Source organism: Gluconobacter cerinus, from assembly GCF_002723935.1.
Taxonomy (GTDB): domain Bacteria; phylum Pseudomonadota; class Alphaproteobacteria; order Acetobacterales; family Acetobacteraceae; genus Gluconobacter; species Gluconobacter cerinus.
In genome coordinates, this window is the sequence record NZ_BEWM01000001.1 from 690,281 (window position 1) to 747,951 (window position 57,671).

General features: G+C 55.9%; 45 protein-coding genes and 1 riboswitch (2 of these 46 running past the window's edge). Of the genes, 18 read left to right on the plus strand and 27 right to left on the minus strand.

Annotated features, from left to right (window positions below; all coding sequences use genetic code 11):
* Positions 1-7, minus strand: the 5' end (the start) of a protein-coding gene (locus tag GCE01_RS03210; protein WP_174694776.1) for a TonB-dependent receptor. It extends 2,321 nt beyond the left edge of the window; the window shows 7 of its 2,328 coding nt (coding positions 1-7); it begins with the start codon at positions 5-7; its stop codon lies beyond the left edge, outside the window.
* Positions 8-242: 235 nt separating this feature from the next.
* Complete coding sequence (locus GCE01_RS03215) at positions 243-1,190, minus strand: LysR substrate-binding domain-containing protein (protein ID WP_099210867.1); 948 nt, start codon at positions 1,188-1,190, stop codon at positions 243-245.
* A gap of 190 nt (positions 1,191-1,380) precedes the next feature.
* On the opposite strand from GCE01_RS03215, the gene GCE01_RS03220 reads away from it, so the two are divergent.
* From GCE01_RS03220 to GCE01_RS03235, 4 genes are all read left to right on the plus strand, one after another.
* Positions 1,381-3,039 carry an MFS transporter gene (locus tag GCE01_RS03220; RefSeq protein ID WP_099210869.1) on the plus strand — a complete coding sequence of 553 codons (1,659 nt, stop codon included), beginning with the start codon at positions 1,381-1,383 and terminating at the stop codon, positions 3,037-3,039.
* A gap of 18 nt (positions 3,040-3,057) precedes the next feature.
* A complete protein-coding gene (locus GCE01_RS03225) occupies positions 3,058-4,134 on the plus strand; it encodes an HlyD family secretion protein (protein ID WP_099210871.1) in 1,077 nt (358 codons plus the stop codon).
* Between the two features lie 8 nt (positions 4,135-4,142).
* Entirely contained in the window at positions 4,143-5,648 is a 1,506-nt protein-coding gene (locus tag GCE01_RS03230; RefSeq protein WP_099210873.1) for an efflux transporter outer membrane subunit, read from the plus strand.
* 318 nt (positions 5,649-5,966) lie between these two features.
* The gene (locus tag GCE01_RS03235; protein WP_099210875.1) at positions 5,967-7,769 is read left to right on the plus strand and encodes a sensor domain-containing protein; all 1,803 of its coding nucleotides are present in this window, start codon (positions 5,967-5,969) and stop codon (positions 7,767-7,769) included.
* Positions 7,770-7,854: 85 nt separating this feature from the next.
* On the opposite strand, the gene GCE01_RS03240 is transcribed toward GCE01_RS03235, so the two are convergent.
* Positions 7,855-10,119, minus strand: coding sequence for a TonB-dependent receptor (locus GCE01_RS03240; RefSeq protein ID WP_086633769.1), 2,265 nt, complete (start codon positions 10,117-10,119; stop codon positions 7,855-7,857).
* Positions 10,120-10,288: 169 nt separating this feature from the next.
* On the opposite strand from GCE01_RS03240, the gene GCE01_RS03245 reads away from it, so the two are divergent.
* Positions 10,289-12,556, plus strand: coding sequence for a TonB-dependent receptor (locus tag GCE01_RS03245; RefSeq protein WP_099210877.1), 2,268 nt, complete (start codon positions 10,289-10,291; stop codon positions 12,554-12,556).
* 9 nt (positions 12,557-12,565) lie between these two features.
* Here the strand turns inward: GCE01_RS03245 and GCE01_RS03250 are convergent, their stop codons facing one another.
* On the minus strand, positions 12,566-13,219 hold the full coding sequence (locus tag GCE01_RS03250) for a TetR/AcrR family transcriptional regulator (RefSeq protein WP_167386102.1): 654 nt from the start codon (positions 13,217-13,219) through the stop codon (positions 12,566-12,568).
* Between the two features lie 282 nt (positions 13,220-13,501).
* Here GCE01_RS03250 and GCE01_RS03255 point away from each other — a divergent pair, with 282 nt between their 5' ends.
* Entirely contained in the window at positions 13,502-14,440 is a 939-nt protein-coding gene (locus GCE01_RS03255; protein WP_099210879.1) for a glycosyltransferase family 2 protein, read from the plus strand.
* A 23-nt stretch (positions 14,441-14,463) separates the two neighbouring features.
* Here the strand turns inward: GCE01_RS03255 and GCE01_RS03260 are convergent, their stop codons facing one another.
* The 4 genes from GCE01_RS03260 to GCE01_RS03275 form a co-directional block, all read right to left on the minus strand.
* On the minus strand, positions 14,464-15,009 hold the full coding sequence (locus GCE01_RS03260) for a cupin domain-containing protein (RefSeq protein ID WP_064273653.1): 546 nt from the start codon (positions 15,007-15,009) through the stop codon (positions 14,464-14,466).
* 274 nt (positions 15,010-15,283) lie between these two features.
* Positions 15,284-16,051 carry a sulfite exporter TauE/SafE family protein gene (locus GCE01_RS03265; protein ID WP_099210881.1) on the minus strand — a complete coding sequence of 256 codons (768 nt, stop codon included), beginning with the start codon at positions 16,049-16,051 and terminating at the stop codon, positions 15,284-15,286.
* Between the two features lie 15 nt (positions 16,052-16,066).
* Positions 16,067-17,752, minus strand: coding sequence for a bifunctional protein tyrosine phosphatase family protein/NAD(P)/FAD-dependent oxidoreductase (locus GCE01_RS03270; RefSeq protein ID WP_099210883.1), 1,686 nt, complete (start codon positions 17,750-17,752; stop codon positions 16,067-16,069).
* Positions 17,753-17,793: 41 nt separating this feature from the next.
* Positions 17,794-18,720 carry an MBL fold metallo-hydrolase gene (locus GCE01_RS03275; protein WP_167386103.1) on the minus strand — a complete coding sequence of 309 codons (927 nt, stop codon included), beginning with the start codon at positions 18,718-18,720 and terminating at the stop codon, positions 17,794-17,796.
* Positions 18,721-18,825: 105 nt separating this feature from the next.
* On the opposite strand from GCE01_RS03275, the gene GCE01_RS03280 reads away from it, so the two are divergent.
* From GCE01_RS03280 to GCE01_RS03295, 4 genes are all read left to right on the plus strand, one after another.
* Entirely contained in the window at positions 18,826-19,470 is a 645-nt protein-coding gene (locus tag GCE01_RS03280; protein WP_099210887.1) for a peroxiredoxin, read from the plus strand.
* Positions 19,467-19,868, plus strand: a complete 402-nt coding sequence (locus GCE01_RS03285) for an ArsR/SmtB family transcription factor (protein ID WP_046900104.1) — start codon at positions 19,467-19,469, stop codon at positions 19,866-19,868. Before GCE01_RS03280 ends, GCE01_RS03285 begins: the two co-directional genes overlap by 4 nt.
* A 96-nt stretch (positions 19,869-19,964) precedes the next feature.
* Complete coding sequence (locus GCE01_RS03290) at positions 19,965-20,222, plus strand: hypothetical protein (RefSeq protein WP_099210889.1); 258 nt, start codon at positions 19,965-19,967, stop codon at positions 20,220-20,222.
* Positions 20,223-20,364: 142 nt separating this feature from the next.
* Complete coding sequence (locus tag GCE01_RS03295) at positions 20,365-21,453, plus strand: LacI family DNA-binding transcriptional regulator (protein WP_046900105.1); 1,089 nt, start codon at positions 20,365-20,367, stop codon at positions 21,451-21,453.
* A gap of 11 nt (positions 21,454-21,464) precedes the next feature.
* On the opposite strand, the gene GCE01_RS03300 is transcribed toward GCE01_RS03295, so the two are convergent.
* The 3 genes from GCE01_RS03300 to GCE01_RS03310 are packed head-to-tail and all read right to left on the minus strand — an operon-like array spanning position 21,465 to position 23,996.
* A complete protein-coding gene (locus GCE01_RS03300) occupies positions 21,465-22,127 on the minus strand; it encodes an HAD family hydrolase (protein WP_099210891.1) in 663 nt (220 codons plus the stop codon).
* Positions 22,128-22,173: 46 nt separating this feature from the next.
* Complete coding sequence (metF, locus tag GCE01_RS03305; RefSeq protein ID WP_099210893.1) at positions 22,174-23,040, minus strand: methylenetetrahydrofolate reductase [NAD(P)H]; 867 nt, start codon at positions 23,038-23,040, stop codon at positions 22,174-22,176.
* A gap of 29 nt (positions 23,041-23,069) precedes the next feature.
* Positions 23,070-23,996 carry an ArsR/SmtB family transcription factor gene (locus GCE01_RS03310; RefSeq protein ID WP_099210895.1) on the minus strand — a complete coding sequence of 309 codons (927 nt, stop codon included), beginning with the start codon at positions 23,994-23,996 and terminating at the stop codon, positions 23,070-23,072.
* 67 nt (positions 23,997-24,063) lie between these two features.
* A riboswitch (cobalamin riboswitch) is annotated at positions 24,064-24,267 on the plus strand.
* Positions 24,268-24,383: 116 nt separating this feature from the next.
* Here GCE01_RS03310 and metE point away from each other — a divergent pair.
* On the plus strand, positions 24,384-26,696 hold the full coding sequence (gene metE / locus GCE01_RS03320; protein ID WP_099210897.1) for a 5-methyltetrahydropteroyltriglutamate--homocysteine S-methyltransferase: 2,313 nt from the start codon (positions 24,384-24,386) through the stop codon (positions 26,694-26,696).
* 43 nt (positions 26,697-26,739) lie between these two features.
* On the opposite strand, the gene GCE01_RS03325 is transcribed toward metE, so the two are convergent.
* From GCE01_RS03325 to GCE01_RS03345, 5 genes are all read right to left on the minus strand, one after another.
* Positions 26,740-28,809: a M13 family metallopeptidase gene (locus tag GCE01_RS03325; protein WP_099210899.1), complete on the minus strand. Its 2,070-nt coding sequence runs from the start codon at positions 28,807-28,809 to the stop codon at positions 26,740-26,742.
* A gap of 134 nt (positions 28,810-28,943) precedes the next feature.
* Positions 28,944-31,094 (minus strand): beta-N-acetylhexosaminidase, encoded by a 2,151-nt coding sequence (locus tag GCE01_RS03330; RefSeq protein ID WP_099210901.1) that lies wholly within the window; start codon positions 31,092-31,094, stop codon positions 28,944-28,946.
* 69 nt (positions 31,095-31,163) lie between these two features.
* Complete coding sequence (locus GCE01_RS03335; protein WP_099210903.1) at positions 31,164-32,120, minus strand: ABC transporter substrate-binding protein; 957 nt, start codon at positions 32,118-32,120, stop codon at positions 31,164-31,166.
* Complete coding sequence (locus tag GCE01_RS03340; RefSeq protein WP_099210905.1) at positions 32,117-32,899, minus strand: ABC transporter ATP-binding protein; 783 nt, start codon at positions 32,897-32,899, stop codon at positions 32,117-32,119. The genes GCE01_RS03335 and GCE01_RS03340 overlap by 4 nt, the downstream gene beginning before the upstream one ends.
* Positions 32,896-33,918: a FecCD family ABC transporter permease gene (locus GCE01_RS03345; protein WP_099210907.1), complete on the minus strand. Its 1,023-nt coding sequence runs from the start codon at positions 33,916-33,918 to the stop codon at positions 32,896-32,898. The genes GCE01_RS03340 and GCE01_RS03345 overlap by 4 nt, the downstream gene beginning before the upstream one ends.
* 430 nt (positions 33,919-34,348) lie before the next feature.
* Here GCE01_RS03345 and GCE01_RS03350 point away from each other — a divergent pair, with 430 nt between their 5' ends.
* From GCE01_RS03350 to GCE01_RS03360, 3 genes are read left to right on the plus strand one after another with little or no spacing between them, the layout of a single operon-like run.
* A complete protein-coding gene (locus GCE01_RS03350; RefSeq protein ID WP_099210909.1) occupies positions 34,349-35,683 on the plus strand; it encodes a c-type cytochrome in 1,335 nt (444 codons plus the stop codon).
* A 26-nt stretch (positions 35,684-35,709) separates the two neighbouring features.
* Positions 35,710-36,186 (plus strand): (2Fe-2S)-binding protein, encoded by a 477-nt coding sequence (locus GCE01_RS03355; RefSeq protein ID WP_046900117.1) that lies wholly within the window; start codon positions 35,710-35,712, stop codon positions 36,184-36,186.
* Positions 36,179-38,491, plus strand: coding sequence for a xanthine dehydrogenase family protein molybdopterin-binding subunit (locus tag GCE01_RS03360; RefSeq protein ID WP_099210911.1), 2,313 nt, complete (start codon positions 36,179-36,181; stop codon positions 38,489-38,491). Before GCE01_RS03355 ends, GCE01_RS03360 begins: the two co-directional genes overlap by 8 nt.
* 73 nt (positions 38,492-38,564) lie before the next feature.
* Here GCE01_RS03360 and GCE01_RS03365 read toward each other — a convergent pair whose 3' ends face one another.
* The gene (locus GCE01_RS03365; RefSeq protein ID WP_211516764.1) at positions 38,565-39,581 is read right to left on the minus strand and encodes a 1-aminocyclopropane-1-carboxylate deaminase; all 1,017 of its coding nucleotides are present in this window, start codon (positions 39,579-39,581) and stop codon (positions 38,565-38,567) included.
* 141 nt (positions 39,582-39,722) lie between these two features.
* On the opposite strand from GCE01_RS03365, the gene GCE01_RS03370 reads away from it, so the two are divergent.
* Positions 39,723-40,199: an Lrp/AsnC family transcriptional regulator gene (locus tag GCE01_RS03370; protein ID WP_046900119.1), complete on the plus strand. Its 477-nt coding sequence runs from the start codon at positions 39,723-39,725 to the stop codon at positions 40,197-40,199.
* Between the two features lie 99 nt (positions 40,200-40,298).
* Positions 40,299-41,477 (plus strand): nucleoside hydrolase, encoded by a 1,179-nt coding sequence (locus tag GCE01_RS03375; RefSeq protein ID WP_099210913.1) that lies wholly within the window; start codon positions 40,299-40,301, stop codon positions 41,475-41,477.
* Between the two features lie 40 nt (positions 41,478-41,517).
* Here GCE01_RS03375 and GCE01_RS03380 read toward each other — a convergent pair whose 3' ends face one another.
* The 3 genes from GCE01_RS03380 to GCE01_RS03390 all read right to left on the minus strand — a co-directional run bounded on the left by GCE01_RS03380 (position 41,518) and on the right by GCE01_RS03390 (position 44,202).
* Entirely contained in the window at positions 41,518-42,444 is a 927-nt protein-coding gene (locus GCE01_RS03380) for a lysophospholipid acyltransferase family protein (protein WP_099210915.1), read from the minus strand.
* 219 nt (positions 42,445-42,663) lie between these two features.
* A complete protein-coding gene (add, locus tag GCE01_RS03385; protein ID WP_099210917.1) occupies positions 42,664-43,719 on the minus strand; it encodes an adenosine deaminase in 1,056 nt (351 codons plus the stop codon).
* Positions 43,720-43,800: 81 nt separating this feature from the next.
* Complete coding sequence (locus tag GCE01_RS03390; protein WP_244591075.1) at positions 43,801-44,202, minus strand: MliC family protein; 402 nt, start codon at positions 44,200-44,202, stop codon at positions 43,801-43,803.
* Between the two features lie 116 nt (positions 44,203-44,318).
* Here GCE01_RS03390 and GCE01_RS03395 point away from each other — a divergent pair, with 116 nt between their 5' ends.
* The gene (locus GCE01_RS03395; protein ID WP_064273616.1) at positions 44,319-44,912 is read left to right on the plus strand and encodes a DUF4339 domain-containing protein; all 594 of its coding nucleotides are present in this window, start codon (positions 44,319-44,321) and stop codon (positions 44,910-44,912) included.
* 9 nt (positions 44,913-44,921) lie between these two features.
* Here the strand turns inward: GCE01_RS03395 and GCE01_RS03400 are convergent, their stop codons facing one another.
* Both GCE01_RS03400 and GCE01_RS03405 read right to left on the minus strand, forming a co-directional pair.
* Positions 44,922-45,953: a glycosyltransferase gene (locus GCE01_RS03400; RefSeq protein WP_099210921.1), complete on the minus strand. Its 1,032-nt coding sequence runs from the start codon at positions 45,951-45,953 to the stop codon at positions 44,922-44,924.
* An 11-nt stretch (positions 45,954-45,964) separates the two neighbouring features.
* Positions 45,965-46,498 carry a hypothetical protein gene (locus GCE01_RS03405; RefSeq protein WP_046900126.1) on the minus strand — a complete coding sequence of 178 codons (534 nt, stop codon included), beginning with the start codon at positions 46,496-46,498 and terminating at the stop codon, positions 45,965-45,967.
* Positions 46,499-46,643: 145 nt separating this feature from the next.
* On the opposite strand from GCE01_RS03405, the gene GCE01_RS03410 reads away from it, so the two are divergent.
* Positions 46,644-49,343 carry a M16 family metallopeptidase gene (locus GCE01_RS03410; RefSeq protein WP_099210923.1) on the plus strand — a complete coding sequence of 900 codons (2,700 nt, stop codon included), beginning with the start codon at positions 46,644-46,646 and terminating at the stop codon, positions 49,341-49,343.
* Between the two features lie 45 nt (positions 49,344-49,388).
* Here the strand turns inward: GCE01_RS03410 and GCE01_RS03415 are convergent, their stop codons facing one another.
* The 5 genes from GCE01_RS03415 to rpsA all read right to left on the minus strand — a co-directional run.
* A complete protein-coding gene (locus GCE01_RS03415) occupies positions 49,389-49,718 on the minus strand; it encodes a hypothetical protein (protein WP_046900128.1) in 330 nt (109 codons plus the stop codon).
* Positions 49,719-49,791: 73 nt separating this feature from the next.
* Positions 49,792-50,814 carry a CgeB family protein gene (locus GCE01_RS03420; RefSeq protein WP_086633807.1) on the minus strand — a complete coding sequence of 341 codons (1,023 nt, stop codon included), beginning with the start codon at positions 50,812-50,814 and terminating at the stop codon, positions 49,792-49,794.
* A 47-nt stretch (positions 50,815-50,861) separates the two neighbouring features.
* Entirely contained in the window at positions 50,862-53,843 is a 2,982-nt protein-coding gene (locus tag GCE01_RS03425; RefSeq protein ID WP_099210925.1) for a glycosyltransferase, read from the minus strand.
* Between the two features lie 19 nt (positions 53,844-53,862).
* Positions 53,863-57,213 (minus strand): glycosyltransferase family protein, encoded by a 3,351-nt coding sequence (locus GCE01_RS03430; RefSeq protein WP_099210927.1) that lies wholly within the window; start codon positions 57,211-57,213, stop codon positions 53,863-53,865.
* A 234-nt stretch (positions 57,214-57,447) separates the two neighbouring features.
* A protein-coding gene (gene rpsA, locus GCE01_RS03435; protein ID WP_086633806.1) for a 30S ribosomal protein S1 crosses the window boundary here: on the minus strand, positions 57,448-57,671 show its end. The gene runs 1,486 nt beyond the window's last position; only the last 224 of its 1,710 coding nucleotides appear in the window; the start codon falls outside the window, past its right edge; the stop codon is at positions 57,448-57,450.

Sequence of the window (57,671 nt, forward strand, 5' to 3'; positions counted from 1 at the left end):
AAGGCATGAAACCACCTGAACTGATTGGCCGACAGCACACAGACGAAACAGTCGCCAGCCTTGATCATCCGGAACGATCCCGCCGCCATCACCGCATTCAAACGGACGGCTTATTCGGGAAATGCATTCCTCCAAGACCATGCACATCACATCTGCATGCCGAAACTGGCGCTATCTTCCCCAGAACGAGTGCGAATGCAAATGATTCTCAACAATAATATAAAATATTCTTCAAACACATCTCACACAGTGCGAATTCGCCACAGTTCCTGCCGCACGGCATGATGCACGGTTTCACGTAACCAACGATGCAACTGGTCCATGTCAACGCGTGGATGCCAGGCCTGAAAAGGCCGAACGGGCGGCAGTTCGAACGGAAATTCGAAGCTGTCCAACCCCATGCGTTCAAGCGGAAAACGCTCAATAACAGTTCTGGGCAAAGGCAGAATGAGATCAGTTTCGCCAATGGCCGCGATCAGAGAATGATAGGTCGGCACAACCATCGCAATCCGGCGTGACAACCCATAGCGTTCCTTCAAGATCGCATCGATCGGTCCGTTCGAGCGACCTTTTCTGGACACACTCACATGGTCATACGCGGCCAGAGACTGGGGCGTTATCTTGTCCTTCAGGATAGGATGGCCTTTCCGGACCAGCGCACTAAACGACGTTTCAAACAGGGTTTGTCGCATGATTTCCGGACTCAGTTCATCCGTCGCGCCAATATAAAGATCAATCTTGTTCCCCCGCAGAGCTTCGCTGGCCGTCCCTTCGGATTCCGGTGAGAACACGATCCGGCAGTCAGGGCACTCCTTTTGCAGCGCCTGAAGAATGGGGCGCCCGAACGCTCCCACCACAATATCATTCGCCCGAATGGTAAACTTCGGGGACATGGCTTTCAGGTTCAGCGTGGCGCCATCATTGAGAAGGTCATCCGCTTCCCGAACGAGCGTCTGCACACGATCCCGAATACGGTTCGCGAAGGCCGTCGCCACCATACGTCGCCCTGACATGACAAGAATCGGATCCCCAAACACGGTTCTCAAACGCGCGAGATGTCGGCTCATGGCGGGCTCACTCACCTTGAGACGGCGCGCCGCAAGGGAGACGCTCTGCTCCTCCACCAGCACCTGAAGGTAACGCAAGAGATCCAGATCATAACGGCGTCCGAGAGGCTGCTTGTCTGACATGCGACATCCTTCCTGCGTGTAACGGCAAACGTTCCTGTGAGCATAAACAGGAACGATGCGGTCCAACATACAGAAATGAAAGACTTCTCGCTCACCCTTCCGAAAAGTGGAATCCTCAGTTACCCGAAGTGAGGGTTTTCTGCGCCTGCGATGCCTCGATAGATGCGCTCAGACACCAAGAGAGCAGCTGATGGCATTACCTTCACCCACCGCAGCGCCACCCGCGCAACCGTCTTACATGCCGCCCTTCGGGATGCGCACCCTGATCGGGTGCCTTGGCATGTTGCTGGCCGTTCATGTTGCGGGTTTCAACGAACACATCACCGAAATCGGCCTGTCGGACATCCGTGGCGCGATGCATATCGGCCATGATGAAGGCACCTGGTTCATCTCGACCTACGAAGCCTTCAACATTGCCGCCATGGCCTTCACGCCATGGTTTTACATGACGTTCTCGATCTACCGTTTTTCGATCTTCATGACGGCAGTGCTTGCCCTGCTGTCCATTCCGCTGCCGTTCATGCCGGACATGATTTCCCTGTGTTTTCTGCGCGCGGCACAAGGCCTGAGCGCGGGATGTCTGCCGCCTGTCCTGATGACGGTCATGCTCAAATATCTGCCGCCGCCCATCAAGGTGTTTGGTATTGGGGGTTACGCCATGAGTGCGACCTTTGGCCCTAATCTGGGTGGCCCACTGGAAGCCTTATGGTTCGAGCATTTCGGCTGGCACTGGCTGTATTGGGAAGTCATCCCTCTCAGCGCGATAGCCATTGCCATGATGGCTTATGGCCTTCCCAAAGACCCCGTACACCTCGAACGTTTCATGAAGTTCAACTGGCGCGGGTTCTTCATTGGTGTGCCGTCCATTCTCTGTGTCGTGACGGTTCTCTATCAGGGGGACCGGCTGGACTGGTTCCGCTCTCCCATTATTTCCCATCTGACATTCTGGGGGGGCGCCCTGTTTCTGGGCTTCCTGTTCCACGAATGGCACCATCACACACCATTTTTCCGGCTCCAGTACTGGAAGAACCGTAACATTGCCATGTCGATGCTCACGCTTGTGGGTGTCCTGGTGATCTGTGGCCTCATGATGGAGGTTCCATCCACCTATCTGGCAGAAGTCCGGGGGTATCGCCCATCCCAGACGGCACCTATTGCGCTCATGGTTGCCTTGCCACAGCTCATCATGCTTCCGCTGACGGCGGCTCTTTGCAACATGCGTTCAGTGGACTGCCGCTATCTGCTCGGCATTGGCATGAGCTGCCTCGGACTGGCTGCATTCCTCGGAACGTGGCTCACACCGGACTGGGTACGGGATAATTTCTATCTTCTGCAGGGCCTCCAGATCGTGGGGCAGCCCATGGTGGTCATTCCCGTCCTGATGCTGGCCACGATGTCTCTCGGACCGGCAGATGGACCATTCATTTCCGGCATGGTGAATATGCTCAAAGGCATGGCAAACGCTGTTGCTGCCGCCTTGTTCGAAATCCTACTCAGACGGCGTGAGCAATACCATTCCAACATGCTGCTCGACCGTTCCGGCAACAATGCGACGGCATTGTCAGGCATGGGAAATCCGATCGAGAACGCCATCCAGAACAGCTCACCTGACAGTGCACATGTCTCACGCAATGCGCTGCAGATCTTCCACACCTACGTGCATGAACAGTCCGTCGTGCTTGCTCTGGCAGACATATACCTCGTGATTGCAGTGCTGTGCGCAGCTTACGTCGTTCTGGCCATTATCCTGCCAAAACGCGTTTATCCGCCCGGTAAAGGCCCGGCGCCCAAACCTGCACCCGCTCCCACCTCTGTTCCGGCGGCTCCCCTCTCCGCCCCCGCCCATTAAGATCCGGATCTCTCAGACATGATTTATGGAAAGCCTCTTCTTCTCGCCGGGTGTGCCGTCGTGGTGCTGGCCGGACTGGCCTGGAGCGCCGATCGCTTCTTCGTGGGTGATGGCGTGCACCAGAAAACCAATGATGCTTACGTCACAGCCGACTTTACAGCCGTCGCGCCGAAGGTGTCCGGCCGTATCGACCGCGTTCTGGCGGAAGACAACGAATACGTTCACGCGGGGAAAGAACTTGCCCACATCGAAGACGATGACTATCGCGCTGCGCTTGCAGCAGCCAAGGGCGATGTAGCCGCAGCCGAAGGCGAAGTTGGTAATCTACAGGCAGCCCTCGCACGGCAGGACAGCCTGATCGCCGCCGCATCCGATACCGTCAAAGCCGACGAGGCCAGCCTTGTCTTCGCCCAGCAGAATGCAACGCGCTACCACAATCTGTCTGCCGGGGGGGCCAGCACTCTGGAGCAGCAACAGGGCGCGGATGCCCGTCTTCGTGAAGCCATGGCTGCCATCGCGCGCGACAAAGCAGGCGTGGACAGCGCGAAACAACAAATTCCCGTTCTTCAGGCACAAATCCAGCGTGCTCAAGGCGCTCTCCTCAAGACACAGAGCACAGAACATCAGGCCGAACTCAATCTGTCTTATTGCACCATTCCTGCCCCGGTCGATGGCATCATCGGTGAGCGTGGCGTACGCGTGGGTGCCTATGTGCACCCTGGCACAGGCCTACTGGCTGTCGTGCCGGTACAAAAAGCCTATGTCCTCGCTAACTTCCAGGAAACCCAACTGACCAAAATGCAAACAGGCCAGCGGGCAACCATCTGGGTCGATACCTTCCCCGGTCATCCTCTCCATGCCCACGTGGACAGTCTGGCTCCTGCGACTGGCGTCGCCTTTGCAGCAATCCAGCCCGATAATGCAACGGGCAACTTTACGAAGGTGGTCCAGCGCGTACCGGTCAAACTCACATTCGATGCAGGTCAGCCTCTCGCGGCCAAGGTCCGTGTCGGCATGTCTGTTGAAGCGGAAGTCGATACAGCCTCACAGCCTGAGGGCCCCCACGCCCGCGACAACCGTTACGCCTGGCAGTGAGACACCCCATGCGCCTTTCTTTCTTCTCTCGGGTTACGGCCCTGCTATCCGTCACGGCCCTGACTGCGTGTACGGTCGGTCCGGACTATCACGCCCCACCAGATCACGCACCTGCGCAATATCATCAGAGCGTCACACCAGCCGCAGATCATCCGACGCAGGCTGCACTCGATCCACAATGGTGGCGTCTCTACAACGACCCGGTGCTGACACAGCTTGAAGCTGACGTGGCTCGCAACAACCTTGATCTGCGAACAGCAGCCCTGAATCTGGCTGAAAGCACCGCAGAACGACGGATTGCCAGTGCCGCACAAATGCCCCGCTTGGATGGAGCAGCGTCCTACGCACGGGAGCGCGCCAGCACCAACGGTATCCTTGGACTTCTGGGAACAACCGAGCAGGCCAGTCCCGGTGATATTGCCAGTGGTGCGCAGGGATTTGGGCCAGCCGCCGCTGATGGCGCGAAGGGCAATCCCTCGTTCAACCTTCCCCAGTACGGCTTGAGTGCCTCTTGGGAAGTTGATTTCTGGGGGCATGTCAGGCGGCAGGTTGAAGCCGCCACAGCGGCCATGCATGCAACGGAAGACATGCAGCGCAACGTGCTTGTCTCCCTCATGGCGGAGACCGCACAGGACTATATTGCGCTCCGCAATGTGCAGGCACAGATCGCCATTACCCAGCAGAGCATCGACATTGCCCATCATAGCGTGGACCTGACAACGCTGCGCTTTACACAGGGAACTGCCACCAAACTGGATGTCGCCTATTCCCGTGGACAGATGCACAGCTTCGAAGCCCGTCTGCCTCCTCTGAAAAGCCAGAGTGTGCATCTGATCAATGCCCTCAGTTTCCTTGTGGCACGTGAACCCGGTGCCTTGGCCAGCACACTGAACAAACCGGGCATTATTCCGCCCGTCCCAACCAACATTCCAACAGGCCTGCCCTCTCAGCTCGCGGACCGGAGACCGGATATTCGCGCGGCCAAAGAACGCCTGCATGCTGCAACGGCGAGTATCGGTGTGGCGATTGCAGACTTCTACCCGCGCATCACATTGTCTGGCAGCCTGGATATTCAGGCACTCCAGTTCAGCGGACTTGGATCATGGGCGTCGCGTCAGTACGGCTTTGGCCCGACCATGACATTGCCTCTCTTTGAGGGCGGCCGTCTGACAGGACAGTTGCACCTTCGCAAAGCCCAGCAGAAAGAAGCTGCCATTGCTCTGCAGCGTACAATCCTCCGCGCATGGGAGGAAATCGATGATGCCATGACGGACCTCAGTACAGCTCAGGATCGTCAGAAACGGCTTGAAGAAAGCGTTACCGAGAACGAAACGGCCGTTCACATTGCCCAGCTACAATACAGTCAGGGTGCGGGCGACTTCCTGAACGTTCTCACTGCACAAAATGCGCTTCTCGCAACACGCAGCGCCCTTTCCGAGGCCAGAGCAGGCGTTTCCGTTTCAATGACACATCTTTACCGCGCTCTAGGGGGCGGTTGGGAAGGCTCTCTTTAAGCACTCCGGATATTCCCAATCCGACATTCTGTCGTTCGGTGCCCCACCAGCCGGACGACAGATCTGACACCTTTTCGGTGCATCCTCTGCTGAGGATAAATTCAGCAAATCCATGAAATACCGTGCGCTAAAGCCCTTCTGTATTTCCCAGAAAGCTATTTCTGGCGAACAGAACGCTTTTGCCTTAACGCTTATGACCTGAAAAAAGGTCTTTTTGTGATATTATCTTTCAGATATACCCACACAAAAGAACGTTGTTAGTATTTTTTTAGTGTTTTCTCGCGACACTCGGATTTATGGTCAAGCGGGACAGGCTTAGTGAACACTTTTCAGGAACAGAATTTCGGAACTTATCTTGAATCACTTCAGGCATGGTCCGAAAGTTCTCACGATTCCTTTGTTCTCCATGCTCTTGATTGCTCGGCTATTGTTGCCGTAACGAATACTAAAGGAAAAATTCTTTCCGTTAATGAAAAATTCGTTGAAATCAGTGGCTATTCCAGGGCTGAACTGATTGGGCAAGATCATCGAATGCTTCATTCAGGCGTTCATGATTCTAATTTTTTCCAGAAGATGTACCGCACCATCGCGCAAGGTGGCGTTTGGCACGGTGAGATCTGCAATAAAAAGAAGAACGGAAAATTATACTGGGTCGATACGACTATTGTTCCCCGATGCAATGAAAAAGGGAAAGTCATCAACTATGTGGCAATCCGCTTTGACATCACCGCCCGTAAACGTGCCGAACAACGCCTGACAGCAAACCGGCTGAAACTGCAGGAAGCCGTCAACACTGACTTCCTGACCAATATCTCCAACCGCACATCATTTTCACAGTATCTGAAGGTCCTTTTCGCACAGGAACATCCGGACAATCGGCATTTCTGCCTGTGCCTGCTCGATATCGATACGTTCAAGATCATCAATGATACATCGGGCCATGAGTCCGGTGATCGCCTGCTTAAAAAAATTGCAGGTCGTCTGAAGACTTTTCAGTCGACTGACTGTTTCATTGCACGCATTGGTGGCGACGAATTTGCCATCATCATGGTGTCAAACGATCCACAGATCTTTGAAATCAAGCTTCAGAAAATTCTTGAGGCCATGCGATTTCGGTTTCGTAGCGGAAGTTTGACGCATCTGTGCAGCGCCAGTCTAGGATATGCCGTCTCAAAACTGAATGACAGTCGGAAACGCGAAATTCTACGCTGTGCAGACCTTGCACTTTATGAAGCCAAAGCAGACGGCCGCAATAGAATCAAAAAATATGCTCCCTTCATGAAAGAAAAAACGGAGCGTCGTTCCCGGCTACGGACAGCCATGCAAGCCGCTTTAAAAAAGAAGCAGTTCAAACTTTTCTATCAGCTTGTCCTCCCTTTAAATCAGGAACGCCCTCCCTCCTTCGAGGCTCTCTTACGGTGGGATCATCCAGAGCGCGGTCTTCTCAGCCCGCAATATTTTTATGATGCTTTCGACGATGCCGAGCTCAGTATTGCAATTGGGAATTTCGTGCTGCGACAAGCTCTCACGGACATCCGGTATCTGCTGCAACACAAGATTCCTTTTGACCGCATTTCCATCAACGTAACGTCAGATGATTTTCGGGATCATAATTTTACGGAACGGCTTTTCCGTGAAATGAAGAAATATGCTGTCCCGGCTGAAAAACTGACAATCGAGATCACGGAAAAAATTCTCTTCGGCCAGCACAACCAGCATATTCTGGATGAACTCAAGAAACTCAATCGCGCAGGCGTCCAGATTTCACTGGATGACTTCGGAACCGGATTTGCGTCTCTGACCCATCTCCGAACCGTGACGTTCGATCATATCAAGATCGACCGCGTCTTTACCTCAGGCGTTACGGAACGCGGCATCGATACGGCCATTATCCAAGGTGTTATCGATATTGTTCACAGCATGGACCGTGTTGTTGTAGCTGAAGGCGTAGAAACAGCTGAGCAAGCAGAAGAACTGCGCCTGATGGGATGTGACTTTTTGCAAGGCTGGCATTTTTCAAAAGCTGTTCCCTTGTCTCAAATCCCACACGTTCTGAACATGGACGGCCCACCCTGGATCAAAAGTGAATCAATCGTTCCTGAAATGGATGTTGCAGAATAGGCCTTTTCAGCCGCGTTCCATACAAAAACGGAGGCAAACTGCTTTCGCAGCTGCCCCCGTTCTTAACTCTGGATAGTTCCGACGGTTAGAACCGCTGATCAATACCGGTCAGAATTGTACGGCGCAGACCATACTGTGGCGCACCAACGCCAATTCCACTGCCATCACGCAGAAGATACGTCTTGTCGAACAGATTGGTGACGTCGAGACGAACCTGCGTCTGCTTCAGGAATGGAACGTGGAACAGATCCTTGAAAGACTGAACCAGCGACAGGTTGAACGTCGCATACTGCGGGACAGAAGCACCATTCGGCGTCGCCCCATCCGCTCTCAGGCCGCTTCCATAAACCATCGTTGCTGACAGACGCAGCGGATGACCAGTTCTGTAGAACGCCGTGTAGCTGGTCCCCGCAGAAGCCGTCCAACGCTGATCATGATCAAGATGGACCCAGTGCTTCTTGATATACGACAGATCTTCCGGATCGAAGTTCCATTCACCAGACACTACATCCTTGCCGATGGCGCGCGACCAGGAGAAGTTGCCGTAAACACTGAAGGCACCCCGTGTGTAGTCTGTGGAGAACTCGTACCCGTGGACCTGTCCGCGACGATAGTTGAACACAGACAGGATGACTGGGGAGCCGAACTGCCCTTCGTCGATCATGTTCTTCGCCAGCTTGACATAGGCATCAAACGACGCATGCCAGCCCGGTAGAATTGTCTGAGAAAAACCAGCGTCAAAGTAATGGTCGCGCTCAGCCTTGACCGTGCTGTTCTTGTAGTTGGCGGGCTGTGCAGAGGTGCCCGTATATTTGTACAGGGCCGTTCCGGTCACGAGTTCGAACGGCGGTGGCGTGAAGTAACGCGAATAGCCCGCGTGGAAGGTCCCACCATGCCAGGGCTTATAAACGATATTGATGCGCGGACTGACCTGCTTTGAATGGGTGTATTCATCCACACCGTCAAAGCGCAGACCGTAATTGATGGTCAGGTTCTTGATAGGGCGCCATTCATCCTGAGCGTACAGACCATACATCCAGCCAGTCCGGCCAGAACCATCATGAATATTGGTCGTATCGCCGGAGTAAACGGCATTGCCGTCATCATCTTCACCCGTCTGCGTATAAACGGTTGAATCAGACTTGGACGTATTACGCTCAACATAGACCTGATAACCGAAACGGACGGTATGGTTCTTCGCGGCCTGCCAGGTCGCATCCGTCTGGTTTCCGGTTGAGAAAACCGAGCGGGCTGCGCGCTGTGCAATACCGTTATAAACCAGATCGCCCAACGGATCAGGCGAGTAACGCAGGGAGCTGTATCGCAGCACGGCAGACGTCTGGAAGCTCAGGCGGCCCATGTCCTTCTGAAGGGACAGCATGCCGAAATCCGTGATTTCCTTCTGGTGCTCGCTCAGGCTGTTACTATCGCCGTTTCCATACTGGTTCTGGGACAGGGTGCTGCCCGTATAGGACGGATTGGCAAACTGGCGCTGCTGACCCGGATTGTTCGGGAGCTGGTACTCGGCATTCGAAACACCGGCGGTCAGGCTGATCCGGGTATTTTCATCAACCGTGTAACGGGCGTGACCGAGGAAGTGATACTGATTGGTCAGATCGTGGATCGCATTGAAGCTGGGGGTCGTGTTTTCAATGCCAACACGGTTGTGGACATAATCAGCCGTAGCGAACCAGTCCCACTTCCCCTTGTGACCACCATATTGCAGAGACGGGAAGAAATAGTCGCGCGCGCCACCGTAGATGGAGATGCTGCCGCCGGGATCGGAATAGCCGTTCTTGGTGTTGATATCGATCACACCGGCCTGAAGAAATCCGTACTCGCTGGGGAGCGCGCCCGTCGTCAGAGACATGGAATGTGCGAAGCGGGTCATCAGCGCCTGCCCGAAAACACTCATGCCTTCCGGTAGGGCAACGCCATCCAGACGGAACTGGACTTCGTTATGGTCGCCACGAACATGGATCTGTCCATAACTATCCTGCGCAACACCCGGAGCCTGAAGCAGAACGGACGTGAGCGGGGCATTGTCACCGCCCGGATTGGTCTCAATATCCTGACGGCTGAAATGATAGGTCGTAGCACCCGTGGAAGACTGGAGCGCATCGCGGGCACGTTCCAGATGGGCATTGACGACAATATTGTCTTCCCCTTGACGGCTCGTTTCCGTCACGGTCGTGCCGTGCTGGTCGTCAGAATGACCGAAGCTGGAACGGGACGTTTCCGTATCGGTTGTCGTGCCTGTCGTTGCGTCCTGAGCATATGCCGTACCACACAGGGCAGTCGTGCACCCAAGCAGCAGAATAAAAGATCGAGCAGACACAAAAGGCAGCATGTTGTCCTCAGAAGGCGAAGAAGGTTCTAAGTGCGACTCCTTATTATGTTATATCATAACAAATCAAGCAGAACTGGACCTTTTCCCTCCTGATTGTTGGCTCTGCAGTTCACGTGCGGTATAAAAGCCACAATTTCCCGTTCTTCCGCTCCCGGAGACCAGTGTCCCCATGTCGTTCCGCAGGGTTCTTCTTCTCGGAGCCAGTCTTGCTGGCCTCCCATCAGCCCTGTGGGCAGCGCCTGCCGTACAACAGTATGACAAGACACCCCGGCACACACACCCGAAGTCGGTTAATGCGCAGGCTGATGAGACGATCAAAGTCAGTGTCAAACGAACGGATTTTGCCTTCCAGGCCGCACAAAAACAGCCGGACGCAGACACGCGTCTGACTGCCGAGCGACTGATCGAACGTGGCGTTGTCACGTTACGGGATGTCGAACGCGTGGCCCCCAACCTGACGATCCAGTCCATTAACGGAACGGCTTCCACAAACTTCTACCTTCGCGGGGTCGGCTTCAACGATTTCACACAAAACAATATTCCGACCGTTCTAACCTATTTCGATGACGTGCCTTTTGCGTTCTCAACCATGGCCAGTGGCCTGATGTTCGATCTGGCAGATGCAACTGTCACTCCCGGCCCAGTCGGCACCATGCACGGACAGTCTGACACAGGCGGCGAGGTCCGCTTTCGGACAGCGGACCCAACAAGCACCTGGCACTATGGCGCGAGCGAAGACATTGCGTCCTACGCCCGTAGCCGGAGCGAAGCCTATGTGTCCGGCCCCTTGGCGAAAGGACTGGATTTCCGTCTTGCCGGTCAAACGCGACAGGGCGGTGGCTGGCAGACCAATCCTCTCACGGGCGCACATCTGGGGGACGCAGATTCCTGGGCCCTACGCGGCAAGCTCCGCTGGCGCCCCGATAGTCGCACGACCATCATGCTATCCGGTCATTTCGTGCAGGATAACAGCGAAGTCGTCACCGGCGTTCCGGTCTATCGCCTGATCGGCTCACAGAGCCTGCCCTCACTGGGACGACAGCAAGCTGAATGGTCTCTCAAGCCACAGTTCGCCGATTTGATCGGCCGACCTCGCAGCCTCAAACCAAGTGAGCACAACCAGTTCTGGGGTTTTGACCTGCATATGGACCGTGATCTCGGCTTTGCCAAAATCACGTCCATCAGCGCTTTCGAGACGGAACGCCAAGGGGAATATACGGATCAGGACGGCACATCTGCGTCACAGGCGGATACGTACAGAACGATCAGTGCGAACGCATTTACGCAGGAGTTGCGCCTGTCTTCAAACGACCCGAACAGTCGTTTGCAATGGGTTGTCGGAGCATTTTATCAGCGCAGCCGTATGAAACAGCGCTTCCTGTTCGATTACACAGACTACTCGGCCCGTGGCTATATGATGTCCACCAATTTTGGAATGAACCAGGAAAGTACGTCCGAGTTCGGTCACATCAGCTATCGTCTGCCGCATAACGTCACGCTGTTTGGGGGCCTACTGCACGAGATCGACGACCGCTCTCTGACGGGTCTGAAATCAGAAATTTTTGGTGGCTCGACACATATTTTCCAGCCTGAAAGCACTGCCTCGGCTCAGTTCGCAGGACAGGTCGGCGTGTCTTGGCAGATGTTGCAGAGCACGATGGTGTATTACAAGCTGAGCAAAGGTTTCAAACCTGGCGGGTTCAGCGCCAATAATACCCAGATCCAGGCGCAGCTCGATCCGTTTGGCCCGGAAACGGTCCTGACCCACGAAGTTGGCTTCAAAAGTGATCCAATCCCGGGAAAGCTCCGCCTGAATGGCGCGGCCTTCTATAATGATTTCCATGGACAGCAGGTTGTCGGGACCGTGATGATCCCGAATTACGGCCCACTCAGCGAGATCACCAATGTCCCCAAGTCCGAGAGCTGGGGCTTTGAGGGTACGGTGGAAATGCACCCGGTTCGGCATGTCTTTGTCACGCAGAACATTGGCTGGCAGCGTGGCAATTATCAGGATTTTCCGAACGTCAATCGGGCTGCCACAAACGCCTATTATGCCAAGACCGGTGTCTGGAAGGCCATTAACAATAACTTCGCTGGCGTTGATAACGGCCAGCCAAAACTCACCCTGAACGGACAGGCAGAGTGGCGGCAGGCACTGACTGACCATCTGGGACTGGATATTGGCCCGGATTGGTCTTATCGCGGCAGCCAGGCCATTGCCGTAGGAGGCACCGGCTTTTATCGCCTGCCTCCCTACTTCCTACTCGGCGCCCATGCGACCCTTCGCCCCTCATCCGGGCACTGGGAAGCAACGATTTACGCCTCCAACATTCTGAACCGCCAGTATTTCGAAAGCGGAGGAATGGCGACAACAACGTATTTCTACATTCCCGGCACACCACGTTTCATCGGCGGCCGCGTCTCCTGCGGCTTCTGAAACACGCCCCTATTGGCGCGTCCCAATCAGGCAGCGGGTCAAAGCCTTGAGGTCACGGATGTTGACTTCCGTGTCGATGCTCTTGTTCCACAGCGTATCCATGGCACGGAAGTGGATGGTGCTGAGAATGACATCCAGAACCGTATCCGCCGGATAGCAGAAAGCCTCTTCGTCTCGCTTCTTTGCGCGCTCAAGAAAGCGATGCATCTGCTGTCGGGCTGGCTCAATACTCACTTCGCGGAGCACAGTACCGAACTCCGGGTTATGCACGGCTTCACCCAGGAGCGTACCATATGTGCGGCCCAGAGGAGTTGCTAGGAAGCGAATACGCGCTTCGATCAACTGGTCGACGTCTCCCAGAAAGCTGCCCGTATCGATTTCAGGCGTGAGGCTGAACTTCCACTGACGGATGGCATCAAAGAACATGGCCTGCTTGGTAGGCCAGCGGCGATAGACCGTCGCGGTAGACACACCTGCCTGCTTGGCAACTTTTCCGATCGTGAGGCCCTGATAGCCCTCTTCCGTCAGGACCGTGGCAATCGCTGAAAGAATCGTATCCTTCAGCAGAAGATTGATAGGCCTGCCCGGTGAGCGACTGACCCTCATATCTGCCAGATGCGGCGGAAAAGCTTCCTTTACCGCTAAAGATGATGACTGGGACATGCCCTGCCTCCCTGATTGAATAAGGTCTTGCATCTAGCCTTAACGAAACCGAGAGGCTTTCCACAAGCCTTAAGATTGGTGCGTTTCTCCTAAAAAACACCCCTCATGAAATTGTGAGCAGTGAATGGTAAAGTTCAGGGCCAATCATTTCTGCCCAATTTGGACGGGATAGCGAAGTGGGGCCGATCTCTATATATATTTCTGTGAACACGAGCCGGACCCTGCGATCAGACGCATGACCTGTCTGCTCGACAATCCTGGAAACATTGGGAAGAGTAAAACATGGCTATCGTGCGAGTTGTGATGATGCAGCGGGATGAGGGCACTGCACTGGCGCGATGGATCACGCATTACGCCTGGCTCTTCGGCTTCGAAAACCTCACCATTCTTGATAACGGCTCAGTCGACCCGCAGACAATTTCCATTCTCGAAGCCGTCGAAAAACAGGGCGTCACGGTTCGCCGGGATTTGAACCAACCACATGATTTCCACCGCAAAGGCGGACATCTCACTCGCATCATTCAGGAGTGGGACCAAAATTACGAATATGATTTTGCCTTACCTGTCGATTGCGACGAACTTCTGGCCGTCTTTACCCATGAGGGAATCACTTTAGACAAAACCGCAATTCATGATGCTTTCGATGCTTTGAAAGGTACGGATTGCGCGCTCAGAATTGATACATCCCTTTTCAACGTTCCGGGCCGACCCGGCTGGTATGCGCCCGTCCGGCACTTCCACAAGGGGTTTGTATCTGCAAAAACAATCTCCATCTGTGATGACGGGCAACATGAGCCGCGCTCAGCGATCCGCGATGAGTTCAAGAGTACTGTTTTCACTTATCTGCATGACCATCACCTTCCCTATGCGGCCTGGAGAGATCGTCTGAAAAACAAGGTGACGGGGCTTGTTGATGCTGATGATGAGGCTGCTCTCCGCGCATACCTGACCAAACCTCATGCAGAAGGTGCTCATGCTGTTCAGGCTCTTCTGGTAACAGCCGAAGAATACACGCATCTGTATGATGACAGCGTGCGCGTTTTCATAGGGATTGGCTCAACAGAGCTCGCTTTCATTGAGGGGCCGGGACTAGCCACGACATTGTGGAACAGTGAGGCCTATCTTGCTGCCCATCGAGATGTAAGGCGCCACTACACAATCGGCCCGTTACAACATTATCTACGCGACGGCTTCAGGGAAAAGCGCGCTCTGACGGCATAGAGCCATTAGCGCTTACGGCGTTTTTAAAACGTCGGAGGCGTACACGAACTGATCACTTCGCAGGCTTCGTCACTGATACAGCGAAAGCGATGAGGCTTGCGACTGTCAAAGTAATAGGCGTCTCCCGGCCCAAGAATATGGGACTGGTTCTCCACCGTCACCTCCACCTGACCGCGAATGACAACGCCAGCCTCTTCACCGTCATGCGCATACGCGACACCGGTATCAGCCCCAGGATCATAACGCTCGTGCAGGACCTGGAGAGCGCGACCAAACAGGTTCCCGCCGATCTGCCGCAGAGAAATACCGCTCTGCCCAATTTCAGTTAAATCATCAGCCAGATAGAAGTATTTTTCCTGCCCTTCTGTTTCGAAACTGAAGAAATCGCCGAGTGTGACGGGAATACCGTCCAGAACACGTTTCAAAGTGCCGATTGAGGGGTTCATATCCCCCGACTCAATCAGGGAAATTGTGGAATTGGTGACACCGGTACGCTTGGCCAACTCACGCTGGGAAAGATTTTTTGCAACACGAACGAGCCGCAACCGCTGACCAACATCCGTCACCATTCATTCTCCCAATCGTCTGACCATTACATCTCAGTATGTCATAACGATTGAGGAATGGAACATGAAAAAAGCCCGATACACCAATGAGATGCTGGCAAATTACTTTTCCGGTGGCCTCGTTTTGACAGACGCGTTCAAAAACCCCTCACAGGTTTCTTTCAGCTCTTGCTGAAGCGTAGTATTTCCTGCCTGAAACGGGATAATTAATTTAATTATGAATGCCTCAGCACCACGTCACGAATGATGGACGTCACCAGAAATCCAATATTCAAATTCAGAAGGCAGTGAGACTCCGCCAGATCATATACGTAGCCACCACAAAGATCACACATGCAAAGAACGTAGTGAGGGTACCGCCGGCTCCCGCCAGGCGTCGGGCCGCTGAGGTCCCAAGCGTACTACCCACCACACCGCCAAAAACAAAAAGCGCGCCCATTGTCCAGTCAACGTACCCAGACAGCATGTAGCTGAGAGCAGTACTGGCCCCAAAAGCGGCGACGGCGACCAGAGACGTCCCTATTGCATTCAGAATGGGCATTCTCGTGCAGGCAACCAGCGAGGGCACAATAAGAAACCCACCGCCAATACCAAAGAAGCCCGACAGGAGCCCTGTGGCCGTTCCGCTGGCCATGACCTTGGGCATATTGTCGCGATTACAGGCAGCGCCCGCGATGCCAGGGTTCCGACGTCCCCTAAGCATCAGAATACCGACAACAATCATCAGGACTGCAAAGCAAAGCAGCAGTTTTTGCCCGTCAACAGCTTTACCTAGCGCAGCACCCACCAGTGCGCCGACAACACCAAAAGGCGCAAAAACTGCTGCGCACCGCCATTTGACGGTTTTCTGTCGCGCATGACTGACAAGTCCCGCCAGTGCGTTGACGGCAACAGCCATGGCGCTTGTCCCGATCGCAACATGAGGATTTTTTACCCCCACGACATAGACCATCAGCGGAACAGCCAAGATTGATCCGCCACCGCCAATCAGCCCCAGCGTAAAACCGATAATGACACCACAGAACAGCTCAAGCGCGATTTGCATCAGTCTGGCCGATACTTATTTCTTACCGGACTTCAAGGACTTTGGCGCAACGAAGAGCTCATGCCCCTTAAGCATTCCTTTCCAGTAAAGAGCCGGCATGACGTATTTTTTGAGCCACCAAGCGAGGCGGGTCGCCTTCTGGCCATTGAGCAGCCACTTCGGCAACGTCGGCGCGAGCTTCCCGCCATAAGCGAACTCAGCAAGAACAATCTTGCCGTTCTCAACGGTCAAAGGGCATGCGCCATATCCGTCATATCCAGACACCGGATCTTTGCGCTGCAAGAAGGCCAGAACATTCGTTGCAACCACAGGGGCCTGTACCCGCACAGCGGCTGCCGTCTTGGCGCAGGACGTTCCAATCACGTCCCCCAGAGCGAAGATCTGCGGATACCGAACATGCTGGAGCGTCTCCGGATTCACTTCAACAAAACCGTCCGACCCGGCAATGGCGCTTTCCCTGACAACCTTTGGGGAAACCTGAGGTGGTACGACATGCAGCATGTCAAACGTGCTCTCCACACGCTCCACGCCTGCGTCCGTCTTCCGCTCAAAAACGGCAGTCCGGGCAGGACCATTTACCTCGACCAGCTTTGATCCCAGATGGAGGGCGATACCGTAATCCCGCACATAATCCATCAGAGGGGGGACAAATTCTTTCACCCCAAACAGACCCGGTGTGGCGGTATTGAATTCGACGGAAATATTTTTCAGAACGCCCCGACGACGCCAGGCGTCACTGGCCAGATACATGGCTTTTTGTGGGGCACCTGCGCATTTGATGGGCATAGGCGGCTGCGTAAAAATAGCCTTGCCGCCCTTAAGCTTCTCAACCAGCTGCCATGTGTAAGGCGCCAGATCAAAGCGATAGTTGGACGTCACCCCGTTCTTGCCCAGCGTTTCACTCAGGCCAGGGATAGCGTCCCAGTTCAGGGAGATGCCTGTCGCTACAATCAGCGCATCATAGGACAGAACCGTGCCGTCCTTCAGGACAACCTCACGCGCCTCGGGGCGGAAAAGTTCAACGGACGTTTTCAGCCAGACAGCACCCTTGGGAATCAGGTCCTGTTCCCGACGACGTGTCTGGGATGCCTTGAAAACGCCGCCCCCTACGAGGGTCCAGCCCGGCTGATAGAAATGCTCTTCTGAGGGTTCAACAATTCCCAAAGCCAGAGCAGGATTGCGCTTGAGCAGACTGGCGGAGGCGGAAAGGCCGCCCGCACCGCCGCCGATAACCAGCACCTGAAAATGCCGCGCGCCTTCACGTGCAGCCATGGTCGGCGCAGGCACAGCATCCAGGCGCGACTTCAACCCACCCAGATCAATACCGGCACGCGCGGCATCTGCGAGAATTTCCGAAGCAGGACGCGTACCAGCTTCTGCGAGAGCCCAGATCTGGGCGGCCCGTGTTCCTGACCGACAATAACCAACAACCGGAGCCGGAAGAGAAGCCAGTGCCTCTCTGGCCTGCAACACCTGAGCATCGCTTGGCACCGTTCCCGCCTTCACAGGAATTGCAATAAACGCCAGCCCTTCCGCCTTTGCAGCCGCTTCTACGGCCGCCGCATTCGGCTGATCCGGCGCTTCACCATCCGGGCGAAACGAAACGATGCTCCGGAAACCTTCGGCCTTAAGATCCGCAACATCCGGCGGCGTGACCTGAGGGGAAACAGCGTAGCGATCCGTTAAAGACGTGGTTGGCATGACGTGCTCTCCGACAAAAATATCTGAATCGGTCAACCGGCTCAGAGGCGATTGACGGGTATCTTGATGTAGCTGATGCCGTCAGCCTCTGGCTCGGGCATATGACCGCCACGCATATTGACCTGCACTGACGGCATCAGAAGCTTCGGCATCGCCAAGGTGGCGTCACGCGTTGTGCGCATCGCCACGAAATCGTCCTCGCTCACACCATCATGAACGTGAATATTATGGGCACGTTCCAGAGCCACAGTGGTCAGCCATGCGTAGTCCTCGCGGTCCGGCGCTTTATAGTCATGGCACAGAAAGAGGCGCGTTTCTTCCGGAAGGGACAAAAGCCGACGGATGGACTGGAAAAGCTGACGGGCATCCCCGCCGGGAAAATCGGCACGTGCGGTCCCGAAGTCCGGCATGAAGATCGTATCGCCCACAAAGGCGCAGTTTCCGATCACGAACGCCATGTCTGCTGGCGTATGGCCTGGCACGTGCAAGACCGTGACGGGCAGATCGCCAATGGAAAACGTCTCCCCATCCTGGAAAAGATGATCGAACTGAGATCCGTCCCGTGCAAAACGCGTACCCGCGTTAAAGATTTTTCCAAATACATTCTGGACGCGCACGATGTTCGCGCCAATTCCCAGTTTTCCGCCGAGTTGCTCCTGAAGCCAGGGCGCTGCAGACAAATGGTCGGCATGCGCATGGGTTTCCAGCTGCCAGTCAACAGACAACCCTTCCCGGCGCACATAATCTACAATCGCCTGTGCAGAACCATTGGATGTCCGGCCCGCAGCAGCATCATAGTCCAGCACGCTATCGAGGATCGCAGCGCGCTTGGTAATCGGGCAGTGAACAACGTGACTGGCTGTATTTGTCGCTTCATCAAAGAACGTGCAAACTACAGGGGATGGAACCTCACCACTCTGCACACGTCCAATCTGGGCAGTTGCAGCGTCAATGGCAGCATCAGGCATGGCGTTTTCACCTCTGGAGTTACACATTTCCAAGAAAACAATTATGTGTTTAATAAAGTAATAAACTATCAACAGTCAAGACCCGGACAGGCTGGATACAGCATCATGACAGGCCCACTCACTGAAGACTCCGCCTTTTTCCCCCTTCGCATAGGCGACGAGGCCCCCGATTTTACGGCACGCACGACCCACGGTGAATTCGTACTGAGTTCGCTAAGAGGGCGCTGGGTCATGCTGTTCGCCCACCCGGCGGACTTCACACCCGTTTGCACGAGCGAGTTCATTGCCTTTGCCAAAGTGGAGACCTTTTTCCGCGAACGGAACTGCGTGCTCCTTGGGCTTTCCGCTGACAGTCTTCCCGCTCATCTGGCGTGGATTACGGCCATTGAAGAACGCTTCAATGTCCGCATTCCTTTCCCGATCGTTGAAGACCCCTCCATGGAGGTCGCCCGCGCCTACGGAATGATGGATCTGGAAGCACAGGACAGCGCCACGGTACGGTCCGTCTTTTTCATTGATCCGACGGGGATTATTCGCGCCATCCTGAGCTATCCTGCCAGCGTTGGCCGGTCAGTGGCCGAGTTGCAGCGTATGCTTTCCGCCTTGCAGGAAGTAGATCGCTCCAACGTGCTGACACCGGAAGGCTGGCAGCCTGGACAGGCCGCTATTGCCCCCCCTCTTCAGACCCAGGAAGCAGTTCAGAAAGCAGGTCCGAACTGGTTCCTTCAGCCGAAGAAGCCGCGCCCATGACTCTTCTCGCCCTCGAAGAAAGCCGAAATCTTGCTGAATGGCTGCGCCTGCTCGCTCAGCCTCAACGCCTCATGATCCTGTCGGCCCTGCTCGATGGCTCACATGCTGTCAGTGAAATCGAGACCATGACAGGCATTGGCCAACCAACACTGAGCCAGCATCTCGGCACACTCCGCCGCAGTGGGCTGATTGAGTCTCAGCGAGAGTCCCGCGCCATCAGTTACTGTATGGCTGATACGCCCGACGCCGCTCGCGCCAGAATGCTCATCATGACACTCCGCCCTGACGGACTGGCAGTCTCACCAACAGCTACAGCCCCTTCACGCAAACCCGGTGCCCAACGCTCTTCCCTGGAAGGCGCAAGGTTTGCGCGCATCGTCCGTCCGCTCTCCCGATGACCAGAACCCGGCTTGCACCGCACCCTGTTTCACTGTGCGAGCCAACGGAAACTGTCCTGCTTATCAAACGCTTTTAGATGGAAAAGGAGAAGGTCCATGACCCGCTATCTGATGCTTCTGGCCTGCCTGACCGGTTTTGCCGCCCTGTCTGGCACGGCGTCAGCCGCGACACGCGACGAGCAGAAACAGGCCTGCCAAGGTGACGCCATCCGCCTGTGCACGTTTGCCATTCCTAACGAAGCCAAGATTACAGCCTGCATGAGAAAGAAGATGGATCAGCTCAGCCCGAAATGCCGGGCGATGTTTGAACCAGCTCCGCAGAAAAATACTACGACAACAAAGCCAAAAAACTGAGACGTTTACCCTCTTGTCGTAATCGTGAAGATGGGCAGACGACGTTCAGACCAGCATTTACCTGAGGCACCTGCATATTAGGTGCCTTCGCGTTCTTCCGTCAGGATTGCACGAAGGCAGCGTTTTCATTATTGGATAACATATGAAAACAACCCGTCAGTACGGTCGTCGCAAGGTTACGCTCAAGGATGTAGCGGCACAGGTCGGGGTGTCCCACACGACAGTCTCGAATGCCTATATCCGGCCGGGCCAACTCTCGGCTGCGCTGAGGGAAAAGATCTTCGCGGCGGCGCAGGAGCTTGGATATACAGGCCCTGATCCAGCAGCGAAACAGCTTGCAACCGGGCACTCCGGGGCACTGGGCTTTCTCTTCAGTGAAGATCTTCCATACGCATTTTCTGATCCTGCCGTTCTCGCCGTGCTGAACGGCGTCGCGAAAAGCTGCGATGAAATGGAAACGGATCTGGCCCTTATTTCAGCAGGCAGCAGCCTCCGCAACATGAACACACCTGTTTCGCTCGGCAATGCTGCGGTCGACGGGTACATCCTTTATTCCGTGGCCCCCGATAGCCGGTGCGTTTTGATGGCGCAGCAGCGGAACGTTCCGCTCGTTGTGGTGGACCAGCCTCGTTTGGACAACGTGCCATATGTCGGCATTGATGACCGTGGAGCCGCCTACAACGCGGCAAAAACGCTGCTTGAGCTAGGACACCGTCGCTTCGGTATCCTGTCTCTCAAAACAGCCCATGACGACTATTTTGGGATCCTGACGGCCAAACGTCGCGCCAATATTGCGCACAGCACGATTGCCATGCGTCTTGAGGGGTACCTAACAGCCCTTCAGGAAGCCGGCATTGCCCCTGAGAACGTGCCTGCCTGGGAAATTCCGATCAACTCTGAAGAGTCCGGTGCTGAAGGCGCGCGCTTCTTGCTAAACCGGCAGAATGCACCGACAGCAATTCTGGCAATGAGCGACCGCGTTGCAATTGGCGCCATGCAAACAATCCGTGCGGCGGGTCTCAGCATTCCTGAAGACGTGTCGATTTTTGGATTTGATGACATTCCTGCCGCTGCCCTGTCGGACCTCAGCACAATTCGCCAGCCTCATGAGCGCAAAGGCATGGAGGCAGTCCGTCTCCTGACCCAGCAGGACGGCCGCCAGAACAAGAACGTCATTCTGGAAACAGAACTCGTCGCTCGCGGCAGCATTGGTCCAGCCCCCAAGGGCTGAACCACACTGTATTAGCGAGCGACGTTCAGAAGCCCGGCAATACTGTCGATCTGAAAATCCGGCTTCAGGTCAATGCACTGCGTTGCAGACCCGTGCCCATAACTCGCCCAGCAGGATGCAATGCCACTATTGCGGGCAAATCCAAGATCTGCCGCCGTGTCGCCAACCATCAGAAAATCTGATGCGGGGACTTCCGGGAACAACGGCCGCACACGGTCCGTCATGACGCGGGGATCCGGCTTGTGCGGGTAGTCTGGTTCGGACGCGATCACATTGCTGATCCACCCACCAAGGCCGAAGCGCTCGATGCTGGCATGAACAGTTGGAGCATGCTTGTTGCTGAGGATGACCAGCGTTGCCCCGTCAGCCTTCAGGTCGTCGAGCACTGACTTCACCCCGTCAAACAGAACGGTCTCTTCCTGATCGGCTTTAGGGTAATATGCCCGATAATGACGAACAAAAGCCTGCGCATCCTCTGCGTCACTGTCGGGAACGATCGCCTGAAACAGCGTCTGAAGCGTCCCACCCTTTGACAGCTGATGCTTCAGGGCGTCTGATGAAGGGCCCTTGTAGCCGCTGGCTTCAAAGGCTTCCTTCAGGCTGCGAAGAATGGCCGGCTGCGTTTCCGCCAGAGTACCATCGTAGTCGAGAAGAACGATCGGGAATCTTGTCATTCCCTTTTGTCACCCCGTTTACGCAGGAAATCCAGCCCTCTCCGCTTCAGATCGCACGTCGCCCAAGAAGGCGGCAAAGGGCTGATGCTGTATCTGCATGATTCAACGTATAGAAATGGAATTGCTCCACCCCTTCAGCTTTCAGTGTCTGACAAAGCCGGTCTGCAATCGTAGCCGCGACAAACGCCCGCGCCTGAGGCGTTTCATCCAGTCCCTCAAACAGGTCGCGCATCCACTTCGGCACGTTCGCACCACACATATCGGCAAACTTCCAGGCCTGCGCAGCACTTCCGACCGGAAGAATACCCGGCACGATCGGCCGCTCGATTCCAATGGCCGCAGCACGGTCCCGGAAGCGTAGAAATGTGTCCGCTTCGAAGAAAAACTGCGTCAAAGCCCGGTCCGCACCCGCATCAATCTTCGCTCGCAGATGCTCCAGATCCGATTGCGGGCTAAGCGCGGCAGGATGCGTTTCCGGATATGCCGCAACGGAGATTTCGAACGGCGCAATCTCCTTCAATCCGTGCACCAGATCCACAGCCCCCGCGTAGCCTTCCGGGTGAGGCTCATAGACGCCCCCGGCTGACGGCGGCGGATCACCACGCAGGGCCACAATATGCTTCACACCAGCGTCCCAGTACGCCTGCGCCACGGCATTGACGTCTTCTTTGGAGGCTCCCACGCAGGTCAGATGCCCAGCCATTGGCGCGCCAGTTTCCCGAACCATGTCTTTCAGGGTGACCAGGGTGCGGTCCCGTGTTGACCCACCTGCCCCATACGTCACGGACATAAACTGCGGACCAAAAGCAGCTAGCGTTTTTGCGTTTTCCAGCAGCGTGGCGGCTGCCTTTTCCGACTTTGCAGGGAAAAACTCGAACGAAATTGCGGGCAGAGGCCCTGTCTGTGCGGGCATCACGCCAGCTCCTTATTCAATAATTCGGATCAGTTGGGGCGTTGGCCAAGCCAGAGTTTGACCGTCAGTTCGCCTTCAAGCGCCACTGGCTCTGCGGGAACCAGACCGGCTGCGCGAAACCACGTCGCCATCTGCGCATCGGTAAACCCAAGCCGAACATGCGCATCCCGTGTGCGAAGTTCTTCCCGGCTATGGGAGGCAAAATCGATAATCAGCAATCGACCATTGGCATCCAGAATACGCGCGGCTTCCGCAATTACAGCAGCCGGATGCTGTGCATAGTGCAGAACCTGATGCATGACCGCGACATCGGCTGAATGCTCCGGCAACGGAAGGGCCTGAAAGTCCCCCTGCCGCAGATCAGCCTGCTCCAGACCAGCTTCCGCAAGCTTGGTCCGCGCCAATCGCAGCATGGCAGGACTGCGATCAAACCCTATGACTGTCTGGGCGCCGGCTCCCAGCAACTCCATCATACGACCGGTCCCAGTGCCTATATCCACAAGGCGGCCGATCGGAGATGCGGAGAGCGTCTTTACGATCGCTGCTTCGACCTCCTGTTCGGACACATGCAAGGAACGCAATGCGTCCCATTCTGCCGCGTGGGTTTCAAACCAGTCTTCCGCCGCGAGCGCACGAACATCTCGAATGGCCTGCAAGCGAATACGATCCGCACGGATTTCCGCCGGTTCCCGCGCAGTCCATCGATCCAACGCCATAAAGACAGGCTCTAGAAGATCCGGAACGCCCAAAGTCAAAAAGACCCAACTTCCTTCCTTGCGGCGCTCAATTAATGCCGCATCTGCCAGGATCTTCACATGCCGTGACACGCGGGGCTGACTTTGCCCGAGCACCTGCGCCACCTCGCCGATGGACAGTTCCATCTCGCGCAGAAGGGCCAGAATCCGCAGACGGGTCATGTCTGCCAGTGCCTGGAAAATGATGAGGGCCTGCTCCATACGGATTTACATATAAGGAGTTCTTTATATGAGCAAGAGCTATTGACTCTTTTTCAGAGCATGCGGCAGTCATAAGGCTTGTCATGGTTCCATGTCGGATGTTCACGCATCCGGCGTGGCTAAGAGGGAAGCCGGTGCAAAGCCGGCGCTGCCCCCGCAACTGTCAGCGGCGAGTGCCGATTCCATACAGGCCACTGGATGAAAGTCCGGGAAGGCGGAATCAGCGCGAAAACCCGTAAGCCAGGAGACCTGCCACGGCACATAACATCCTCCGGCGGGGCGTTCCGGACGGGTCACGCATGTCTCCACGCCGCACATTTCCTGTTCGGGGCGTGAACGATCCTGCATGCCCTGCGAGCGCACTGCCACGAACCTGTCGAGGCTTTCATGACCGTCCGCGTCGCAACTCTGGGCTTTCCGCGTATCGGCACCCGCCGTGAACTGAAAACCGCTCTTGAACAGTACTGGGCGGGAAATTCCTCCGCCGATGATCTGCTTTCCACAGCCGCGTCCCTTCGAGCGTCCGCCTGGCAGCGCCAGAAAGACCTCGGTGCCGAGATCATCCCTTCCAACGATTTTTCGCTTTACGATCATGTGCTGGATACATCCGCAATGGTCGGTGCTGTTCCCGCCATTTACGGCAACGTGCAGGACAAGGTGGACTTGGGAACCTACTTCGCCATGGCCCGCGGCTTCCAGACGACATCCGAAGAGTGTGGCTGCGGTCATGCTCATGGCGCACCTCAGGACGTTCCCGCCGCCGAAATGACCAAGTGGTTTGACACGAACTACCATTACCTTGTCCCGCAATTCACAGCAGACCAGACGTTCCGCCTCGCCTCTACAAAAGCGGTGGAGGAATATCATGAAGCCAAGGCGCTTGGGATTGAGACACGCCCCGTTCTGCTCGGACCTGTCAGCTTCCTGCTTCTGGGAAAATGTGATGGCCCGGCGTTTGATCGCCTTGATCTGCTTCCTGCCCTACTGCCCGTTTACGAACGGGTTCTGAACGCCCTCCGAGCAGAAGGCGCAGATTGGGTTCAGATTGACGAGCCGTGTCTTGTTCTGGATCTGCCAGGAAATGCTGGCGCAGCGTTCAAGACAGCATACAACACTCTAACAACCACAGTTCCAGACCTGAAACTGATGCTCGCCACATACTTCGGCGCGCTCGGAGACAATCAGGGCATCGCCCTCAGCCTGCCAGTTCACGGGCTGCATGTAGACCTTGTCCGCGCTCCCGAGCAGCTTGCATCCATTCTGGAAAAAGCACGACCTGACCTGCTGCTATCTCTGGGCGTAGTGGATGGGCGGAATATCTGGAAGGCCGATCTGAACGCGCTTCTGGACCATCTTGAACCTCTGGCGCGCCAGCGTGACCTGATCCTTGCTCCGTCCTGCTCTCTCCTCCACACACCCATTGATCTGGAACGGGAGACAGACCTGGACGCAGATGTAAAATCCTGGCTCGCATTCGCCGTTCAGAAAATCGAGGAGTTGCACACACTGGGGCGCGCCCTGAATGAAGGCCGGGGCGCTGTGCAAGCAACTCTAGCCGAAAACGCTGCGGCTCTTCGGGCGCGCCGCTCTTCTGCAAAAATCAACGATCCTACCGTTCAGGCACGCTCTGCGGATCGCAATCCAGCTCTCGCCCAGCGCCGTTCACCCTTCCCCGCGCGCCGTCCATTGCAACAGTCCAAACTCAGGCTGCCTTTGTATCCGACGACGACTATCGGCTCCTTCCCCCAGACGCCGGAAGTCCGCAAAGCCCGTGCGGATCATGCACGAGGAGAGCTCTCTTCCGAGGCTTACGAAGCCTTCCTGCGGGAAGAAACCGCCCGGACCATCCGCTGGCAGGAAGAGATTGATCTTGAGGTGCTGGTGCATGGCGAGTTTGAGCGCAATGACATGGTGCAGTATTTCGGGGAGCAGCTTTCCGGCTTTGCGTTCACGAAGCATGCCTGGGTGCAGTCCTACGGGTCCCGCTATGTCCGGCCACCCATCATTTTCGGGGATGTGTCACGCCCAAAAGCCATGACGGTTGAATGGTGGGAATATGCCCAATCCATCACCAGCCGCCCGATGAAAGGTATGCTGACGGGACCTGTCACGATCCTGAACTGGTCTTTCGTGCGAGACGATCAGCCGCGTTCGGAAACGTGCCGACAGATCGCCTTCGCGATCCGGGATGAAGTGTGCGATCTGGAAAAAGCCGGGTGCGGCATTATCCAGATTGATGAAGCCGCCTTGCGTGAAGGCCTGCCGCTCCGTCGCGCAGACTGGCAATCCTATCTGGACTGGGCCGTGGAAAGTTTCCGCATTTCAGCCTCGGGTGTGCAGGACGCCACGCAGATCCATACCCATATGTGCTACTCGGAATTCAACGATATCATTGCCGCCATTGGCGCGATGGATGCGGATGTGATTTCGATTGAAACCGCCCGCTCCCGCATGGAACTACTCGATGCGTTCGCAGCCTATCGCTACCCTGCGGAAATCGGGCCGGGCGTTTACGATATCCATTCCCCACGCGTGCCGTCTGTCGAGGAAATGGTGGAACTGCTTCGGGCAGCCAGCAAAGCCATTAGCCCGGATGCCCTCTGGGTCAATCCGGATTGCGGACTAAAAACCCGCAAATGGCCGGAGACGAAAGCTGCACTCATCAACATGGTTGCGGCAGCCCATTATATGCGTCCGTAAACCAGCGAGTAGATGGGGTGGTTTTCCACCCCATCATACGCAATTACCAGATTTTGACGCGCTGATCCGGTGTCAGATAGAGCTTGTCGCCCGGCTGCACGTTCCAGGCCTTGTACCAGAGGTCCACGTTGTGCATCGGGATGTTTACGCGAGCTTTTGGTGGCGAGTGCGGGTCAATAACGACCATCTGCTTCTCCGTGTCCGGACGAACCTTCTCACGCCAGACCTGTGCCCACCCCATGAACACGCGCTGATCGCCCGTCAGACCATCAATGACGGGAGCAGGCTTCCCATTCAGGGAAGCATGGTAAGCATCCAGCGCCAGGGTCAGGCCACCAAGATCGGCAATGTTTTCGCCCATCGTAAGCTTACCGTTCACATGCACGCCCGGCTGAACCTCGAACGCGTCATACTGCGCACCAAACCGATCTGCGAGCTTCTGGAAGCGCGCTTCGTCTTCCTTTGTCCACCAGTTCCGCAGACGCCCCTTGTCATCGTACTTGCGGCCTTTGTCGTCGAAGGAATGGGTCATTTCATGCCCGATGACACCCCCGATCGCCCCATAATTCACAGCCGGATCAGCCTTCGGATTGAAGAACGGCGGCTGAAGGATTGCAGCCGGGAACACGACTTCCACAAAACGCGGATTGTTGTAGGCGTTCACCGTTGCGGGCGACATCAGCCACTCGTTGCGGTCAACAACCTTGTCGAGATGGCTTAACTGATAGTGCCATTCGAAAGCGAAAGCGCGCTCGGCATTGCCGTACACATCGCCCTTCTTCACAACCAGATCGGAATAATCCCGCCACTCATTCGGGTAACCGACCTGAATTTCAAAGCTGGCCAGCTTTTTCAGCGCGGCTTCACGCGTCTGCGCGCTCATCCATGTGTTGTGTTCGAGGCGGTTGTGGAAAGCCGCCTTCAGGTTACCCGTCAGCGTCTGCATGGCCGCACGATCCGAAGCCGGAAAATAGCGCTCCACATAGATTTTGCCGAGCGCCATTTCCATGGCGGAACTCGTGAAATCCACACCACGCTTCCAACGCGCTGCCAGAGCAGGCTGACCTGACATGGCCTTCACATAGGCGAAACGCGTTTGCACAAAAGCGTCCGGCAGGAACGATGCAGCATTGCTCGCCGTATGGAACGCCTGCCAGGCGCGAAGAGTGTTCAGATCCGTCTTTGCAATCAGGTCCGCTTCCGCCTTGATGGCGGAAGGCTCACCAACAATAACAATCCGCTGCGCCAACCCGGCCTCAGGCACACCTGACGCCCGCAACCATGTCATCCAGTCAAAAGAAGGAACACTTTTAACCAGAGCTTCTACCGTCGTCGGGTTGTAGGTCTTGTCCGGATCGCGGAGTTCCGTGCGCGCCCAATGAACTTTGGCAATCTCGGTTTCAAAAGCTACAATGTCTGCCGCTGACTTGGCGGGGTCAGCCCAGTGAACAAGCGTCAGAAGCTTCGTGACATATGCCTGATAGGCCGCTTTCTTGGATGCAAATTCCGGCTTCAGGTAATTGTCCCGATCCGGCATCCCGAGCCCGGCGTGATCGACACTGAGCGCATATTTCGTCGGATCTTTCGCATCCACATCCACGTCCAGCGCGAACGGCGATGATCCGAACGTATCGGACGACGCCCCACTAAACTGCGCGAATGCCTTCAGATCCGTAATTGTGTGGATGCTTGCGATTTCAGCATCCAGCGGCTTGGAACCCAAAGCTTCGACAGCCTTCTCATCCATGAAAGACGCATAATAGGTGCCCAGCTTCTCATCGATCGTCTGAGGCTGAGCGACCGGATGCGCGGACAGGTCTTTCAGAATGGACTGAATGCGCTGGCGGGATGCTTCAGCCAGCGCGTTAAACGGGCCGTAGCTGCTCATATCCGATGGAATTTCGAGCGCTTTCAGGAAGCTGCCATTGGCATAATCGAAGAAACTGTCTCCCGGCTTGACGCTCACATCCCGCCCGGCCAGATCCAGACCATACTGGTCATAAGTAATCTGAGGCACTGCGGGCTTGGCAGACGCAATCGAAGGCAGCGCTACCAGGCCAAGACTGGCGGATAGCAGCAAAGCAGCCTTGGGGGAGAGTTTCTTCTGATGCATATGAGAGGCCTAAATGTGAAAAACAGGCAGGCCTTTTGGTCCGTCCGCGGGCCTGTAACTTAAGTTTACAGTCGAAACGACCTGGACGCCAAGAGCCATACCTCGCCCAAAAAAGCGAGGTATGGAAAAAGGCATTAATTCTGGCTGGAAATAAGCGCTTTAATGCCAGGGAGAATGGCAATAAGCAGCCCCCCGGGAGGCTGCTCGCGTTTCAGGGACAACAGATGGTTGGATGAGTTGTGAAACAGCTCTTCCTGTGCAGCGATCAGATGCTGCGCATCCAGCCGCCAGGCTGTTCCTGAAGCGCCATTCAGAATATTCAATCCCGCGTTGGAGAGGGCCGCAACCGTGTGAGATACGGGCGTGACTTCCTCCAGAGCAGGCACATCTGCGGCAATTGCGACAAAAGCTTCATCATTGGCAGCCCAGCTTGCCAGCATGGCCTTCAAGGGAGACTTCAGACTCTTTTCTCCCGCGACATACCGTTTAGCCATGTCGTTGAAGCGGATAGCCTCAAAAGCATCCGGATCGGCGATAGCGACCGGAGCCGACAGCATGGCATCGCCACTTTTGGAGGCCAGACGATTCAAGGCGTAATTGCGCACCGGAACCGTAACGCTCAAAAGCGTGGAGAGAGGGCCGGTATGCGCAGGTGCCAAAGCCTCCTTCAACGCATTTTCATGCTGCACGGCTTGCAACCCTGTTGATTGAAGTTCTGCCATGACCACAGGCAGGCGGCGCTCCAGATCATCCACATCCCGCACGTTTTCAGAAGACCAGAACCGCTCGGCCAGAGCTGCGGTACGGGGCCACAGACGGGCATCCAACATGTTTTCGGAGACAACCTCCGTCCAGAGCGCGCCTTCTGCTCCCAGAACCATTTTTTTCTGGTCATCGGTCAAAGGCGCTGCATTCGGGTCCTGAATGAAAGCCTGAAGCAGCGGGGTGATCTTCGGATGTGTCTCCGTCAGTTCTTCGGGCGTAATGCCATTCGCCTTAGTGTCATACGGATCAATGGCGTAATGCGTCCGGGACGGCGTCAACATATCCAGATAATAGCCCGAAGACACGACAACCGGATGCCCGGCCTGTGTGGCAGAACCCGTCCACTTGGAGCCGCGCCACCCTTCCACAACAACATTTTTGGGAATTGGCGCTTCGCTGACTTCGTCCCACCCCATCATGACGCGGCCCTGGCTGGACAGGATTTTTTCCACCTGCGCCGTGAAGGCTGCCTGAAGGGCTGGTGCATCCTTGTATCCGTGCACCTTCATATAGGCCGCAATCTTTGGATTACTGGTCCACTGAGTGCCCAGAACCTCGTCACCACCCGAATGAAAATAATGATCCGGAAAGAGTGTTTCCATTTCCGCATACAGCGCACGAATGAATGTCAGCGTCCTGGGATTGGTCGGGTCCATCGCCGGATTGTTCAGGTTTTCACCAACGGCGTTGACCTCGGGCAGTGGCTGTGCCGCCAGTTCCGGATAGGCCTGCAACACTGCAAGTGCATGACCCGGCACGTCAAATTCCGGCACAACGCGGATACCGCGATCCGCAGCATAGGTCACAATGTCTCGAACCTCAGCCTGCGTATAATACTGCCCGTGCGATCCAACGCTCGTCAGCTTCGGGAAAACACGGCTCTCCACACGGAAGCCGGTCCCGTCATTCAAATGCCAGTGCAGCACGTTGAGCTTCAGAAGCTCCATGGCATCAAGCTGGCGTTTGACGGTCTCTACAGAAGCGAAATGCCGGGACACATCCAACAGAAGGCCACGCCATGCAAAGCGTGGCGCATCATCAATATGCAGCCGTTCTACCACCACCCCATCTGATGTTTTCTGAACAAGCTGCAGGAATGTAGCCAGCCCGTGCACAACGCCTGCCGGTCCGTCAGCTTCCAGATGGGCGCCATCCGCTGATGTCGTGAGAGCATAATGCTCTTTGGCCCCAACCGTGAGATAGGCCGGATCATAAGATGCACTAATATGCAGAACGTACGGGCCACCATGCGCAGAAGATGCGCCTGTCAGAGCACCGATGCGTTGAGAAAAACGGGCTGCGGCTCTTTGCAAAAGCGGTGACGGCGGGGTGGCCCAGACAATCCGGACACCTCCTGCAAGGGATGCGACACCATTGGACGCCGAGACGGATTGCGGCACAGGCATCAGAGCAGGTGCCGCCTGGGCCAGGCCTCCACAAACCGTGCCAGCAAGCAAAGCACTCCCCAGACACACTTTCTTCCAGAAAGAACCATAAGGGAAAGGCGTGGTCCGGGTCATTCAAGGCTTCCTTGCAGTTACGGATCAGTATCTGAAACGATTTTCACCGTATCACTCTGCCGTATCGTGTCACTCCGGCGGCAGAGCTGCAAGCATGCGCCGCGCATCTTCAGTCCGGAGCGTAATGCCGTAAAACTGACGATAGAACTGCTGCATCTTTGCAATCATTCCGGCTTCATCCACATGACCCGTCTGAACAATCTGACGGGCCCAGTCGACCTGCAAGAGTAATTCAGGGCTGTACCGATCCCACGGGAAAATTCCCGCCGGATTGCGGTAAACACGGCCAGCTTTGACAGCGGCGAGCTGAGACCAGACGCCATCGCTGGCAAGCTGGGCAGGATCCCCTGCATTGGCACCCACAATAATAATGTCCGGATTCCAGGAGAGCACCTGCTCGACAGAGACAGGCTGCTTGTTCCCATGCACGCCCACAGCCGCATTGCGTCCACCAGCAGAACGGATCCACTGATCGATAATGCTCTGATCTCCATCCACGCGCAGAGGTTTCAGGGATTCAACGTGAAGGACTTTGGGCCCTTGCGGGTTGGTTGCAGCCTGCGAAATTTCTTTAAGGAAAGCTACACGATACGCCTGCGCACGCTGCGTCGCCAGGGGCGTCTGAAGAAGGGTTGCCGTGCTATCCACACATTCCAGCAGCCCGATGAAACGGTCAAAGCCCTCAGGGACAACATGCAGACCAACCTTGGAGAGCGCCGCGACGGAATGGCTCGACGCGGTGACAAACACCAGATCCGGTGCGAGACGTAAAAGCTCTTCTCCGTTCAGATTTCCCGGGTCCAGAGGTTGAGCTTTGGAAAGCGACGGCACCAGACGGAACATCCACGGCATGATTGATGGCTTGGCGACCGTCGCGATGATCTTGTCCTGCGCGCCCAGCATAATGAGCGTGGCGTTATGGGCATACCATCCCTCCACCAGACGTGTGGGAGGAGCAGCAAATGCTGTGGTGGCCATGAGCGAAAGACCCAGAAGCCCTCCAGCCAGTCGAGACAGTCTCATCATTCACTCTCCTCACGATGGAAAAAACGTTTCCCGGCATGATCAATCTGCGCCAGAGAAACGCCATAAAGACGGGACATCCGTTCAGCCGTCACAATAAGCTCGGGTGGGCCGTCCGCCACAATTTGCGCTTCCTCTAAAATAAGGGCGCGATGGCCGGCGGAAAAGAATTCTTCTGGCCGGTGGGACGTCAGAAGAACGAGATGTCCTTCAGCGGCCAGTTCTGCAAGCAGACTCATCAAACGAAGCTGATGACCATAGTCCAGCCCGCTCATTGGCTCATCAAGAAGAAGCCCGACAGCTTCCTGCGCAAGGGCTCGCGCCAGCACAACACGCTGCTTTTCGCCGCCAGACAGCTCCGTCACCGGACGCTCTGCCAAGGCCAAGAGGCCCAGACGATCCATGGCCTGATCAACGCGGAGCCGGTCTTCCGCTCCGAGGCGCCCTGCCACGCCATGATGGGGAATACGCCCCAGTTCGACCATCCGCCGGACCGTGTAAGGAAACGTCATCGCGTGTGCCTGGGGCACATACGCCAGATGCCGCGCCACGTCTAAAGGCCGCAGAGACGATAACAGCGTACCTTCAAGATACACCTCACCGGACGTCGGTTTGAGCAACCCCATCAGAATGCGCAAAAGGGTGCTTTTGCCCGCACCATTAAGGCCAAGAAGCCCAATCAGTTCACCACGCCGGAACTTCAGGCTGACATCATTCAGCACCACGGATCGAGGCGATCGTTTCAGCGTAATACCTTGGCAGGACAGAAAATCCCCACTCATGTCGCGTCCCCGCGGAGACGCCGGAGCACGAGAATAAAGGCAAGGGCACCGAAAAGCTCCGTCATGATCCCGAGTGGCACTTCTCCGGAGGTCAGGCTGCGCGACACGGTATCCGCCAGCAGAACGCCGGCGGCTCCCAGCAAGGCACAGACCGGCATCATCCGCCGATGCTCTGCGCCCGCCAGCATTCTGGAAATGTGAGGCACCAGAAGTCCGACCCAGCCAATAATACCCGCCATGGAAATCGTCATGGCACAGGCCAGCGTCGCAAGCAGAATGACGAAAGGCCGCATAATCTGAATAGGAACCCCAAGGCTCCGCGCTTCATCGTCTCCGAGAGAAAGTACATCCAGTAAAGGAGCAAGTAAAACCAGTACAGCGACCAGAACAAGCACTGGAACAGTCAACCAGGAAAGCTCTTTCCATCCCGTCTGGGACAGTGTGCCCAGTAGCCAGTTCACAACAGCAGGCAACTGATCCATCGGATCAGCGGTATATTTCACAAGAGACAGAAGCGCTGTGAAAACGGCATTGGCCACAAGGCCACCCATCAGCAATGTCAGGAGGCCGCCCTGTGGCAACAGACGGGAAATGGAAATTCCAGACCCCACGGCCACGACACCACCAGCAAACGCACCGATCTGAATCCATGCAGGTGACGCACCCAGAACAATCATGAGTGCCGCCCCAAATGCAGAGCCACTCAGAACACCCAGAAGGTCAGGCGAAACAAGGGGATTTCGAAGAACGGCCTGATAGGTTGCGCCACCGCAGGATAGCGCACTTCCCACCAGAATTCCGGCCACAACCCGCGGCAACCGAACCTGCTGGACCACAGCATCGGCAACAGGATCCTGTCCTCCCCAGAGGTGAAGTAACCGCCCAAGCACCATCACCACACGATGCGGAGACAGCGGGTAACGACCGCAGCACAGGGCCAACACAATGGACAGCACCAGAGCCCCTCCAGCGAGGCTCCGGACGTAAGTCGGACGAATGATAATGAGCCGCCCTTTCACACAACGATCTGCCCCACTCTACTCCGGCTCAGATGCGCTCGGAAACAGGGAGGTTCTTCTTTTCATGCGACAGGATTGCGAACAGCCCCAGAAGAACGAATTCATTTTGGCACCGAGTGACAAAATATTCAATCACTCCGAATCGTTTTTTCAAGAGTGAACAGACAATGACACGCCGATATAGGACTAATAAAATCCCTATTTTGAAATATGAATATTGGCGCATCATCTCGTAAATTTGAGTGAACACCCTCCCCATTTGTGTGACATTGAAACCCGCCCCCGATGAAAACTGCACTTTGACCTCGATCAGACCGAATTTTGAGTTATCTCAATCTTCCCTTTCTGGTGCCCGTGCCATATTGAGGGGAACAATCATCCGTCACGTTGTGGACGGCAGTTTTTCAAACAGTGCCGGGACAGTACAAGAATGCTCAAACGGATAGCCGCCAGTATTGTGGGCCTCGGTGCAGTGGGCGGCCTCGGTTTCCTCGCCTATGCGTGGTACCCCGCAATCGCCCCCATCTCTCCTCCCGCTGCGGCCTCTTTTTCCGCAGACGCCATCAAGCGTGGCGAAATCGTTGCCGCCGGTGGATACTGTGCCGAATGTCACACCCGCGTGGATGGCAGCCCCGGCCCCGAACTGGCCGGTGACTTCAAGATGGCCACTCCATTCGGTGACATCTTTTCATCCAACATCACGCCTGACCCGGAATGGGGTCTCGGCAACTGGTCGTTGGAAGCCTTCAAGCGTGCCATGAACAAGGGCATTGCCCGTGATGGTTCACAGCTTTATCCGGCGTTCCCGTTCGACCACTTCACGAAGGTCAACGATCAGGACGTCTCGGACCTGTATGCGTATCTGATGACGCGCCCGGCCGTGCACCTGAAGCCGCGTGACAACACGGTCCCCTTCCCGATCAACATCCGTCTGATCGGTCAGGGTTTCTGGAAGCTCCTGTTCTTCACGCCGGGCCGCTACCAGAACGACCCCAAGCATGATGCACAATGGAACCGGGGCGCCTATCTGGCCGAAGGTAACGCCCATTGTGGTGCCTGCCATACGCCGCGTAACCTTCTGGGTGCAGAGAAGCTGAGCCATGCTTATGATGGTGCTGTCATTGATGGCTGGATTGCTCCACCGCTGAATGACCACAACCCAACGCCGGTTGTCTGGACGGAAGACGAGTTCTTCCAGTATCTGCGCTTCGGCGTCGCTCCGCTGCATGGTTCTGCTGCTGGCCCGATGTCTCCGGTGCCGCATCGCTTCCTGTCCAAGATTCCGGAAGACGATGTGCATGCCATTGCTCATTATTATGCAGACGTCGCGAAGGCTGCCCAGCGTTCTCAGGGCGATCAGGCTGCCATTGCTCGCGCCATGCAGATGTCCGGCAAGGATCTGACGGGCCCGCAGACACTGGATGCGGATGCGCGCCTGTATCAGGGGGCGTGTGGCGCTTGCCATTACAATTCCGGCCCGATGCCGGTCTCCGGCCGCCCGGAACTGGCTCTGAACAACGCGCTTTGGCTGGATGAGCCGAACAATCTGTTCCAGGTCATGCTGCATGGCATCGGCGCTGCCGAAGGTCAGGACAACATCGCCATGCCAAGCTTCTACACAGCCCTTTCGGACCATGACATGGCCCGTATTGCCGCGTATCTCCGCCGCACCCGCACCACTCTGCCCCCCTGGACGGATCTGGAAAAGAAGGCCGCGGCTGCCCGCGCCACGCTGTCCGCACCGCCCGTTAACGCCTCGCACTGATCCGGGCAGGACAGGGAAAACGAAATATGACCACGAAATTTGAACTCAACGGACAGCCCGTTTCGGTCGATGCACCGGATGATACCCCTCTGCTGTGGGTCTTGCGGGATGAACTGAACCTGACCGGCACCAAGTTTGGCTGCGGCATTGGCGAATGTGGTGCCTGCACCGTTCATGTCGGTGGGCGCGCCACACGGTCCTGCATCACGCCTCTGTCTTCCATCGAAGGCGCCTCGATCACCACGATTGAGGGGCTGGACCCGGAAGGCAATCACGTCGTGCAGGTCGCCTGGCGCGACCAGCAGGTGCCGCAGTGCGGCTACTGCCAGTCCGGCCAGATCATGCAGGCCGCAAGCCTTCTGAAAGATTATCCGAAGCCGACGGATGAAGAGATTGACGGCGTCATGGGTGGCAGTCTCTGCCGCTGCATGACGTATGTCCGCATCCGCAAGGCCATCAAGGAAGCAGCTGCCGCGCAGCAGGGAGGCGCCACCAATGGCTAAGATCGAACAGATCGCCAAGAGATCCGACGCAGGCCGCCTGTCTCGACGCAGTTTTCTGATGACGGCAGCAGGCGCAGGTCTGATGTTTGGCTTCGCCCGCAAGGCCGAAGCTGCGCAGACCTACCCGTCTGCTATGCCGCCGGAAGCCGCGTTCGAGCCGAACATGTGGTGCGCCATCGCGCCGGACGGTTCCATCAACGTGAACGTTGTCCGTGCCGAAATGGGTCAGCACGTCGGAACCGCCCTCGCCCGCATTATTGCGGACGAAATGGAAGCCGACTGGGATCACATCAAGATCACGGAAGTGGACACCGCTCCGAAATGGGCCGGCAAGTTCGTGACCGGCGGGTCCTGGTCCGTCTGGGATACGTGGGACACGTTCCGTCAGGCTGGTGCCGCTGCCCGTACGATCATGCTGGAAGAAGGCGCAAAGCTGCTCGGTACAACGCCGGACAAATGCGTTGCCCGCAACAGCACGGTCACGGCAGGCAGCAAGAGCGTCTCTTATGGCGAGATCGTTTCCAAAGCCAAGCCGACGCGCAGCTTCACGGCTGACGAAATGGCCAAGCTGCCGCTCAAGCCCGCCAGTGAACGCCGCCTGATCAGCAAGCCGGTTCCTGCTCTGGATATTCCGGACAAAACGACTGGCAAGGCCATCTACGGCATCGACGTGAAGCTCGAAGGGATGGTCTATGGCCGCCCCAAGATGCCGCCGACGCGCTACGCCGCGAAGGTGCAGTCCGTCGATGACAGCGAAGCCAAGAAGATCCCCGGCTACATTCGCTATGTTGTTCTGGATGATCCATCTGGCATCGTTCCGGGCTGGGTTGTGGCTCTGGCCAAGACCTATCCCGCCGCTATCAAAGCTGCGGACGTTCTAAAGGTTCAGTGGAATCCCGGTCCGACGATCAATGTCTCGGAAGCAGACATCATCGAGCATGGCCGCAAGCTGATTGCAGATCAGAGCACTGGCGCTCGCGTCTTCAACGACAAGGGTGTGGACGAGGCATTTGCCCATCCGGCACACTCCTTCGAACGTAGCTACACCTGTGCCTCCGTCGCGCATTATCAGCTTGAGCCGGTCAATGCGGTAGCCCGTCATATTGATGGCATGTGGGAAATCCATACCGGCAACCAGTGGCAGTCCCTCGTTCTACCGCAGCTCTCCAAGGCGCTTCAGGTGCCTGAAGAGCAGGTTGTCATGCGCACTTACCTGCTGGGCGGCGGGTTTGGTCGTCGCCTGAACGGTGACTATTCCATCCCGGCGGCTCTGGCGTCCAAGGCCATCGGTGGCGCACCGGTCAAGCTGATCCTGACACGTTCGGACGATATGGCGTTTGACTCCATTCGTTCTCCCTCTCTTCAGACGGTTCGCGTTGCCCTCGATGCAGACCAGAAGCAGATTGTGGCGATGGATTATGCTGCAACGGCAGGCTGGCCCACACTCGTCATGGCACCGGCCTTTCTGGCCAAGGGCGAAGACGGCAAGTCCTACGATCCGTTTGCCATTGCGGGCGCTGATCACTGGTACGAAACCGGGCCAACCCGCGTCCGTGCCATCACGAACGATCTGGCCAACAAGACTTTCCGTCCGGGCTGGCTCCGTTCCGTGTCCGCAGGCTGGACGCCCTGGGCGCTTGAGTCCTTCCTCGACGAACTTGCGCACCAGACGAAGCAGGACCCGCTGGCATTCCGCCTGTCCATGTTCACAGCGACAGGACGGAACGAAGGCTCCGCTCCCAATGCTGTAGGCGGCGCCAAGCGTCAGGCTGCAGCCCTTCAGCGCCTTGCCGACAAGATCAACTATGGCAAGACGCAGCTTCCGGCGGATACCGGCATTGGCATCGCGACCAGCTTCGGACAGGAACGCGGCATGCCGACCTGGACGGCCGGAGCGGCTCAGGTCCACGTTGATCGCAAGACCGGCGTCATCACCTGTCAGAAGCTTTGGCTGGTTCTGGATGCTGGCACGATCGTTGATCCGGGTGGCGCACTGGCACAAACCGAAGGCGCAGCCCTCTGGGGCCTGAGCATGGCGCTGTTTGAAGGCACCGAGATCGTCAACGGTACGATCAAGGACAGCAACCTCAACACCTACACGCCGGTCCGTCTTCCGGACGTGCCGGACATGGACATTGAGTTCGTCCAGAACACCGAAAAGCCTACGGGCCTTGGTGAACCGGGTGTGACGGTCGTGGCGCCTGCCATCGGCAATGCCGTGTTCAATGCCATTGGTGTGCGTCTGCGCCATCTGCCAATGCGTCCGGCAGATGTGCTGCGTGAACTGAACGGTCACAACAGCTAAAATCCGGCTTCACCGCCGAAAAAAAGAAACGCCGCGCCCCGGATTGGGACGCGGCGTTTTTTTTATGGCTGCATCAGCCGTTGCGGTAATAGTAGCTGTAGCCGTTCAGGGCCGGTGCGCCGCCCAGATGAACGTACAGAACCTTTGATCCGTCCGGGAAATATCCCTTCTTCGTCAGATCAATCAGGCCCTGCATGGATTTCCCTTCATAGACAGGGTCCGTCATCATGGCTTCCGTACGGGCCGCCAGTCGGATGGCTTCGTTCGTTTCTTCGGAAGGAACGCCGTAAGCGGGATAGGCGTAGTCCTCGAGGATAACGATCTCATCGTCCCGCACTGCCCGACCAAGCTCTACCAGCTCGGCTGTGCGGTCCACGATCTCCCGCACCTGCTCGCGCGTCTGTTCGGGCGTTCCGGAAGCATCAATACCGATGACCCGATCTGCACGATCCTGCGCCGCAAATCCGACGATCATTCCCGCCTGCGTCGAGCCCGTCACGACACAGACGATAATGTAATCGAACGTGAAGCCGAGTTCCTGTTCCTGCTCCGCGACTTCTTCCGCAAAAGCAGCGTAACCGACGCCGCCATATTGATGAACAGATGCACCGGCCGGAATGGCATAAGGCTTTCCGCCAGAATCTTTCACGGACCGAATCGCGTCTTCCCAGCTCTGGCGGATACCGATGTCAAAGCCGTCTTCCACAATGCGGGACTCAGCCCCCATGAGGCGCGTCATGAGGATATTACCGACACGATCATAAACAGCATCATAATGCGGGACCCATTTCTCCTGCACGACGACGCATTTCATACCCAGCTTGGCCGCTGTCGCTGCGACCATGCGCGTATGATTGGATTGCACACCGCCGATGGAGACCAGTGTATCTGCGCCAGAGGCCAGAATATCCGGAACAATATATTCCAGCTTGCGGAGCTTATTGCCGCCCATCGCCATGCCGGAATTGCAGTCTTCACGCTTGGCATAGATCTGCACTTTGCCACCTAGGGCTTCGCTCAGACGTGGAAGATGCTCAATAGCCGTTTTTCCAAAAGTCAGCGGATAGCGCTCAAATTTCTCAAGGTTCACAGACAGCCTCCCAAGGTGTTCACACCCGAAAGCAGTAGTGAAATATTCTTCGAAGGTGCTTTCTAATTCAGGCAATAATTTCTGTATTTTAGTCTTAAAATAGAATTTTAATGGATGTTTCTCTTATAATTTGAGGAAATAATGAAAGATTCCATCACACCAGATCTGGACGCAATCGACCGGAACATTCTTCGCCTTCTGCAGGGCAACGGGCGCATGTCCAATGCCGAACTGGCCGAGCGTGTAAACGTGAGCGCCGCGACATGTCACCGGCGCACCCAGAGACTGTTTCAGGACGGTTATATCCGCGGCGTTCGCGCCGAGATTGATCCCGTCAAAGTCGGACTGGGAACGATCGCTCTGGTCGGCGTCGTGCTGGACCGGTCCACTCCCGAGAGCTTCGCGGAACTGGAAGAGGCGGTAAAAACCATGCCCATGGTGCTGGACTGTCATCTGGTCGCGGGCGATTTCGATTATCTGCTGAAGATCCGTGTGGAAGACATGGCGGATTTCAATCGGCTTCATGCAGAAAAGCTCATTGCCTTTCCGGGAGTGCGACAGGCACGGACGTTTTTTGTCATCAAGGAAGTCAAGGACAACGGGCCACTCGCGTTCTAGAATTGCGTTCGCATGGAACGTCCTGTTGCCTCTGTGCAATGATTTCCTTTGCGGTATTGTCACGTCCTTGCCTGCCACCAGCTATGGAACCCTCTGCCCATGCCCCTTCACCCCACCGTCCCGAAGCCGAAACGTTTTAGCAAAACGCGAAAGGCCCTGCGCCGCACGCTGGCGCTTGGACTGGTCGCTGGCGGCCTGCTGGCAGCCTCCGCGCAGGCGAAAGCTGACCCCCGCCTTGTCATTTTTGATGATGACGGCTTCAGCATTGCCCAGTGGATGATCATCAAGGCCCCCAATGTCCGCGTGCTTGGCATCACGACTGTCACGGGTGACGTCTGGCAGAAAGAAGCGACGAATGACGCGCTGCGTGGCGTGGAAGTGGCAGGCCGCGCAGACATTCCCGTTGTTCCGGGCGCAACCTACCCGTTCCTGAACTCGGAAAAGCTAACGGACCGCTGGGAAGCCCTTTACGGAAAACTGATCTGGAAAGGGGTGTGGATGAAAAAATGGGTCGAAAAGACCGAGCAGCCACTTCCCTATTATCATGGCCCGGATGTTGTTCCAGACCTGCCATACGGCAATCCGGTCAAGAAGCCGGAAACCGAGCGCGCAGCTGACTTCCTCATTCGGATGGTTCACCAATATCCAGGGCAGGTCAGCATCATTGCAACGGGTCCGATGACCAACATCGCACTGGCCCAGACGCTTGATCCTGAATTTGCGAGCCTCGCAAAAGAACTCGTTTACATGGGCGGTGGCCTGAACCCGCGCCAGACACGACCCGGCGTTGTGGCACACCAGTTCGCGCGGGAATTTCTGAACAGCCCCCGTCGTGAATTCAACTTCCGTCTGGACCCGGAAAGCGCAAGTGCGGCCCTTCGCGCACCATGGAAGCACATCGTGATGGTTCCGGCCGATCCTTCAACGGATACCGAACTGACACCAGAATTTCTGAAGAAGCTGGAAGCTACCGGCACGCCCGTCGGGCATGTCATGAAGTGGCATCTGAGCGGCTTCCCGCTCTGGGATGAAATTGCAGCATCCGTCTGGCTGGACCCGAGCATCATCACGGAAAAGCAGGATCTGTTTGTGGATGTGAACAGCCAGTTTGGCCCCGGCTATGGAGACGTTGTGTCCTGGACTCCGGGCTATGAGCCAGGTCTGGGCGAGCGCAAGAACGAAGTTGTCCTGCGCATCAATGTTCCGAAACTTGAAAAGCAGATCCTTGATCTGATTGGCAGCCCACAGGCTCCTGTCAGCGGACATCCTCTCCCCTGAAACACAAAAGCCCCGTTGCCATTCGGCAGCGGGGCTTTTTTCAGATGGCGGGAAGAGCGACCTGCTCTTTGGGCCAGCGGCGATGAAGCCAAAGCCATGCTCCCGGCCTTTCGCGGATCCACCGCTCCAGCGTCTCGTTCATGGCAACGCAGATTGACCGGATATCCGCATGACGATCGCCTGTTCGTTCAGCCTGAAGCGGGGCTTCACACACCATACGGAACCGACCGCTCCCCAGTCGCACGATATGGACGGGTATGATGGGCAGATTAAAGCGCAACGCCAATTGCGCTACCGCTGGCGCCGTCATGGCATCCCGTCCCAGAAACGGAATGGCGAGCCCGTCGTTCATTTTCTGATCGACCAGAAAACCCAGTGAGCCACCGCTTTGAAGATGCGTTAAGGCCTGCCGGGCCCCTTTGGGTCCTTTAGGAAACATGCTTCCGGTCGGGCCGAGAGCCTTCTGTCGCATTGTCTGCGTCACAAGATCGATGACCGGATTGGACGAGGCCCGATAAAAACCCGCAACTGGCATGCCCAGACTGGTTGCGATGGGCAGAATGAGCTCCCAGTTCCCCAGATGCCCTGAGAAAAACAAAGCCTGTGAGCCGTTCTCTTTCAAGGCATCAATATGCTCTTCACCCTCGATCTCCCATCCCGGTCCCATTTCCGTACGGGTAAAGGATGCAAGATGGGGGAGTTCTGTCACGTTCCGCCCCAGGTTCGTCCATACATCCCGGATAATCTGCTGTCGTTCCGGTAGGGATAAATCAGGAAGAGCGAGTTGAAGGTTTCGATCCGCAATGCGGGTTGCCCGGAGCCTCATTCCGACATTCCGCATCAACCAGCCGCCCGCTGTCGAGGCGTATTGCGGCCCCACACTGCGCAGGAGGCCAATGACGCTCCATAGCGCTGCCGATTGCATATGCTGAGACAGACGGGACAGAACAGGAGCGATTGATGCCATGCGACGATAGTCGCTTTAAAAGAAAGATAATCAATTCTTGTTTTGTATCTAATTAATACCTGAGTTTCTTAATTTATACTTTATTGGTAATTTTTCAGAAATAATAAAACATATTTGAATTTTTTAATAAATAATAATTCCTGATTTTATTTTTAAACTTCCAGATTTATGCCCTGCGGCAGAGGACATAAATCTCGGGGAAGTCGCTTTGCTCCACGTTCAGGATGACATCTCAACCCTATGTTTTCGCGCGAATGTTTCCAGTGCGTCGAGATAAAGCGCCCGCTCGTCGTCCGAAATCCAGGCCGCCTGAAAGGCATTTCGGCTAATCTGCATGAGTTCGTCCCGTGTCAGGTCCGCTGCACTTTGAGCCTTGGCGAAACTCTCCGTCATATACACGCTCTGCATGTAACCCGGGTCGTCGGAATTGATGGTAATTTTCAGTCCCGCTGCCAGCATGTCCCGAATATCCTGACGGGACCGCCCCGGCCTGATGACATCGTTCGGAGACGGACACAGCGTGAATGTCACGCCCTTGTCCCGAGCCATCGCAATCAGTTCAGGCTTCTCCAGCACATTCAATCCATGATCGAGGCGCTCGCTACCCAGATCCTGAAGAGCCTGCCGGATATGCTCATGCGTATTCTGCTGATCGAGATCACAATGCATGGTCAAGTGAAGGCCCAGCGCTCTTGCGCGGGCGAATGTTTTCGCAAATTTGGCTGGCGGATTACCCTTTTCGTCTGAATCCAGACCTACACCAATGATGCGGCTCCGACCCGGTCTCTCAAGATAAGGGAGAGCCTGGGTGAAGGTCTCGTCGGCAGAATCCGCACTCATTTCACGTATAAAGCACATGATGAGGTGAGAGCGGATGCCGAAGTCCTTCTCTGCTTCCTCCTGCGCTGCATTGAAGCCCCGGATAACTGTTCCGAATGCTATCCCGCGACGGGTGTGAAGCTGCGGGTCAAAGAACATTTCAGTGTAAAGAACATTCTGCTGCGCGACTTTTTTCAGATAGTCATAGCAGAGGTCATGAAAATCCTGCTCGGTCTGCAGAAGCTCGACGCCCTCGTAATACAGCGTCAGAAAAGAGGGCAGATCATGATAGATGTAACCTTGTCGGATTTCTTCCGCAGAGCTGGACCTGAGAGGATGATTGTTCCGCTCAGCCAGCTTGATTTTCAAGTCCGCTTCCAGCGTTCCTTCCAAATGAACATGAAGTTCAGCCTTGGGGAGCTTTTCAAGAAATTCCTGCATGCAGACAACGGACATGACCTGCGTTCCTTATCAGTCGTGATAAGCCCGCATCATGCATGTTTGCTGGAAAATTGAAACGATACCGACATGATATCTTTATTTTAAAACGGCATGGCACGTTACAAGTGCTTTGTCGTCCATCTCACTGGAAAAGAACGCGTCGTTTCCTTTGTTCCACCAGACATACTGTGCCGCAGCATATTTGGCGCCATCCGCAGCAATTACGTTTGAAAACACCTGCGTGTGCCCTTCAATTGGCAGAACAGCCAAACTGATGGCATCTGCATTGATATATTGAACGGCAACGCGTTTTTGCGGCAAACGCGAGAGAAGCTGCGTGGCTGCATCACCGTTTCCCTGACAGGTATAAAGCACTGTCTGGCGGTCAACTGTTGTGGGAGAAGCGAGTTTGATCTGAAAACTAGTGACCTTTGATGCAAAAGCCGGATTTATCCCCAGACAAAGAACAGCCATTAAACCAAACGAATATTTTCTCATCACTTGACCCTTCCCAGCAGATTGAAGCCTTCAGTATTGCCTGAGACATCTCTTTCAGTCAGATTGAGCCGCCATTCTGTCAGCATGATGACAACTGCCCAAACCAAGGACGGACTGTGAGCTGGTTTTACGAAGAACACGGAAGCCGCAAAGGCCCGCTTTCTGAAGATGGTATGCGTGCCCTCATCTCGACCGGCAGTATTGAGCACTCAACTCTGTGCTGGACCGAAGCCTTCGGTGCGGAATGGCATCCGGCAGGCAGTTGCGCGTTCTGGCCGCCCCAGCCCGAAGGGGTCCCGCCTGCTCTGCCCCCCAGCAGGGTCTCGAACCGCTGGGCCTGGCTGAGTATTCTTGGGCCCTTCGTCAGCAGCATGATCGTCAATGTTCTGGCCTGGTTCGGTAACATCCCTGACCGCCAGTCCAGCATCATCGCCGTTCTTCTCAGCTTTGCGATCATCTTCACGTCCATGCTGACAGATCGCCGCGCCCTGATTGCTGCAGGCTTCCGTCCCGGCTCTGCATTCTGGATCCTGATCCCGCCACTCTATTTCTGGCGGCGTATCCAGTTTGTTGGCAAAGGAATGCTGCTGTTTTTCCTGTCGCTGCTGGTCTTCCTGTTCCAGTTCGTGCCGTCTTTTTCAGAAAGCTGGCACATCATGCACAACCCGAATGGCCTCTCCAGCTACGTCTCCAAACACTACGATCTCTGATCGCGATACTCAGCAGAAACGGCGATAGAACTGCTCTGTCTTGAGGGCCTGCTCTTCCAGCACATGGAAGGACAGGTCCCATGTTCTGCCAGGCTGCTGCCTCAGGCGCACAAGCCCGGCGGCAAGTGCGTCGATACAGTCTGGCTTAACCAGACAGTCGGATACATTTTCAAGAATATCCAGAACACCGCCTGCTGCTGTCGCGCATACCGGTAGTCCTGCCGCCATCGCTTCCAGCAGCACCAGCCCGAACGGCTCCCGTCTGGAGGGCAGAACAAATCCGTCAAACGCACAGAACACGTCCGGCACATCTGACCGGTAGCCCGCGAAAATGATGCGATCCCTGTACTCTGCGCAGACGTTTTCAAGCCGCGCACGTTCTGGGCCGTCCCCAATCAGAACAAGGTAAGTGTCAGGTGGCAGAGCGGCCTGTCTCCAGGCCTGAAGGAGACAATCAAACCGTTTCTCTTCCACCATTCTTCCAACGGCACAGATCACAAAAGCTTCCGGTGGAAGGCGATGCTCCTGCCGGAAGCCTTCCCGAAGCTTGGTACGCTCCGGATGGCAGAGGACGGAAGGAATGGTCCAGTTTGCAATCACTGCGCTCTGGTTTCGACAACCTGCTGGCAGGCTGGCCTGTTGCCACCGGGCAATGCAGATCAGGCCGTCATGTTTTCCATAAGTTCTGGCACGATAAGCATTGTGGAGCGTACCGATGACGGGGGTCTCACCCATCAGTCCCAGAGTCTTCAAAACCCCTGCCCGGATCGACGCCTTACCCAAATGAGTATGGATGATATCGAAGGTCTCGTTCCATACCAGCGCCGTCAATGTCGGCAGATATCCTGCGCGATAAGCCCTTACGATACGGACCGAAGGCGAAAAGTGATGCGCAATATCTCCGCCTGTTCGAAGATCAGCGGTATGACGCTCCAGAAGCACCGTCACATCATGCGTCAGAGCCTGTTGGTTCGCGAGCTCCGCAACGTGCCGCTCAGTGCCCGCGAATTCCCGCGTTAGAAGACAGTGAAGGATTCTCACTGCCGTCTCCTTCAGCGAATACTACCGTTCCCGGCCCAGACGCCTTCAATGATAGGGCCTGTCCGCGAAGACATCCGCTGTCGGGGTGGCTGAGGCTGGCAGGCCACAAAATACAGACCGATCACAAACGTTAGCTGAGACAGCGTCATGAGCTGGGACAGAATCCAGCCAATACCAACTCCGTCCAGGCTGCGGAAAAGCTGATAGATGAGGAATGCCATGGCGATCATCCGCATGCTCAGCATCATGGGGCGAAGGGGATTCAGCATGTTTGGCCGGATCATCGGGATCGTTTTTTTCATGCCCAGAAAGAATGCAAGGTTCATGAACCAGATCAGCGATGTATCCACCACACCGCCCATCGTTGCGCCAAACAGCACAATCGGCAGAAGCAGCGCTGCGCCGTTCAGCATTAATGAGCCAAGCTGAAAGCTCATGCCCAACTGCACAACGGGAAGAACTGACGGCAGTCTGTTCGCGACAGGCTGAAAGAGCCGGTCAATCAGCCAGTCATCAAAGCGGACGATAAAATTGGAAGCGGTCATAGTAGTTTTGTTCTTAGCGGCCTCTGATTGACCGCGTCACATGATTTTTTATTCATCCTTCAGCAATCCTCCCTCGGTAGACAGCATCCCTGACAGTCGATTTACTGCTTGGCAGAACATTTTACCCGTAGGAAGTTAATAACCTATGCCCGGTTTCTCCCGCCTGACCCGTGTGACATTGCTCGCAGCCTCCATGCTGGCCCCGCCTCTCCTGACGGGCGCACATGCTGCCCCTGCGGTGCCTCAGGCTGCCACGGCAGCACCGGCCTCCGTCACCCGTGCCACCTTGCCCAATGGCCTGCGTGTCGTGATTGTGCGGGATACTCTGGCGCCCGTCGTACAGACGATGCTCAATTATGAAGTGGGCTCCGTCAACGCACCCAAAGGTTTTCCGGGAACGGCACACGCCCTTGAGCACATGATGTTCAACGGCTCCGAAACACTCTCCCGGGACCAGCTTTCCACCATCAGCGCTCAGCTCGGCAACAATGATAACGCCGATACGACGTCTGACGTCACGCAATACTATTTCAAGGCCCCCGCTGCGGACCTTGATGTCCTTCTGCGGATCGAAGCCGGTCGTATGCGCGGGCTGAACATTACAGAGAAAGAATGGGCCCATGAAAGAGGGGCCATTGAGCAGGAAGTCTCACGCGACCTGTCGAGCCCCATCTACCGTTATCTCTCTCAGGTGCGTGCCGCACTTTACGCAGGCACACCTTACGAGCATGACGCACTCGGGACGCGTCCCTCTTTCGATGCCACGACTGCCCCGCTGCTGAAGCAGTTCTACAACTCCTGGTATGCTCCCAACAACGCCATCCTCGTCATTACGGGCGATGTGGACCCGCAGGACACCCTGAAGAAAGTTCAGGCAGCCTTTGGCAATATTGCAGCGGCTACACTTCCTGCCCGCGCTGCTGTCACACCCACGCCAGCCAAGGCACAGTCCCTGTCGTTGGATACAGATCTACCCATCGGCCTTGTCACCATGGCCTGGCGGATGCCGGGACAGCGTGACCCGAACTATGCTGCCGTAACACTGCTGGCCGATGCCATTGCCAGCCAGCGCAGTGTGCTTTTCGGTCTGGTGCCGGACGGTAAGGCTCTGGACGCCGGGTTCATGTATGACCCGGATGCGCAGGCTGGCCTCGCTGTCGCCTACGCAGGATTCCCCAAGGGAGCCAACCCGGACGACCTCCGCCGGACGCTTGCGTCTCTTATGGATGGCTTTCGCAAAAACGGAATTCCTGCGGATCTGATCGAAGCCGCCCGTCGCAAAGAGATTGCGTCTCTGGAGTTCAATGCGAATAGCATTTCGGAACTCGCAGAGAACTGGTCCCAGGCTGTCGCCATCCAGCATCTTGAAAGCCCGGATGATATGATCGCGGCCTTCCGGAACGTCACAAAGGCACAAGTGGATGAGCTGGCCAAAACGCTCCTTGATCCACAACACGCCATCAGCGCCACCCTGACGCCGAGTGAAAAGGGCAAAGCCATTGGCGGTAAAGGATTTGGTGGCGCAGAGTCTTTCAACACGCCACCATCAGGCAAAGTCAGCCTCCCCGCATGGGCGGAAGAAGCCCTCGCACGGTTGAGCATTCCGGCCGCCGCACCTCTTCCCAAGGCCTATACGCTTTCGAATGGTCTGCACCTTCTGGTCCAGCCCGAGCATGTCAGCCATACCGTCGAGCTGATCGGCTCCATCCGGCAGAATGCATCCCTGCAGCAGCCTGCTGGCAAGGAAGGCGTCGCGGGCCTGACATCTGACATGTTCCTGTATGGCAGCACCTCCCAGGACCGTCTGGCCCTGGCCAGCGCGCTTGATGACATCTCGGCAGACGAAAGCGCTGGCCCTGGTTTCAGTCTCAGCACACTGACCCAGAATTTCAGCAAGGGTCTGTCCCTGCTGGCAGAGCACGAACTGCACCCTGCCTTCCCGGAAAAGGCCTTCCATGTCACGCAGATGGAAGCCATTCAGGCCCGGGCGGGTGAGCTTCAGTCTCCAACCTACCGCTTTGGCCGTGCCACGCGCCGGGCACTCGTCCCTGCAACTGATCCGACCCTTCGCGAGGCCACTCCAGCTACGTTGAGCAAAATTACACTCGCTGACGTCAAAGCCTATTACACCGCCACATATCGCCCGGACCTGACGACGATTGTGGTTGTCGGGGACATCAGCCCTGAAGATGCTCATGAACAGGTTGAAAAGGCTTTTGGCGGCTGGAAGGCTGAAGGCCCTGCCCCTGTCGTTGATCTACCGTCCATTCCTCTCAGCAAGGCCTCTCAGGCTGTCGTCGCAGATCCAGGACGGTCACAGGATGACGTGAAACTCGTGGAGACCATTGGCATGAAGGTCACGGATCCTGATCGTCATGCTCTGGCTGTCGGAAACGAAATTCTTGGGGATGGGTTCTCTTCCCGCCTGATGCAGGATCTGCGCGTTCGCACAGGCTACGTGTACGGGGCAGGAAGTGCCTTCAGTTACTCCCGGACCCGCGGCTCCTTCGGCATCAGCTTCGGTGCGGACCCGGACAAAGTGAACAAGGCGCGCGCCCTTGCAATCAAGGATGTGCAGGATATGCGCAGCCAGCCTGTCTCTCAGGAAAGTCTGGATCTGGCCAAGGCGTCTCTGCTGCGTCGCCAGCCCATGGCACGCGCCAGCTTTGGCGCTCTCGCTGGCAGCTATCTGGATCTGATTGATCTGGGGCTGCCTTTGAATGCGCCAGCAGAAGCAGCACAGGCGATTTACGACATGACACCTGCTCAGGTGCAGGCCGCGTTCAGCAAGTGGGTTCGCCCGGATGATCTCGCGCAGATCGTCCTTGGCCCACAACCGAAGTAAACACTCTAACTTCAGGCCGGGATATTATTTTCCGGCCTGATCCCTTCAACGCCAGACGGTCATCAGAACACCGCCTGAGACGATCAGCAGTCCACCGATGCAGACAGGTAAGGTCAGGGTCTGACCAAAAGCAAAATACGCCACGACCTGAGCTGCGATAAAAAACAGTGCAACATAGACGCCCATCAATCGCCCGAAGTCCCAGTCGGGAAGATTGACGGTTATTCCGTAAATCAGCAGCACAAGCGCGCCGGCTGATATAAAGCCCACACGTCCCAGACCGGCCGTATGCAGGCCGGTTCGCACGAGGGCATCACCACCGACCTCCAGAAATGCAGCGATCAGCAACAACGCCATAAGCCAGATGGTTTGCATTTCCGAATATCCTTACAAAAAAGCCGGGCACAACAGCCCGGCTTTTAATAAAATCACAAATTCCAGTCGCTTTTCAGCCAAGGAAGCCCTCAGCCTGAAGAACCGACAGGGCCTGCTGGATGCGGTGCTTGTAAAGATGCTGTTCCATCGTTCTGGCCTGTGCCTTACGGCTCATAGCAAGACGAGCTTCATCATCTCCGATGTACTTCTCTACAAGCCGCTCAAAATCGATCCGGTTTGAGAAGACCGGAATTTCGTCTGCATTATAATACCGACGAAGCTCATGCGTATCTTCATGAAAGACCTGAAACGCGCCTGCCAGAGCGGCTTCGAACGTCCGCGGGCCAGGCGTGGAGGGGGCAATCACAAACCGCTTGTTCTCGAAGTGGAGTGAACGGCCAAGGTTCAGCACCAGCTTGGAACGGCGATACAGCTCAACCAGCTGGGATTTTTCAATACGGGCATCCGAGAAGCCAATGCCCAGCTCGCCCCAGCCAGGACCAACAATCTTGATGTTCAGGTTTCGCAGAACCGGAAGCAGATTGCGGACAATGTCCTTACGGCTCGTGAACGCCACACCGCAGAACAGAACATCGATCGTTTTTTCGACATTCTCTTCAATCGGCATGTAATGCAGGCTCGGGCTTGCAGCCAGCGGCAGGTGGAACACCAGATCACGCTGATAGAAGTTATGGCCCCAGCGATCACAAGAGAAAACGACATCGAAGTCATCGGCGATGCGATAGTTCGCATCCTGCTCATAGGGGTCTTCTGTGGCCCAGAAAACCGTGACAGCGCCAATCTTCTTGGCCTCACGGCAGACCTCACCAAAATAGGTGCTTTCCGGCAGATATGACCCGATGGCGAAAACAATCGTTGGCTTCAGGATCTTGATGGACGCTGCTGCCGCAGAAATGTGAACAGCCGTAACGTTCTCTTCGCCAAAGCACTCACCCCATCCATCCATGATCGATTCACGGATCTGGGCATTGGCCTGACTTTCATAGCGGCCGCCACTGCACACCAGAACACGTCCGGTCAGGCCAGACACTTTCCGCTCCGTTTCAGAGGAACGATCTTTCACTTCTGTCGACATAGCCTCACCTGTTTCCTTAAACTTCATGCCCCGGGTGCGTGGCGTCTTCAAGCTATACACGCCTCAAGGATCTTGGACAGATCCTGTCGGAACCGCGCTGGTGCGCAATCCCGCTCCACCGCCTTCAGCGCTTCACTTCTCAGTCGGGCCCAGAGTGTGCTGTCCTGATAAAGACGGGCGACATGAGACGCAAATTCTTTGGCATCATCCGCAGGCGCAGACAGCAATTCAACATCGTCTGTCCAGCCCACCTGCCCCGCCAACAAGGTCGTTACAACCATCGGCACGCCAAATGCGGCAGCTTCCTGCACTTTGAACGGTAAGCCACCGGCAAACCGCGTCGGCGCAACGAAGACGCGATGCCTGTTGAACAGCGGAGCAAGATCATGCACCGGACCAACAATATCCACACGAGGGTGCCGCGCAAACGCACTCACATCCACCGAAGGATGAATAAAGCCCGCAATCGTAAATCGAACGTCTGACGGCAGAAGATCATCCAGAGCAGGGAGAACCTCCCCTACAAACCATTCAAGACTGTCATGATTCGGCGCGCCTTCATCGTGCAGCGCACCGAGAAAAAGAATATCTCGCCGGGCGTCGAATGTGGCCTTCGTCGGACGGGTCCGCATTTCATGTCCCAGAACGGAAACATTTTCGTACCCGGCGCGACGCACCAGATCTGCATCATGCTCAGTAACCGCGACGATCTGCTGGCAGTAATGAGCGCATTCCAGTTCCCGGCGTAGCATCTCATCAAAGCTCAATGCCGGCTTCGGCAGATCGAGCACCTTGATGCGCTCCAGCGTGCGTGGCGTGGAAATCACTTCCGTATCCAGCACCGCACCCGCTGTCGGCAGATAGCGGCTGGCCTCGTTCATGATAGGCAGGAGGCGCGCCATGTTGTGCGTGCGGCCAACCCATACCAGATCGTAATATCCGGCACGCGCCTGAATAAAATCCGGGAAGGTGGAAAGATGCTGATCCGCGATCAGCTCTACCGTCTCCGGGAAATCTCCAAACAGGTCCAGTTCACTCTGGTCCCTCGGGAGAAGGGGAAACACGGTGACCTGGTATCCCAGCCCCGCCATTGCTCGCACCACGTCATTGGAACGGACATACCCTGAACCCAGACGCCTCAGAGGAAGGCGATCTTCAATGAACAGGATATGCTTGCGATCTGAACGACGCTCCCGCGCCTGCACAGCATTTCGAATATGAGCCGGCTGCTGATGCCGTAGAAAATCCTGATGTGCACGCGAAAAAATGCGCAGATTGGCGTGGATCAGCGTCTGAGATCCTACAGAGCCGGAACTGCCGTACTCAAGGTGCTCCACCACGACATTAGGATCATAAACAATCCGTGCGCCCATTTTGAGAATGCGGACACACAGATCCGTATCTTCAAAATAAGCAGGACGGTACCGCAGGTCGTAGCCACCCAATTGAATCAGAATGGACGACCGCACCATCAGAAATGCTGCCGAACAGTAATCTACGTCCCGGACAAAGTTTGCTTCAGGAAGGTTCGGACTGTCTTCCCGGCGATATCCATAAGTTGCGCCATCACGCCAGATGATGGAGCCTGCTTCCTGCAAGCGCATATTCGAACGAATGAGCTTGGCACCCACCGCACCAATATCATCACTTGAACGCAGACGCTGCAAAGCGTGCGCAACACTGTTTGGATAGAGCCGTAGATCGTTGTTCAGATAAAGAACAAACGGCGCATCGACTTCTGCAAGACCAATATTGCAGCCTTCCAGATATCCAATGTTATATCTGAAGCGCAGGATTTTAGCGCCATGAACCATTTCGTCGAGACGACGTGTCTGATCGTGTGAACCAGAGTCCACGACAATAAGCTGAATGGCCCCGGAGTAATTTGCGCGCAATGACGCCAGAGCCTGCATTGTCAGCGCAATCCGGTCATAGACCACGACAATGACACTGAGTTCCGGCACGCCCACGACGGTGAAATCCAGCGGATGGCGAGCCAATGCCGGCAGAAGCGCTTCTGCTTCGCGCTCGAACACCTGCCTTGACTGGCTTTCTTCAATCTCAGGGGTTTCGACCAGCGAAGCACGCTGCCCCTCACCCATTCTGGCCGCAACCAGATGAGCAAAAGGGCTGTCATAAAGATGGTTCCGCACGTCGTTACGGACCTGCGGACGGCTCAGATGAGCGGCGAGATCTACATCGGCTTCAGGCGCACGCCCCTCATGTGCCCCGAACAGCAAAAAATGCTCATAGCCATTGCGGAAAGAGCCCATGTCCAGACAGGCGACCACATCTGGATGAGTGTCTGCATAGAAGCGCTCGGAGAACATTTCCTGCGGATCAAAGAGCCGCGGTGTTTCATTGGTGAGATAATGATGAAGCGCACTGCTATAGCGCCCTTCAGCAATATCACGCCGAACGTCCGGATAGCGCTCCAGATACCAGACCGGATCAAAATACCAGGAGACACGTCCCGCATCCGCGATATCAGAAGGGAGGCTGAGCCAGGATGCAAACAGGCCAATCCGGCTGTCAAAATAGTCGGGATAACGTAAGGCGAGCCGACGACAGAGTTCATCGTCGAAAAAACGATGCCCGCTATAGTAGCGCGCTTCGCCAACTTCAAGATAATGATCATAGCCGTTGCAGAACCCCTGCTCCTGCAAGGAGCGTCGGGTCAGTTCCGGATAACGGCGAAGATAATCGACTTCGTCAAACAGCCAGTGTGCCGAGTGACCATGATAGCCCTCGGCACAGTAGTGCTCAAAGCCAGACCGATATTTTTCCTGGATCAGGTCCCGGCGAACATCCGCATAGGTTTCCCGATACCAGATCTCGTCAAAATACCGGTTGGGAGAATGGCCGTAGCGCTGGCCCGTCTCAAGATAAAACGCATGAAGATCCTGATGGCCTTCATCGCGCATCCAGTCCCCAACCTCCGGATAGCGCAGCAGATACCACTGCGCATCAAACTGGCGCCAGCGAGGCTCGCGCGCAGCGGGAGAAGACTCAGGAACCGGATCGGACATAAAAAACTGACCCTCAGGTTCAGGCTATGGCTTTCTCATTCAGAAGCCGCTCCGAACGCTCAGCCTGTTCCGGTGTCAGACCTTCACGGCCTGTCGATACAATCCGTCCACCATCAAACGTCGCAACCAGATCCGTAATATGCGTGCCGAAAACATCCCCGGTCACATTGATCAGCGCGACCCGATAGACGCCATCCATCGGGCGAGCATAACCCTGCATCGGGCTCAGTGTACCCGAGAAACCTGCGCAGAGCGGAGCATCACGATGCACGCCTGCCACGTCCTGACGCGCAATACGGTCTGTCGCGAACAACGTCACTTCGTCACGCTCCGTCTGAATCAGGCCAACATAAATTTGCCCTGCGCGAGACAGACTCTTCAGGAAAGCCCAGCCGCGAACGGAGATGCTTCCAAAAGGCTCAATCTCCTGAACAGGCTCTCCAATGACGCCTGTAAATTCGTCAATGAAGTTTTCCAGCATGCCACTGCCATACGGATGCAGTTCATTTTTCTGGAAACCAGACAGCTTGATACCGCGAAGCAGTCCATCGCTATGGGAAACACGATTGAAGTCAGAAAGGATCACGTCGTTTGAAGGAGCTGAGCGATGGATCGCGTCAATCTTGCCGCCCTCAACTTCGATCTGAATAGACGTCAGCTGGAACGCTGCCTGACCGTTGATGACATTGATCAGACCAACACGGAAACGACCTTCACACCATTTTCCACGCAGGGCTGTTTTGCCAGAGAACCCTGAACGACGCGGAGATCCGTTGAACATTTCAACAATGTCGCCACGAATTTCACGTTCGCATTCAAGGAAGATCAACGGACTGTCCGCGCCTTCTTCAATCAGCACAGTCAGCATACGTCCAGCAGTGCTGACGCCTGGAAGCAGGAACCAGCCACGAATATGGAACTCATTGGCGCCCTTGAAATCTTCATCTTCGTTCGTGGCAAAGACATGATGACAAACGTCGTCAATGTAGCATTCGGCGCCCTGGATGGAGAACCAGTCCGATACGGGAATGGGGAGCTCGACAGAGAGATCACGCGTGGTCGGCGGATCAAAAATATGACGCGGGGGAGCCTGATGACGCCATGATGCGTGCGGCAGAAGATGCACCTGCCCTGCATCCAGACGAAGATCTGCAACGCCCATCGGACGACGTGGCACGACATCCTGATAAAGTTTCAGCAAGCCGTCCGCATAGTCACGGGCATGCGTCCAAAGATGCGGGCCAATGTTTGCCATAATCTTTTTACGCACAGGCTCGGAAGAACGCAGAAGTTCGAGACGTTCCAGAACCATGCTTGGGCGATTGATGGGGACCTTGAAACCGTTAACACCGTCTTCAACACGATCCCCCAGAGCGCCAACATCGGTCACAATGGGGATCAGGTCGTTCTGCCAGGCCTCAGACAAGGAAATGCAGTAAGTCTCCGGCCAGATCGACAGGTTGAGCGCGACATCAGCCTTTTTCAGGGCCTCGATGTCACCCATGTCATAACGGCCATAGAGCTTCACATTCGAGCGGCTGCTTGCGTTCAGAACAGCTTCGTACTCTGGGTGCACATAACCGAAGATGTGGAAGACAAAATGATCTGGGTGAGCGATCTCGATCAGGCTCAGGATCGTATCTGCACCCTTGGTTCTCAGGAAGTTACCGACAATCGCAACATTCAGCGGCGCGTCACCCAACGGAGCATAGCTCTTCGGCTTGACGGGCACGGTGTTCTCAGGGCTCGGGATACCCGTGATCAGACTGATTTTTTCGTTGAGGATCGGATAGATCTCATGCGTCAGATCACGAGAGTGCTGTGTCCCGAACATGATGGCATCAACAGAGTGAAGCATCTTGGCGACAAAGGCCCGACGCGTCTGTTCACCACCATGATCAACATTCTCAGAAGCCTTCAGCGTGATATCTGCTGACAGGACTGACCGAACCTCATCTTCCACATAACGCAGTTCGTGGTTCAGCAGGTTGTAACGAGCTGAGACCAGCCAGAAGTCATGCGCGGAGAAAACCACGCCCACACCATTGGCCTTGGCGATGATGGGCAATGACAGTGCGTGATGTCCAAGATGCTGGAAATGGACGATGTCCATATTATACTGACTGATTACGCTCGAAAACGCCATTTCTTCAGGCGCATCGCACATCGCGTCCTGCCAGCCCACTTCGGGCACGTCAAAGCGTTCGAGTTCCTGCCCACTCGCAGTCGTCAGACGGCAGAACGTGCCACGACGCAACCAGTAGAAAAACTCAACGTCGCGCCCCAGCAGGGAGCAAAGCGCCTGCTGGTAGACTTCAACACCACCCCACGCCTGCTCATGAATTGTGGAATGCGTGCACATCAGCACCCGCAGACGACGGCGACGCTCGACCGGCACGATGTCGGCGGCTTTGCGGCGGCCAAAATCAGCCCCCGTAATATCACGCATTTTCTCGAGACGATGCTCGTACAGATGATGCGCCAGTACTGACTTCTGGGACGCCTGCGCGGCTTTGCGGCGCGTGTTCTTGTTGTTCAGGATACGGGCAACGGCATCCACGACGCCATCGGGATCACGCGCAAGGCTGATTCCTTCGACCGTATCGAAATGCTCGCTGCCCATGCTTTCCGGCGCTTCGACAACCTGTGCCGTACCGCCCAGAGCAAGTTCGAAAAAGCGTGGCCCCGGAGCTGTGGCCTGGCTGACGTCGCCATGGCTGGCGTAATCACGGAACATCGTCAGAGTGACAGCACTGACATTCGCGAAGTCAATAAACGCTTCGTGGCTGATCGGGCGCTGGATCGCAAGCGCCGCGAGATCCGCGGGTAGAGGCGGCAGATATTCGTTACCAGGGCAAACAAGCTTCAGCTTGGCATCCGGAAAGGCAGCAATCACGCGTCGCAGGGTTTGGACGCGGTTCGGCCACATCGTGCCAGCAAAAAAGATATCATATTCCAGCTCAGCAGCCGGAAGAACCTTACGCTCATGAATGGAGCGGCTCGCTGCCAGAGGCAGGTAGTGCCCCTTGCCGTGGTAGTATTCGGCGCAGGACGGATCGTTCGTAAAGACGAAATCAAAAAGACCGGCATTTTCAACATTGAAGTCCCGCATGAACGGGTCTTCAAACGTCCAGAGAATCAAGGTCTTGAATGCAGGTCGAACGCGACGGATCAATGGAAGATTAATCCGCTGCGCGTCCAGGCAAATCAGAACATCATGTTCACCAGAAGCAGCAATACTGCCCAGGGACATATTGTCAGCGACAACAACCTGGTCATTACCGAATAGAGATCGGGCCGCCCGTTCGACCGCCAGCGTAAGGTAGGAATTGGGATTGTGGGTATAATTTGTGTTGTAAATAACCGCCATCAATCTCCTGAGCGCAAAGCGCCCACTCCCATCTCAAACCGACGCAATCAGTCTTCCGGGCAAGAGACCACAAGACCGCTGCCATCACGATACTCAATTCTTACCTGAAGGTTTACAGCAACAAAAGCCCCTGACAAGAAAGAAGATCATTACATCTCAAATACAAAAAAGGGCCGCTTGCGCGGCCCTTTTCTAAAATCATGACAACATAGAGTTATCTGATTTTCAGTCTCTTCAGACGTCTGTAGTACGACGACGGATTGCCGCACCCAGAATGTCACCCAGGGAAGCGCCCGAGTCAGAAGAACCGTATTCGCTGATCGCAGCCTTGTCTTCCTCGACCTCACGGCCGCGGATCGTCAGCGCGAGCTTGCGGGAAGCACGGTCAACGGAAACAATCTTCGCATCGACCTTTTCGCCAACTGCGAAACGCTCCGGACGCTGCTCAGCCTTGTCAC

Bases quoted from the DNA above. Each gene is read 5' to 3' on its own strand.
- GCE01_RS03390 (WP_244591075.1), bottom strand. From the start codon at position 44,202: ATGAGAAAATATTCGTTTGGTTTAATGGCTGTTCTTTGTCTGGGGATA.
- GCE01_RS03335 (WP_099210903.1), bottom strand. From the start codon at position 32,120: ATGATGAGACTGTCTCGACTGGCTGGAGGGCTTCTGGGTCTTTCGCTC.
- GCE01_RS03405 (WP_046900126.1), bottom strand. From the start codon at position 46,498: ATGACCGCTTCCAATTTTATCGTCCGCTTTGATGACTGGCTGATTGAC.
- GCE01_RS03375 (WP_099210913.1), top strand. From the start codon at position 40,299: ATGCCCCTTCACCCCACCGTCCCGAAGCCGAAACGTTTTAGCAAAACG.
- metF (WP_099210893.1), bottom strand. From the start codon at position 23,040: ATGCCCGCACAGACAGGGCCTCTGCCCGCAATTTCGTTCGAGTTTTTC.
- GCE01_RS03330 (WP_099210901.1), bottom strand. From the start codon at position 31,094: ATGACCCGGACCACGCCTTTCCCTTATGGTTCTTTCTGGAAGAAAGTG.
- GCE01_RS03280 (WP_099210887.1), top strand. From the start codon at position 18,826: ATGACAGGCCCACTCACTGAAGACTCCGCCTTTTTCCCCCTTCGCATA.
- GCE01_RS03270 (WP_099210883.1), bottom strand. From the start codon at position 17,752: ATGCCAACCACGTCTTTAACGGATCGCTACGCTGTTTCCCCTCAGGTC.
- GCE01_RS03420 (WP_086633807.1), bottom strand. From the start codon at position 50,814: ATGTCGACAGAAGTGAAAGATCGTTCCTCTGAAACGGAGCGGAAAGTG.
- GCE01_RS03410 (WP_099210923.1), top strand. From the start codon at position 46,644: ATGCCCGGTTTCTCCCGCCTGACCCGTGTGACATTGCTCGCAGCCTCC.
- GCE01_RS03285 (WP_046900104.1), top strand. From the start codon at position 19,467: ATGACTCTTCTCGCCCTCGAAGAAAGCCGAAATCTTGCTGAATGGCTG.
- GCE01_RS03430 (WP_099210927.1), bottom strand. From the start codon at position 57,213: ATGGCGGTTATTTACAACACAAATTATACCCACAATCCCAATTCCTAC.
- GCE01_RS03340 (WP_099210905.1), bottom strand. From the start codon at position 32,899: ATGAGTGGGGATTTTCTGTCCTGCCAAGGTATTACGCTGAAACGATCG.
- GCE01_RS03360 (WP_099210911.1), top strand. From the start codon at position 36,179: ATGGCTAAGATCGAACAGATCGCCAAGAGATCCGACGCAGGCCGCCTG.
- GCE01_RS03380 (WP_099210915.1), bottom strand. From the start codon at position 42,444: ATGGCATCAATCGCTCCTGTTCTGTCCCGTCTGTCTCAGCATATGCAA.
- GCE01_RS03245 (WP_099210877.1), top strand. From the start codon at position 10,289: ATGTCGTTCCGCAGGGTTCTTCTTCTCGGAGCCAGTCTTGCTGGCCTC.
- GCE01_RS03240 (WP_086633769.1), bottom strand. From the start codon at position 10,119: ATGCTGCCTTTTGTGTCTGCTCGATCTTTTATTCTGCTGCTTGGGTGC.
- GCE01_RS03370 (WP_046900119.1), top strand. From the start codon at position 39,723: ATGAAAGATTCCATCACACCAGATCTGGACGCAATCGACCGGAACATT.
- GCE01_RS03350 (WP_099210909.1), top strand. From the start codon at position 34,349: ATGCTCAAACGGATAGCCGCCAGTATTGTGGGCCTCGGTGCAGTGGGC.
- GCE01_RS03275 (WP_167386103.1), bottom strand. From the start codon at position 18,720: ATGCCTGATGCTGCCATTGACGCTGCAACTGCCCAGATTGGACGTGTG.
- GCE01_RS03325 (WP_099210899.1), bottom strand. From the start codon at position 28,809: ATGCATCAGAAGAAACTCTCCCCCAAGGCTGCTTTGCTGCTATCCGCC.
- GCE01_RS03355 (WP_046900117.1), top strand. From the start codon at position 35,710: ATGACCACGAAATTTGAACTCAACGGACAGCCCGTTTCGGTCGATGCA.
- GCE01_RS03415 (WP_046900128.1), bottom strand. From the start codon at position 49,718: ATGCAAACCATCTGGCTTATGGCGTTGTTGCTGATCGCTGCATTTCTG.
- GCE01_RS03295 (WP_046900105.1), top strand. From the start codon at position 20,365: ATGAAAACAACCCGTCAGTACGGTCGTCGCAAGGTTACGCTCAAGGAT.
- GCE01_RS03225 (WP_099210871.1), top strand. From the start codon at position 3,058: ATGATTTATGGAAAGCCTCTTCTTCTCGCCGGGTGTGCCGTCGTGGTG.
- GCE01_RS03260 (WP_064273653.1), bottom strand. From the start codon at position 15,009: ATGGTGACGGATGTTGGTCAGCGGTTGCGGCTCGTTCGTGTTGCAAAA.
- GCE01_RS03220 (WP_099210869.1), top strand. From the start codon at position 1,381: ATGGCATTACCTTCACCCACCGCAGCGCCACCCGCGCAACCGTCTTAC.
- GCE01_RS03290 (WP_099210889.1), top strand. From the start codon at position 19,965: ATGACCCGCTATCTGATGCTTCTGGCCTGCCTGACCGGTTTTGCCGCC.
- GCE01_RS03255 (WP_099210879.1), top strand. From the start codon at position 13,502: ATGGCTATCGTGCGAGTTGTGATGATGCAGCGGGATGAGGGCACTGCA.
- add (WP_099210917.1), bottom strand. From the start codon at position 43,719: ATGTCCGTTGTCTGCATGCAGGAATTTCTTGAAAAGCTCCCCAAGGCT.
- metE (WP_099210897.1), top strand. From the start codon at position 24,384: ATGACCGTCCGCGTCGCAACTCTGGGCTTTCCGCGTATCGGCACCCGC.
- GCE01_RS03215 (WP_099210867.1), bottom strand. From the start codon at position 1,190: ATGTCAGACAAGCAGCCTCTCGGACGCCGTTATGATCTGGATCTCTTG.
- GCE01_RS03230 (WP_099210873.1), top strand. From the start codon at position 4,143: ATGCGCCTTTCTTTCTTCTCTCGGGTTACGGCCCTGCTATCCGTCACG.
- GCE01_RS03310 (WP_099210895.1), bottom strand. From the start codon at position 23,996: ATGGAGCAGGCCCTCATCATTTTCCAGGCACTGGCAGACATGACCCGT.
- GCE01_RS03300 (WP_099210891.1), bottom strand. From the start codon at position 22,127: ATGACAAGATTCCCGATCGTTCTTCTCGACTACGATGGTACTCTGGCG.
- GCE01_RS03265 (WP_099210881.1), bottom strand. From the start codon at position 16,051: ATGCAAATCGCGCTTGAGCTGTTCTGTGGTGTCATTATCGGTTTTACG.
- GCE01_RS03425 (WP_099210925.1), bottom strand. From the start codon at position 53,843: ATGTCCGATCCGGTTCCTGAGTCTTCTCCCGCTGCGCGCGAGCCTCGC.
- GCE01_RS03250 (WP_167386102.1), bottom strand. From the start codon at position 13,219: ATGTCCCAGTCATCATCTTTAGCGGTAAAGGAAGCTTTTCCGCCGCAT.